Annotated in this window: 44 protein-coding genes and 1 riboswitch (2 of these 45 only partly in view); of the genes, 19 read left to right on the forward strand and 25 right to left on the reverse strand. The window is 64.1% G+C overall.

Annotated elements, in window-relative coordinates:
- The 4 genes from urtD to urtA form a co-directional block, all read right to left on the reverse strand.
- Positions 1 to 72 carry the 5' end (the start) of an urea ABC transporter ATP-binding protein UrtD gene (urtD, locus tag AB4Z53_RS11520; protein ID WP_113538422.1) on the reverse strand. 693 nt of this gene lie to the left of the window's left edge, so only the first 72 of its 765 coding nucleotides appear in the window; its start codon is at positions 70 to 72; the stop codon falls past the left edge of the window.
- A gap of 4 nt (positions 73 to 76) precedes the next feature.
- Positions 77 to 1,237 carry an urea ABC transporter permease subunit UrtC gene (urtC, locus tag AB4Z53_RS11525; protein ID WP_441595910.1) on the reverse strand — a complete coding sequence of 387 codons (1,161 nt, stop codon included), beginning with the start codon at positions 1,235 to 1,237 and terminating at the stop codon, positions 77 to 79.
- Entirely contained in the window at positions 1,234 to 2,850 is a 1,617-nt protein-coding gene (gene urtB / locus AB4Z53_RS11530) for an urea ABC transporter permease subunit UrtB (RefSeq protein WP_113538421.1), read from the reverse strand. The genes urtC and urtB overlap by 4 nt, the downstream gene beginning before the upstream one ends.
- A 172-nt stretch (positions 2,851 to 3,022) precedes the next feature.
- Complete coding sequence (urtA, locus tag AB4Z53_RS11535; protein ID WP_113538420.1) at positions 3,023 to 4,315, reverse strand: urea ABC transporter substrate-binding protein; 1,293 nt, start codon at positions 4,313 to 4,315, stop codon at positions 3,023 to 3,025.
- A 297-nt stretch (positions 4,316 to 4,612) separates the two neighbouring features.
- Here urtA and AB4Z53_RS11540 point away from each other — a divergent pair, with 297 nt between their 5' ends.
- Entirely contained in the window at positions 4,613 to 5,923 is a 1,311-nt protein-coding gene (locus tag AB4Z53_RS11540) for an adenylate/guanylate cyclase domain-containing protein (RefSeq protein ID WP_441595911.1), read from the forward strand.
- Here the strand turns inward: AB4Z53_RS11540 and AB4Z53_RS11545 are convergent.
- Together AB4Z53_RS11545 and AB4Z53_RS11550 are read right to left on the reverse strand one after the other, a co-directional pair.
- The gene (locus AB4Z53_RS11545; RefSeq protein WP_441595912.1) at positions 5,910 to 7,844 is read right to left on the reverse strand and encodes a DUF5054 domain-containing protein; all 1,935 of its coding nucleotides are present in this window, start codon (positions 7,842 to 7,844) and stop codon (positions 5,910 to 5,912) included. The genes AB4Z53_RS11540 and AB4Z53_RS11545 overlap by 14 nt on opposite strands.
- Positions 7,845 to 7,855: 11 nt before the next feature.
- The gene (locus AB4Z53_RS11550) at positions 7,856 to 8,896 is read right to left on the reverse strand and encodes a LacI family DNA-binding transcriptional regulator (protein ID WP_113538419.1); all 1,041 of its coding nucleotides are present in this window, start codon (positions 8,894 to 8,896) and stop codon (positions 7,856 to 7,858) included.
- A gap of 232 nt (positions 8,897 to 9,128) precedes the next feature.
- Between AB4Z53_RS11550 and AB4Z53_RS11555 the strand changes: the two genes are divergently transcribed.
- From AB4Z53_RS11555 to AB4Z53_RS11590, 8 genes are all read left to right on the forward strand, one after another.
- On the forward strand, positions 9,129 to 10,490 hold the full coding sequence (locus AB4Z53_RS11555) for an extracellular solute-binding protein (protein WP_093235684.1): 1,362 nt from the start codon (positions 9,129 to 9,131) through the stop codon (positions 10,488 to 10,490).
- A gap of 115 nt (positions 10,491 to 10,605) precedes the next feature.
- The gene (locus AB4Z53_RS11560; protein ID WP_441595913.1) at positions 10,606 to 11,514 is read left to right on the forward strand and encodes a carbohydrate ABC transporter permease; all 909 of its coding nucleotides are present in this window, start codon (positions 10,606 to 10,608) and stop codon (positions 11,512 to 11,514) included.
- The gene (locus AB4Z53_RS11565) at positions 11,514 to 12,347 is read left to right on the forward strand and encodes a carbohydrate ABC transporter permease (RefSeq protein WP_113538524.1); all 834 of its coding nucleotides are present in this window, start codon (positions 11,514 to 11,516) and stop codon (positions 12,345 to 12,347) included. The genes AB4Z53_RS11560 and AB4Z53_RS11565 overlap by 1 nt, the downstream gene beginning before the upstream one ends.
- A 13-nt stretch (positions 12,348 to 12,360) precedes the next feature.
- Positions 12,361 to 13,464 (forward strand): ABC transporter ATP-binding protein, encoded by a 1,104-nt coding sequence (locus tag AB4Z53_RS11570; RefSeq protein WP_441595914.1) that lies wholly within the window; start codon positions 12,361 to 12,363, stop codon positions 13,462 to 13,464.
- Positions 13,465 to 13,471: 7 nt separating this feature from the next.
- Entirely contained in the window at positions 13,472 to 14,875 is a 1,404-nt protein-coding gene (locus tag AB4Z53_RS11575; protein WP_441595915.1) for a CehA/McbA family metallohydrolase, read from the forward strand.
- A 197-nt stretch (positions 14,876 to 15,072) separates the two neighbouring features.
- Positions 15,073 to 18,459 (forward strand): hybrid sensor histidine kinase/response regulator, encoded by a 3,387-nt coding sequence (locus AB4Z53_RS11580; protein WP_441595916.1) that lies wholly within the window; start codon positions 15,073 to 15,075, stop codon positions 18,457 to 18,459.
- Positions 18,452 to 19,375 carry a response regulator gene (locus tag AB4Z53_RS11585; protein ID WP_441595917.1) on the forward strand — a complete coding sequence of 308 codons (924 nt, stop codon included), beginning with the start codon at positions 18,452 to 18,454 and terminating at the stop codon, positions 19,373 to 19,375. Before AB4Z53_RS11580 ends, AB4Z53_RS11585 begins: the two co-directional genes overlap by 8 nt.
- A 96-nt stretch (positions 19,376 to 19,471) precedes the next feature.
- Positions 19,472 to 19,972, forward strand: coding sequence for a hypothetical protein (locus AB4Z53_RS11590; RefSeq protein WP_441595918.1), 501 nt, complete (start codon positions 19,472 to 19,474; stop codon positions 19,970 to 19,972).
- A 45-nt stretch (positions 19,973 to 20,017) separates the two neighbouring features.
- Here the strand turns inward: AB4Z53_RS11590 and AB4Z53_RS11595 are convergent, their stop codons facing one another.
- Complete coding sequence (locus AB4Z53_RS11595; protein ID WP_113538412.1) at positions 20,018 to 20,629, reverse strand: glutathione S-transferase family protein; 612 nt, start codon at positions 20,627 to 20,629, stop codon at positions 20,018 to 20,020.
- 92 nt (positions 20,630 to 20,721) lie between these two features.
- On the opposite strand from AB4Z53_RS11595, the gene AB4Z53_RS11600 reads away from it, so the two are divergent.
- Positions 20,722 to 21,441 (forward strand): helix-turn-helix transcriptional regulator, encoded by a 720-nt coding sequence (locus AB4Z53_RS11600; RefSeq protein WP_291151765.1) that lies wholly within the window; start codon positions 20,722 to 20,724, stop codon positions 21,439 to 21,441.
- Positions 21,442 to 21,518: 77 nt separating this feature from the next.
- Here AB4Z53_RS11600 and AB4Z53_RS11605 read toward each other — a convergent pair whose 3' ends face one another.
- Positions 21,519 to 22,844: a dicarboxylate/amino acid:cation symporter gene (locus AB4Z53_RS11605; RefSeq protein ID WP_441595919.1), complete on the reverse strand. Its 1,326-nt coding sequence runs from the start codon at positions 22,842 to 22,844 to the stop codon at positions 21,519 to 21,521.
- A 227-nt stretch (positions 22,845 to 23,071) separates the two neighbouring features.
- Between AB4Z53_RS11605 and AB4Z53_RS11610 the strand changes: the two genes are divergently transcribed.
- The 3 genes from AB4Z53_RS11610 to thiC all read left to right on the forward strand — a co-directional run bounded on the left by AB4Z53_RS11610 (position 23,072) and on the right by thiC (position 28,447).
- Positions 23,072 to 24,940, forward strand: coding sequence for a sensor histidine kinase (locus tag AB4Z53_RS11610; protein ID WP_441595920.1), 1,869 nt, complete (start codon positions 23,072 to 23,074; stop codon positions 24,938 to 24,940).
- Between the two features lie 3 nt (positions 24,941 to 24,943).
- Positions 24,944 to 26,308: a sigma-54-dependent transcriptional regulator gene (locus tag AB4Z53_RS11615; RefSeq protein ID WP_441595921.1), complete on the forward strand. Its 1,365-nt coding sequence runs from the start codon at positions 24,944 to 24,946 to the stop codon at positions 26,306 to 26,308.
- Positions 26,309 to 26,405: 97 nt separating this feature from the next.
- Positions 26,406 to 26,534, forward strand: a riboswitch (TPP riboswitch).
- Positions 26,535 to 26,623: 89 nt separating this feature from the next.
- Positions 26,624 to 28,447, forward strand: a complete 1,824-nt coding sequence (gene thiC, locus AB4Z53_RS11620) for a phosphomethylpyrimidine synthase ThiC (RefSeq protein ID WP_441595922.1) — start codon at positions 26,624 to 26,626, stop codon at positions 28,445 to 28,447.
- A 482-nt stretch (positions 28,448 to 28,929) separates the two neighbouring features.
- Here the strand turns inward: thiC and AB4Z53_RS11625 are convergent, their stop codons facing one another.
- The 4 genes from AB4Z53_RS11625 to AB4Z53_RS11640 form a co-directional block, all read right to left on the reverse strand.
- On the reverse strand, positions 28,930 to 29,274 hold the full coding sequence (locus tag AB4Z53_RS11625; RefSeq protein ID WP_441595923.1) for a hypothetical protein: 345 nt from the start codon (positions 29,272 to 29,274) through the stop codon (positions 28,930 to 28,932).
- A 361-nt stretch (positions 29,275 to 29,635) separates the two neighbouring features.
- On the reverse strand, positions 29,636 to 30,874 hold the full coding sequence (locus AB4Z53_RS11630) for a Zn-dependent hydrolase (RefSeq protein WP_441595924.1): 1,239 nt from the start codon (positions 30,872 to 30,874) through the stop codon (positions 29,636 to 29,638).
- Between the two features lie 29 nt (positions 30,875 to 30,903).
- Positions 30,904 to 32,079, reverse strand: a complete 1,176-nt coding sequence (locus AB4Z53_RS11635; RefSeq protein ID WP_441595925.1) for a M20 aminoacylase family protein — start codon at positions 32,077 to 32,079, stop codon at positions 30,904 to 30,906.
- A gap of 3 nt (positions 32,080 to 32,082) precedes the next feature.
- A complete protein-coding gene (locus AB4Z53_RS11640; RefSeq protein WP_441595926.1) occupies positions 32,083 to 33,288 on the reverse strand; it encodes a diaminopropionate ammonia-lyase in 1,206 nt (401 codons plus the stop codon).
- Between the two features lie 158 nt (positions 33,289 to 33,446).
- Between AB4Z53_RS11640 and AB4Z53_RS11645 the strand changes: the two genes are divergently transcribed.
- Positions 33,447 to 33,941, forward strand: a complete 495-nt coding sequence (locus tag AB4Z53_RS11645) for an Lrp/AsnC family transcriptional regulator (protein ID WP_291151791.1) — start codon at positions 33,447 to 33,449, stop codon at positions 33,939 to 33,941.
- 9 nt (positions 33,942 to 33,950) lie between these two features.
- Here AB4Z53_RS11645 and AB4Z53_RS11650 read toward each other — a convergent pair whose 3' ends face one another.
- Positions 33,951 to 34,754, reverse strand: a complete 804-nt coding sequence (locus AB4Z53_RS11650; RefSeq protein WP_441595927.1) for an anti-sigma factor family protein — start codon at positions 34,752 to 34,754, stop codon at positions 33,951 to 33,953.
- Positions 34,751 to 35,293, reverse strand: a complete 543-nt coding sequence (locus AB4Z53_RS11655) for an RNA polymerase sigma factor (RefSeq protein WP_113538401.1) — start codon at positions 35,291 to 35,293, stop codon at positions 34,751 to 34,753. The genes AB4Z53_RS11650 and AB4Z53_RS11655 overlap by 4 nt, the downstream gene beginning before the upstream one ends.
- Positions 35,294 to 35,451: 158 nt before the next feature.
- On the opposite strand from AB4Z53_RS11655, the gene AB4Z53_RS11660 reads away from it, so the two are divergent.
- The gene (locus AB4Z53_RS11660) at positions 35,452 to 36,837 is read left to right on the forward strand and encodes a S8 family serine peptidase (RefSeq protein WP_441595928.1); all 1,386 of its coding nucleotides are present in this window, start codon (positions 35,452 to 35,454) and stop codon (positions 36,835 to 36,837) included.
- Positions 36,838 to 37,116: 279 nt separating this feature from the next.
- On the opposite strand, the gene AB4Z53_RS11665 is transcribed toward AB4Z53_RS11660, so the two are convergent.
- Together AB4Z53_RS11665 and AB4Z53_RS11670 are read right to left on the reverse strand one after the other, a co-directional pair.
- Positions 37,117 to 38,289, reverse strand: a complete 1,173-nt coding sequence (locus AB4Z53_RS11665; protein WP_113538399.1) for a glycerate kinase family protein — start codon at positions 38,287 to 38,289, stop codon at positions 37,117 to 37,119.
- A gap of 172 nt (positions 38,290 to 38,461) precedes the next feature.
- The gene (locus tag AB4Z53_RS11670) at positions 38,462 to 39,940 is read right to left on the reverse strand and encodes an SLC13 family permease (protein ID WP_441595929.1); all 1,479 of its coding nucleotides are present in this window, start codon (positions 39,938 to 39,940) and stop codon (positions 38,462 to 38,464) included.
- A 248-nt stretch (positions 39,941 to 40,188) separates the two neighbouring features.
- Here AB4Z53_RS11670 and AB4Z53_RS11675 point away from each other — a divergent pair, with 248 nt between their 5' ends.
- Complete coding sequence (locus AB4Z53_RS11675; RefSeq protein WP_441595930.1) at positions 40,189 to 40,638, forward strand: pyridoxamine 5'-phosphate oxidase family protein; 450 nt, start codon at positions 40,189 to 40,191, stop codon at positions 40,636 to 40,638.
- Between the two features lie 50 nt (positions 40,639 to 40,688).
- On the opposite strand, the gene AB4Z53_RS11680 is transcribed toward AB4Z53_RS11675, so the two are convergent.
- From AB4Z53_RS11680 to AB4Z53_RS11720, 9 genes are all read right to left on the reverse strand, one after another.
- Entirely contained in the window at positions 40,689 to 41,525 is an 837-nt protein-coding gene (locus AB4Z53_RS11680) for a universal stress protein (protein ID WP_441595931.1), read from the reverse strand.
- Positions 41,526 to 41,768: 243 nt separating this feature from the next.
- On the reverse strand, positions 41,769 to 43,013 hold the full coding sequence (locus AB4Z53_RS11685; protein ID WP_441595932.1) for a Gfo/Idh/MocA family protein: 1,245 nt from the start codon (positions 43,011 to 43,013) through the stop codon (positions 41,769 to 41,771).
- Between the two features lie 78 nt (positions 43,014 to 43,091).
- Positions 43,092 to 44,111 carry a LacI family DNA-binding transcriptional regulator gene (locus AB4Z53_RS11690; protein WP_441595933.1) on the reverse strand — a complete coding sequence of 340 codons (1,020 nt, stop codon included), beginning with the start codon at positions 44,109 to 44,111 and terminating at the stop codon, positions 43,092 to 43,094.
- Positions 44,108 to 45,064, reverse strand: coding sequence for an ABC transporter permease (locus AB4Z53_RS11695; RefSeq protein ID WP_441595934.1), 957 nt, complete (start codon positions 45,062 to 45,064; stop codon positions 44,108 to 44,110). The genes AB4Z53_RS11690 and AB4Z53_RS11695 overlap by 4 nt, the downstream gene beginning before the upstream one ends.
- Positions 45,061 to 46,053 (reverse strand): ABC transporter permease, encoded by a 993-nt coding sequence (locus AB4Z53_RS11700; protein ID WP_441596112.1) that lies wholly within the window; start codon positions 46,051 to 46,053, stop codon positions 45,061 to 45,063. The genes AB4Z53_RS11695 and AB4Z53_RS11700 overlap by 4 nt, the downstream gene beginning before the upstream one ends.
- The gene (locus AB4Z53_RS11705) at positions 46,053 to 47,558 is read right to left on the reverse strand and encodes a sugar ABC transporter ATP-binding protein (protein WP_441595935.1); all 1,506 of its coding nucleotides are present in this window, start codon (positions 47,556 to 47,558) and stop codon (positions 46,053 to 46,055) included. Before AB4Z53_RS11705 ends, AB4Z53_RS11700 begins: the two co-directional genes overlap by 1 nt.
- A 166-nt stretch (positions 47,559 to 47,724) precedes the next feature.
- Positions 47,725 to 48,750, reverse strand: coding sequence for an ABC transporter substrate-binding protein (locus AB4Z53_RS11710; RefSeq protein WP_441595937.1), 1,026 nt, complete (start codon positions 48,748 to 48,750; stop codon positions 47,725 to 47,727).
- 402 nt (positions 48,751 to 49,152) lie between these two features.
- The gene (locus AB4Z53_RS11715) at positions 49,153 to 51,054 is read right to left on the reverse strand and encodes a methyl-accepting chemotaxis protein (protein WP_441595939.1); all 1,902 of its coding nucleotides are present in this window, start codon (positions 51,052 to 51,054) and stop codon (positions 49,153 to 49,155) included.
- Between the two features lie 288 nt (positions 51,055 to 51,342).
- On the reverse strand, positions 51,343 to 54,963 hold the full coding sequence (locus tag AB4Z53_RS11720; protein WP_441595941.1) for a hydantoinase B/oxoprolinase family protein: 3,621 nt from the start codon (positions 54,961 to 54,963) through the stop codon (positions 51,343 to 51,345).
- Between the two features lie 121 nt (positions 54,964 to 55,084).
- Between AB4Z53_RS11720 and AB4Z53_RS11725 the strand changes: the two genes are divergently transcribed.
- From AB4Z53_RS11725 to AB4Z53_RS11735, 3 genes are all read left to right on the forward strand, one after another.
- Complete coding sequence (locus AB4Z53_RS11725; protein ID WP_113538391.1) at positions 55,085 to 55,669, forward strand: winged helix DNA-binding protein; 585 nt, start codon at positions 55,085 to 55,087, stop codon at positions 55,667 to 55,669.
- Positions 55,670 to 55,682: 13 nt separating this feature from the next.
- Entirely contained in the window at positions 55,683 to 57,515 is a 1,833-nt protein-coding gene (locus AB4Z53_RS11730; RefSeq protein ID WP_441595943.1) for an ABC transporter ATP-binding protein, read from the forward strand.
- 93 nt (positions 57,516 to 57,608) lie between these two features.
- Positions 57,609 to 57,671, forward strand: the 5' end (the start) of a protein-coding gene (locus AB4Z53_RS11735; protein ID WP_441596113.1) for an ABC transporter substrate-binding protein. The gene runs 1,425 nt beyond the window's last position; only the first 63 of its 1,488 coding nucleotides appear in the window; it begins with the start codon at positions 57,609 to 57,611; its stop codon lies beyond the right edge, outside the window.

The raw sequence follows: 57,671 nt of genomic DNA on the forward strand, positions 1-57,671 counted from the left end.
ATCGAAGGAGACGGAGACGCCGTCGAGATAGAGAAGGCTGGTCGGTTTGGTCTGGCCGATTGTCTGGTTCATGTCGCTACTCCGCCGCCATGGGTTCAACAGCAAGATTGTCCGGCGTTTCAGTCACCCGCGTCCGACGCTCCGCACGCCGGCGGGCGAAGTACGCGCCGGCTGTTCCTACGACGCCCTTCGGCAGGAACAGGGTGACGAGCACGAAGAGGCCGCCGAGTGCAAACAACCAGAACTCCGGAAACGCCGCGGTAAAAATGCTCTTGCCGCCGTTGACGAGGATGGCGCCGACGATCGGGCCGATAAGTGTGCCGCGCCCGCCGACCGCCGTCCAGATCACCACTTCGATCGAATTTCCGGGCTCGAACTCGCCGGGGTTGATGATCCCGACCTGCGGCACATAAAGCGCGCCGGCAATGCCCGCCATCATCGCCGAGACGGTGAAGGCAAAGAGCTTGATGTGCTCGACCCGATAGCCGAGGAAGCGCGTCCGGCTCTCCGCGTCGCGGACTGCGACGAGCACCTTGCCGTACTTGGAGCGCACGATCGCCGACGTCAGGATCAGGCAGAGCGCCAGCATCAGCGCCGAGGCCGCGAACAAGGCGGCGCGCGTGCCGTTAGCCTGGATGTTGAAGCCGAGGATGTCCTTGAAGTCGGTCAGGCCGTTGTTGCCGCCGAAGCCCATGTCGTTGCGGAAGAAGGCAAGCAGCAGCGCATAGGTCATCGCCTGGGTGATGATCGAGAGATAGACGCCGTTGACGCGCGAGCGGAACGCAAACCAGCCGAAGACGAAGGCGAGCAGCCCGGGCACCAGAACCACCATGAGGGCGGCGAACCAGAACATGCCGAAGCCGTGCCAGAACCACGGCAGTTCCTTCCAGTTGAGGAAGACCATGAAATCCGGCAGCAGCGGATTGCCGTAGGAGCCGCGCGCGCCGATCTGGCGCATAAGATACATGCCCATGGCATAGCCGCCGAGCGCGAAGAAGGCTGCGTGCCCGAGCGAAAGGATGCCGCAGAAACCCCAGACGAGATCGAGCGCCAGCGACAGGAGCGCATAGGTGAGATACTTGCCGAACAGCGAGACTAGATAGGTCGGCACGTGCAGCGGATGGTCGGGCGCGGTCAAGAGATTGAGCGCCGGGACGAGCATGGCGAGGCCGACAAGGATCGCCACGACCGTGAGGATGCTGCGATCTGCTGATTTCATCAGAAACGAGGTGATCATGCTTCCACCGCCCTTCCCTTGAGCGCGAAGAGCCCGCGCGGTTTCTTCTGGATGAAGAGGATGATCAGCACCAGGACGAGGATCTTGCCGAGCACGGCACCGGCATAGGGCTCGAGGAACTTGTTGAGGATGCCGAGCGAGAAGGCGCCGACGAGCGTGCCCCAGAGATTGCCGACACCACCGAAGACGACGACCATGAAGCTGTCGATGATGTAGCCCTGTCCGAGATTGGGCGAGACGTTGTCGATCTGCGAGAGCGCGACGCCCGCCATGCCGGCAATGCCGGAGCCGAGCGCGAAGGTCAGGGCATCGACGAGCGGCGTGCGGATGCCCATGGAAGACGCCATGCGGCGGTTCTGCGTGACAGCCCGCATCCGAAGCCCCATCGGCGTTTTCTTGAGGAGGAACAGGAGGGCTGCGAACACCGCCAGCGCAAAGACGATGATCCAGAGGCGGTTCCAGGTGATCGTCAGCCCGCCGAGGTCAAACGCACCGGACATCCAGGAGGGGTTGCCGACCTCGCGATTGGTCGGCCCGAAGATCGAGCGCACCGACTGCTGCAGGATGAGCGAGATGCCCCAGGTGGCAAGCAGCGTCTCGAGCGGGCGGCCATACAGAAAGCGGATGACGCCGCGCTCGATCGCGAGACCGACCGCGCCGGTCACGAGAAAGGCGAGCGGCAGCGCGATCGCCAGCGACCAGTCGAAGAGGCCGGGATAGGCGTTGCGTATGACCTCCTGCACCAGGAAGGTCGTGTAGGCGCCGAGCATGACCATCTCGCCATGGGCCATGTTGATGATGCCCATGACGCCGAAAGTGATGGCCAGTCCGATGGCGGCCAAGAGCAGAACGGAGCCGAGCGACAGGCCGTACCAGACATTCTGGCCGGCGCTCCAGAAGGCCTGGGTCTGTTCGATCCGGGCGATCGCCGCCTCGATGTCGGGCTTGAGGGAAACATCGGCAGTGGCCAGAGCGGAGGTCAGCACAGCAAGGCCGCTGCGGCCGTTGCCTTCGGCAAGCAGTGCGATCGCCTGGCGCTTCTGATCGTCGGGGCGATCCGAGACAAGCAGCGTCACCGCACGGGCCTCGTCGAGAACCTGGCGCACGGTCCCGTCCTTCTCGGCGGCGATCGCCGTTTCGATCGCCTCGAGCGCATCGGCATTGGGCGTCTGCAGCATGGATTGCGCCGCCTTCAGCCGCGCGCCGGCGTCATCGCTGAAGAGCGTCAGGCCGCCGAGCGCGCTGCGAACCGCGCGACGCACGGCATTGTTGACCTTGACCTTCTGCATCGCCGCCTTCGGCACCTCTCCGGCATCGGCGGCGGTCACGGGATCGACGAGCAGCAGGTTTGCGCCCTGCGCCTTGACGAGGAAGACCTTGCCGTCGGACTTGCGCTGGTAGAGTTCGCCTTCGCCCAGCGCCTGGAGCACGGGAATGACCTTGGCGTCGCCAGTCTTGGCGAGCGTCGAGATGCGGTCGTCCATGTCGGAGAGCTTTGCCGCGCCGAGCTGGTCTATCAGCGTGCCGAGGTCGTCGGCGGCGCGAAGTCCGAGCACGTGGGTCGAGATGACCAGGCACAAGGCAACAAGCAGGATTTGCAGAATTCGGTACATCACCCTCTCGCTCGGGTCTCGCCGTGCCGCGCGGGCAACAGGCTTCGGTCGAGGTTTCGTGGGAACTCCCTCCGCCCGGCCGCATCATCGGGCGGAGGGTGCTTGCCCCCGGATTTCGTCATGCAAGGATTGTCCGGGCGGCTGACCGCCCGGTTATGATTACGTGATGAAATCAGGAGCCCTTGCCGCCGCACTTGCCGGTGGCAACGTTGAAGTTGCCGCAGGACATCGGCGCGCGCCAATCGGAGATCAGGTCCTTGGAGTCCGGCAGGTAATCGGACCATTCGTCGCCGACCACGAGCCCGGGCGTTTCCCAGACGGTCTCGAACTGGCCGTCGCCCTGGATCTCGCCGATCAGCACCGGCTTGGTGATGTGGTGGTTCGGCATCATCGTCGAATAGCCGCCCGAAAGGTTCGGCACGGAAACGCCGATCATCGCGTCGAGGACCTTGTCCGTATCGGTCGTGCCCGCCTTTTCGACCGCCTTCAGCCACATGTTGAAGCCGATGTAATGTGCTTCCATCGGATCGTTGGTCACGCGCTTGTCGTTCTTGGTATAGGCCTTCCAGGTCTTGATGAACTCGGCATTGGCAGGCGTGTCGACCGACTGGAAATAGTTCCAGGCGGCGAGATGGCCGACGAGCGGCGTGGTATCGAGACCGGCGAGTTCCTCTTCGCCCACCGAGAAGGCGACGACCGGAATGTCCTCGGCCTTGACGCCCTGGTTCGCCAGCTCCTTGTAGAAGGGCACGTTGGCGTCGCCGTTGATGGTCGAGACGACGGCGGTCTTCTTGCCGGCCGAGCCGAACTTCTTGATGTCGGAGACGATCGTCTGCCAGTCGGAATGACCGAAGGGCGTGTAGTTGATCATGATGTCCTCGGGCTTCACGCCCTTGGAAATCAGATAGGCCTCGAGGATCTTGTTGGTCGTACGCGGATAGACATAGTCTGTGCCGGCCAGCACCCAGCGCTCGACGCTCTCGTTCTCCATCAGGTAGTCGACGGCCGGGATCGCCTGCTGGTTCGGTGCGGCGCCGGTGTAGAAGACGTTGCGCTGGCTTTCCTCGCCCTCGTACTGGACCGGGTAGAAGAGGATCGAATTCAGCTCTTCGAACACCGGCAGAACGGACTTGCGCGACACCGAGGTCCAGCAGCCGAAGACTGCGGATACCTTGTCGACAGAGATCAGCTCACGTGCCTTTTCGGCAAAGAGCGGCCAGTCGGACGCAGGGTCGACGACGACGGCTTCCAGCTTCTTGCCGAGCAGGCCGCCCTTCTTGTTCTGCTCGTCGATCAGCATCAGCATGGCGTCCTTCAGCGTCGTCTCGGAGATCGCCATGGTGCCGGAAAGCGAATGCAGGATGCCGACCTTGATCGTGTCGTCCGCAGCGAAAGCGCCGTTGAACGCCGTCGTCGACAGGATGGCGGCCAGGAATGCGCCGGTGACGCTTGCCTTGATATTCATCTGATGGAACCCCTCTCGTTCTGGAGCAACTGGGCTTCGGTGTTTTTTAGCCGTTGCTTGAGGGGATCATCGGCCAGCCACGCTGCACTGCACATACGTCATTCTACGTAGGCGCCGGGGGCAAAGAGGAAGCCGGTCGAAGATGGACCGCCGAGGCCGGCACAATCGGACCCTTCATGCTTGACCTTACCACCGTTGGAAGCTCTAGAACCGGGCCCGCGCTGACGGCAGCCGAGCTGGAGACAGAGATCGATGCGCGCGGCCAGGATGCATCAAGCCCCAAGGGCCCCGAAAGACATGACGTCCTCACTTCATCCGCATTGGGATACGGCCCGGGAGAAGCGTTCGCTCACCCTGCGCTTCGTTGCTTTCGCAATCCTGCTGGCAAGTCTGCTTCTCGGCGGCAACGCGGGCGCGGAACGCATGCACGCGGTCGTCGTCGTCAGCTATCTCATCATCAGCGTGGCGTCGGTGGCGACGGCGCGCTATCTGCCTGGCCGCACCTCGCTGACGACCCTTTTCGTCGTTCTCGATGCGTTACTGGTCGCTCTGCTGCTCTACGCCCATATTCTGGCCGGCCCGGTGACAGCGAACCACAATCTGACGACGACCAGTCTCGTCGTCGCCTTCATCCTGCTCGTCCATGTCGGCCTGAAGCTGGAGCGACGCCTGGTGCTCCTTTTTTCCGCGATCGTGCTCACAGCCTGGGTGACGATGCTGGCGATGACCGCGGCAAGGCACGATGCCTCCGGTCCGCTTTCGCTGCTCGGAGCATTCTTCAACCAGGATCTCGGCCTGACCGTGAGCTTCGGCTTCACCGCCTTTGCCATCTATCTTCTTGCGCGCGACCACGACCGGACGCGCAAGGAAGCGTTGAAGGCCGACCAGCGACGGCAAAATCTCTCGCGTTTCTTTTCGCCGCTGGTGGTTTCCGCGCTGCAGGAGAAAGGCGATGTGCTCGGCCTGGAGCGGCGCAGCGCCGCGATCATGTTCGTGGACCTGCGCGATTTCACCAGCTTTGCCGAGGCGGCACCGGCACCTGAGCTCGCCTTCGTGCTCGCCGAATATCGCCAACTCGTCTCGCAGACGATCTTCGAACATGGCGGCACGGTCGACAAGTTCATCGGCGACGGCGTCATGGCGGTCTTCGGCCAGCCAAGGCCAAAGGAAGACGATGCCGACAGGGCGCTTGCCTGCGCGCTCGATCTCGTCGACATCCTCACGGATTGGAAGAACCACAACGCGCGCAACAACCACCCAGCGCTTGATGCCGGCATCGGCCTGCACTACGGCACCGTCGTTGGCGGCGTTCTCGACAGCGGCTGCCACAGCGAATTCACCGTCATCGGCGACGCGGTCAACGTCGCCCAGCGCCTGGAATCCATGACCAAGACGCTACAGGTGCCACTCGTCGTCTCCGCCTCGCTGATGTGCCGGCTTCAAGGACCCGCACCTGAAGCCGCATGGCTATCGCACGAGGCGGTGGTGCTGCCGGGTCGTCGCCTTCCGGTCGACATCTGGTGCCTCCAACGGGAGGCCGGCCTGGCCCACCCGAACGAGGACGAGCCGTTCGCCGTTCCTCAGTCGCTGACGATTACCGACCGCTGAGGCCGAGCGTGAACCGCGTGGTAAAATCGCCGCCCCACCACATGGGGAAGTTGGTGCCCCATTTGTTGTTGTGGATGTTGAAGCGGACGCCAGAGGAGTAATCGGGCAGGTCCTTGCAGAAGGCCATGAACGGCCAGGACTGCGGCGCGACCAGCGGCGTGTCTAGGTTTTCGACCAGCAGTTCCGCGCCCGCTTCCGTCTGCCCGCGAACAGCCGTGACCGCCTGCAGCTGCGCGCCGCCCGCACGGGCGAAATTGCCGGTCGCGTGCCAGTGCCCCATCTTGCGTACGTGCCACGCGGAACGTCCCTCCGGCGTGAACGACAGGAAGCTCGCTTCCGGCATGCGGTTGGCATTCTTGCCATAGAGGGACAGCCGGATATCGAGCCCGTCCTTGCCGGCGGAAAATTCGATGGCGATTTCGGCAGGCGCGCCCAATTGCTCCACCGCTTCTGCCGGCATGGCTGCAAGGACGGACGTTGCGGTCGTGCCGCGAAGCTTTGGCGCGTAGGCCTGCGAGCGCGCTTCGGCGACCTTGGCAAGCCCCGGCTTGTCGTGGTCGAGCACAGCCCAGTCCATCCAATGGGTGAGGTACGTATCCATGTGGCGGCGAACGTCGCCGGCATCGTAGCCTTCGTAGCGATAGGCGATCAGCGAACCGTTGGCGCCACGGACCGTCCGGCCGTCGGGCGCCGTCAGAGCGGAAACGTCGCCGGCTACCGGATCAAGCTCGATGATCCAGCCGCCGACATCGAGCCGCGTAGCGGTTTCGCTTGCCTCTGGCCGTGGTGGAACGGCAATCTCGGCAAGGGCCGCCTCCGCTCGGGCGGCGTCATCGCCTTCCAGTTCCGCGACCGCCTGGTCGAGATAGGCCCGCTGCTCCGCCCAGGACGCCTCGGTATAGTGGAAGCGCGGGTCAGCCTTCCGTGCCGCTTCGAAGGCGGGGCGTGCCCAGGCCTTCTCGTCGCGCAGGAAGGATTTGATGTCGACGCCGCAGGTGTGTTCGGCCACCAGCGCCAGCTTGCGGCCAAAGGCCTGGCGGCTTGCGGTCATCCGCTCGCCGGAAAATTGGTCGTAGAGTCGCTGCAGCGCCAGGTAGCGGGCGATCTTTTCCGGATCGGTGCCGCTGCCGTGGATCCAGCTGTCGCCGAGTTCCTTCTCGACGACCGGGAAACGCTCGCGCGCCGCCCACATCAGCGTGCCGTAGTCCTCCAGCGTCGCCGCGCGCACGGCGGCACCGGGCTCGTGTTTGAGGATTTCGCGATAGGCCTCTGCCGTCTGCGACACGCTCTGCGGGCCGATATTGTCGCTGGTATGGGCGAAGCTCAGGCCGTCGGAGAGGCCCTCGGGAAAATAGGTCTCGCCATAGGAGCGCTGATACATGACGACGATTTCCTCGCCGCCCGCCGCCCGCCAGCGGAAAATATCCGGGATTTCCGGCGGCGGCGAGGCCGAGTTGACGCCGATATGCAGGAAGCGCACGCCGGCTTGCGCCAAGAGCGGCACCATGCCGAGCGTATGGCCGGGCACGTCGGTCATCTTCGCGGCAATCGTCTTCAGACCGAAGCGATGGTCGAGCTCCTGCGCATAGGAAAGACCCGCCTTGAAAAGATCCGGCGACATCAGCTCCGTATGGGTCGTGAAAGGCAGTGCGTGCCAGCGGATCAGGCCGCGCTCGATCGCCTGCTCCAGTCGGGCGACCTCTTCCTTCGAGCGTGAATTCAGGTGATCCCAGATCAACCAGGCGCCCGTGGTCCAGATGAACTGCGGCTCTTCCGGATTCTCATTGAAGAAGTGTTCGCCGGTCTCGATCGCCTGAGGGATGAAGCGCTCGTGATACTGCTTTCCGATCTTTTCGGCGTGGTCGGTAAAGCCGATATCGAGATGTGTCTTGAAGACGACGTGAATGCGTTTTCCGGTCATGTTCATTACTTTCAACCGACGGTGCCCCGCACGATCAGGCGGGTGTTGAGTGTCTCGGTAAGCGGCTCGGCATCGGGTGCCCTGAGGCGCATGAGAATGAGACGGACGAGCGCGCGCACACGCTCTTCAAGGTCGATGCGCACGGTGGTGAGGTTGTAGCTCCTCCAGTGTGCCTGCGGGATGTCGTCGAAGCCGACGACCTTGACGTCCTCGGGCACGGACAGGCCGAGCTCATGGCGCAGCGCATCGATCGCCCCGAAGGCACCGACGTCGTTGGCCGCAAAGATCGCGTCAGCACCCTCGCCGATGCGAAAGAGATCGAGCGTCGCCTGGTAGGCGGTGTCATAGGTGTAGTCGCCTGCAAGCACGATCGGCGCATCCATCCCGCGCTCCGCAAGCGTCTCCTTCAGCGTGCGCTCGCGCTCGGCATTGGCGAGCGACTGCGCCTTGCCGCCGAGATAGGCGATACGGCGGGCGCCGTAGCCCTGAAGCAGGGCCACGGCCTGTTCGATGCCGTTCTTCTGGCGAACCAGCAGCCGGTCGTAGAGCGTGCCGGAGGCGGCGCCTGCGAACTGCTTCACGTCGTCGTAAATCACATAGATCGGCACGGCGCGATCGAGAAAGCCGCAGAGCACGTCGGGCAGGATGTTCTCGGTGAAGGCGATCACCGAATCCGGGTTGAAACCGCGCATATAGGTGAGCAGGCGCGGATCCATGCTGAAATCGGCCTTGGCCTTGAAGAGCAGCGTCGCGAAGCCTTCCGCCTGCAATGCAGTGGTCAGCGCATCGATCTCCTGGCTTTCCCAGGGGCTGCAGACGTCGGGCACGATCATGCCGACGAGATGCGAGCGGCCGGTGACGAGTGAGCGCGCCGCCATGTCGGGCGTGTAGTTCAGCTCCCGCGCCACCTGCAGGATCCGGTCGCGCTTTTCCGGCTTCAGCGAAGCGTTCGGGTTGAAGGCCCGAGACACGGCAACACGGGAAACATTGGCCTCGCGCGCCACCTGATCTGCGGTGGCTCGGGTAGCTTTCTTGTCGGCGCGATCGTTCATTTATCCGTCACAAAATGAAAACGTGTTCACTCACAAAAGAAATCAACTCGGCGATTTCGTCAAGTGGAATAGACATTCTTTCGACAATCGCAGAAAGAACGCCTGGTTCATGTTGACAAAAATGAAAGCGTGTTCATTCTTGGTCGCCGTCGGGACACCGGACCTGGAGGAGGGCCGGACTGTCGCAGCCAGACATATTGGTCCTTGAGGGGGCCGACCGGGAGGAGAAAACATGCGTACCAGGTTTCATTCCCTACTGCTCAGCGCAGCCGCGGCCATTGCCTTTGCCGCGCCGGTGAGCGCCACCGAACTCAACATCACCTGCCGCTGCATCATCGGCGGCGTAAACAGCGGCATGGCCGAGTGGATCGAAAAGAAGGTCATTCCGGCCTTTACCGAGAAGATGAAGGCCGAAGGCAAGGACGTCACCGTCAAGCTCACCCAGTTCGGCGGTGAGGACGAGCAGCTGACGCAGCAGCTCGCGCTCGATTTCTCCACCGGCGCCGGCCCTGATGTCTCCGGCTTCGACGGCTTCCTGATCCCGAGCTTCGTCCAGGGCAATCTTCTGAAGTCGCTCGAGGAAGTGGCCGGCCCCGACGTTCCGAAGTGGGAAGGCTGGCAGCATATCTCCGACGGCACCAAGGCGCTGATGAGCTACCAGGGCAAGCCCTATGGCATTGCGCTCGGCACCGATGCCCGCATGATCTTCGTGCGCAAGGACCTCTTCAAATCGGCCGGCCTCGATGCCGACAGCTGGCAGCCGAAGTCCTGGGACGAGTTGCTCGACGCCGCCCGCAAGATCAAGGCCGCCGCACCCGACAGCTTCCCGTTGCAGCTCAATGCCGGCGTCTCCATGGGCGAGGCGACCACGATGCAGGGCTACTGGATGGCACTGCTCGGCACCGGCGAGCAGGTCACCGACGATAGCGGCAAATACATCGTCTCGAGCCAGGGCATTCTCGACACGCTGAAGCTCTACAAGACCATCTACGTCGACGACAAGCTCGGCGACCAGCGCGCGCAGCTGCTGGCCGACGGCCGCAACCGGACCTTCGCCAATTTCCGCGACGGCAAGACGGCGATGCTCGTCGAGGGTGACTGGTTCTATCGCTCGGTGACAGCGCCCGGCGCCGAATTCGCCGTTGCCGACCGTGACAACACCATGACCTGGAAGAAGATGCCGGCCGCGGCACCGGGCAAGGGCCTGCGCGGCCAGGACTTCGTCACCATGTCCGGCGGCACCGGCTTCGTCATCAATCCGCATACGGACGCGCCCGCCGAATCCTGGGCGCTGCTTTCCTTCATGAACAGCAAGGAGCAGCTCGACGCGTTCCAGGAAATCCAGCCGGCCATCCGCATCCGCGACGACGTGGCGATCCCGAACTCGCCGTTCCTGACGGAAACGGCAACGACGCTTTTGCCGATCACAACGGCCCGTCCAAACGACGCCAACTACAACAAGGTCTCGACCGAGATCCAGCGGATGACTGAAAGCGTCGTTTCCGGCGAGCTTTCGCCCGAGGACGCGATGGCCCAGTACAAGGCGGCCGTCATCGCCATCGTCGGCGAAGAAAACACCGTCAGCACGCTCTAAACCGACGCGGGATGTGGCCGCAACGAGGCCCTCATCCCGCTTCGATCCAACGACAGAGCGCCCGGCTGCCATCCGTGGCCGGGCTCCCGATCCAGGCTATGGGCATGAAACGCGCATGAAGAAATTCTCCCTGCTTTCGACGCGCGCCGGCGCGCTCTTTCTGGCACCGGCCACGGCCCTCGTCGGGGTCTTCGTGATCATCCCCTTCTTCTGGGTGATCGTCGTCTCCTTCACCAACCGCACGCTGCTCGGCCGCACAGCCGTCGACCCGGATTTCGTCGGCCTGCAGAACTACTTTGCGCTCTTCAATCCCACGACCTTCTTCACCCGTGGCCAGTTCGGTTTCTCGCTGATCCTGACGATCCAGTTCGTGCTGCTATCGGCCCTCATCGGCCAGGCGCTTTTGGGTCTCCTGCTCGCCTGGCTCAGCCAGACGGTGACGCCGACGCTCAAATCCTTCCTGCAGACAGCGGTCATCGCCGCCTGGATCCTGCCGGAGGTAGTGATCGGCTTCGCCTGGTTCGCATTCCTCGACTACGACAACGGCACGCTCAACATGATCCTGCGCGGCCTCGGCCTGCCGCCGGGCGACTGGCTGCTGCAGCAACCGTTTTGGGTGATCGTCTTCTTCAACACCTGGCGGGGCGCCGCCTTCTCGATGATGCTGTTCAACTCGGCCTTCCAGTCGATCCCACCGAGTTATTTTCAGGCCGCCGATGTCGCCGGCGCCACCTCCTGGCAAAAGCTGCGCGACATCGCGCTGCCCTTGATCCGCGGTCATGTGGTCACCGATTTGATCCTCATTACCATGTGGACCTTCAACGTCTTCACGCCATTCCTGCTCACCCATGGCGGACCGTCCTACCGCACCGAAATCCTGTCGATCTACACCTACCGCGTCGCCTTCAAGGATTTCGAGTTCGGCAAGGGCGCTGCCGTCGGCGTCGTCATCATGCTGATCAACCTGGCCTTTGCGCTCGTCTATCTTCGCCTTGCCCACAAGAAGCCGGTGGAGGCGGAATGATGCGGAAGAAAACTCAGAACATCTTCGTGCGGCGCACGATCTTTGCGGCCGCCGCCACCTTCCTCGGCACTGTCTTCGCGCTGCCGCTCGTCTGGTTCATCTTCGCACCGTTCAATGCGCGTGCCGAACTCGGGCTCGCTATCCCCTCGCCCTTCACGCTGTCAAACTTCGCCACCGTCTTCCAGAACACGTTTGCCATGCAGGCACTGCTAAACAGCCTGATCCAGGCGGCAGGCGGCGTCGTGCTGGTCGGCGCGGCGGCGACGCTTGCCGCCTATGCCCTCTCGCGCTCGCCGATCCCGGGCAAGGGCGCCGTCACCTATATCCTGCTGCTCTTCTCGTCGGTCGTTTCAGGCTCGGCGGCAATGGTGCCGATCTTCCTCATCATCTCGGCGGCAGGTCTGATCGATACCCACCTCGCCGTGATCCTCGTCTTCGCCGGCGGGTTGCTGCCGACGGCGATGTTCATTCTTCGCGATTTCATCGACGCCATTCCGCGCTCCTATGAGGAGAGCGCGATGGTCGCCGGCGCCTCGCCGCTGCAGGCCTTCTTCGACGTGGCGCTGCCGGTCATCCGGCCGGGCATCGTCGTGGTCGTCGTCTGGGCCTTCGTCAACATCTGGGGCAGCTTCCTCATCCCCTTCATCCTGCTGCGCAGCGACAAGCTGATGCCGGCGTCGGTCGCCATCTATTCCTTCTATTCGGAGGCCGGCACGCCGATCGTCACGCTGCTTGCCGCCTATTCGCTGATCTACTCCCTGCCCGTCATTGCCCTCTATCTCTTCGTGAATTGGAAATTCGGTTTCCGGTTCTTCGGTGGCATCAAGTCGTAATCGGAAATCTGTCATGGCCTCTGTCGAATTCCAGAACATCTCCAAGAGCTTCGGCGCCTTCATCGCCGTTCCCGACATCAGCTTCCAGATCGCCGATGGCGAATTCATCTGCCTGCTTGGCCCCTCCGGCTGCGGCAAGACCACCAGCCTGCGCATGATCGCGGGACTTGAAACCCCGACCTCTGGCAGGGTGATGATCGGCGGCCGCGACGTCACCTATCTGCACCCGAAGGACCGCGGCATTTCCATGGTCTTCCAGGACTATGCGCTCTACCCGCACATGAACATCGCCGACAACATCGCCTACCCCCTGAAAGTGCGCGGCGAGCAGGAAACCAAGCGCCACGCCCGCGCCAAGGAAGTGGCTGATGTCTTGAAGATCGGCGACCTGATGAAGCGCCTGCCGAGCCAGATTTCCGGCGGCCAGCAGCAGCGCACGTCGCTGGCGCGTGCGTTGGTCTATCCGAGCGAGGTCTATCTCTTCGACGAGCCGCTTTCGAACCTTGATGCGAAGCTCCGCCTCGAAGCGCGCGGCTTTCTCAACCACCTGCAGCGCGACATGGGCATGACCGCCGTCTACGTCACGCACGACCAGGCCGAGGCCATGGCGCTCGCAACCCGCATCGCCGTCATGGACAAGGGCCGGATCGTGCAGTTCGCGCCGCCGATCGAGATCTATCGCCGGCCGGCGACGACCTTCGTCGCCAACTTCGTCGGCAATCCGCCGATGAACCTGGTGCCGGTCGAGGCATCCATCGGCGAAGGCGCGCTGCATCTCAGGGCAGACGGCCTGAAGCTTGCGCCGATTGCGCTGACTGACGCCATCGCCAAGGCGGCGAAATCAGGCAGGATGACACTCGGCGTCCGCCCCGAACATCTGCGTATCGCAGCTGCCGGCGACTCCAATGTGGTTTCCGGCGAACTCTTCGCCAACGAGAACATGGGGCCGGAGAGCCTCGTCACGTTGGAGCGCGGCGACAACGGTCGCGTGACCGCGCGCATCTTTACCGACGACGAGATCAAGGTCGGAACCGCCGTCCATCTCGCCTTCGACGCCAGGCACATCACCCTCTTCGACGACAGCGGCGCCCGCATTCCCGCCGCCGACGAGCGCTGAGGCCGCCATGCAGGAATTTTCCGTGCGGATTACCCGCGAGCATCGAGCGGCCGATCCCTATTTCTACCTGCCCTTCGCGGTGCCCGAAGGCGTGACACGCATCGACGCGACACTGAGTTATCCGAAATCCGAGAAGTGCATCATCGATCTCGGCGCACTCGATCCGCGCGCGACCGATTATCCGACCAGCCAAGGTTTTCGCGGCTGGAGCGGCGGGGCGCGCGACCGCTTCTTCATCGCCACCGATGACGCCACGCCCGGCTACATCCACGGCGAGCTGCCGCCCGGCCAGTGGAAGGTGATACTCGGCCTCTACAAGATCCCCGAGGAGGGCGCCGAGATTCGCGTGACGGTCGATTTCGACAGAAGCCAGCGCCCGATCGTGCCGCAACCGGAACGACGTTTCCCTGCGCGCAAGGAAGCCGGATGGTATCGCGGCGATCTGCACTGCCATACGTTCCACTCGGATGCGGCCGGCTCGCCCGAAATGCTGCATGCCGCAGCGCGACAGGCGGGGCTCGACTTCCTCGCGGTCGCCGATCACAACACCATCACCCAGCGGCGCTACTTCCATTCGCATTCCTCCGCGGACCTCGTCTTTGTCCGCGCCATGGAAATCACCACGGCCGTCGGCCATGCCAATGTCTTCGGCGTCGACGACTGGGTCGACTTTCGCATGACGAAGCCGGAGCACGCCCACACGCTCGCGCGCCTGGTGCATGAACGCGGCGGCCTGCTCTCGGTCAACCACGACAAGCCGACGATCCCCTGGGACTACGACCTGCCTAAGATCGACTGCATGGAGGTCTGGCAGTCTCATTGGCTCGCCTGGAACTGGGTTTCGCTCGAGCGCTACCAACAGCGCCTTGCCTCGGGCCTGAAGATCTCTGCGATCGGCGGCAGCGATTTCCACCAGCCGGCGCGACTGATGCCCGAGGGGCCGCTGGTGCTCGCCCGTCCGACGACCGTGCTTTACATGGATGAGCTTTCCGAAGAGGCCGTGCTCGGCGCGATGAAGTCCGGTCGTGGCTATGTGACGGAAAGCCCAACGGGACCGCATCTGGAACTCACCGCCAACGGCGAACCGATGGGATCAAGCGTCAGCGGCCCCGTTGTCGCCGAGGCGTTGGTTCGCGGCGCCAGCGGCGACAGGCTGCTGTGGCTCGACGCCTCCGGCATCGTCGGTGAAGAGATCATCGAAAGCGACGACTGGACCGGCCAATATATCGGTTCGCCGCGACACTTCCTGCGCACGGAGATCGTCGCCGTCGCAAGCCGCGAGACGATCGTCACCGAGTTCCGCGACGCACTCGCCGGCAAGAGCCTCCCCTGGCAGCTTTCCGAAGAGGATCTGGCGATGCAGACGATCCGCCGTGCGATCAGCAACCCGATCTATTGCCGCCCTGACTGACGCACGTTTCCTGCTCTCGCTTGAAATGGTTTCCACGGTAACAGCTACCGCCTGCCGGCCGCTGACCGATGGACACTGGGAACTCGCCGCCCTCTTCTGCCCTTCCCGGTAAATTTTCGTTTGCAGCAATTTTAAGCAGAAACCTTCCGTGCTAAGAAAAAAGGCATAAGCTCCCTCAACGGCACGTTAGGACCCCCATGGCCGCACGCCAGCGCATCATTCCCGTCAGGCGTGAATACAATCGCTGGGTCGCCAACCAGACGCTTGAGGACTATGCGCTGCGCTTCACCGCCAAGAGCGCCCGGCGCTTCTCCTCCGAGCGCATTTCGCAGACTGCCATCGGCGCGATCTCCTTTCTGGCGTTGGAAGCGATCGGCGGCGCCATCACCATGTCCTACGGCACGACCAATGCGATCGTTGCGATCGTCGTCGCCAGCCTGATGATCCTCACCGTGGGGCTGCCGATCAGCCGCTATGCGATCCGCCACGGCGTCGACATCGATCTGCTCACCCGCGGCGCCAGCTTCGGCTATATCGGCTCGACGGTGACCTCGCTGATTTATGCCAGCTTCACCTTCATCCTCTTTGCGATCGAGGCCTCGATCATGTCGGGCGCGCTCGAACTGGCACTCGGGATTCCCTTGTGGATCGGCTACATCCTGAGCGCCGTCGTCGTCATTCCGCTCGTCACCCACGGCGTGCGGCTGATCAGCAAGTTTCAGTTGATCACACAGCCATTCTGGATCGTGCTCAACGTCCTGCCTTTCGTCTTCATCGCCTTTGCCGACTGGGAGAAGGTCGGCGCCTGGCTTGCCTATGCCGGCATTCACCACACCTCAGGGCCTCCCGGCACGTTCGCACCGTTTGACCTCGTCGAGTTCGGCGCGGCCTCGGCCGTGATCTTCGCGCTGATGGCGCAGATCGGCGAACAGGTCGACTTCCTGCGCTTCCTGCCGCCCGATGGTCAGCGCAAGCTACATCATCGCATCGCCGTCTTCCTCGCCGGTTCCGGCTGGGTAATCGTCGGCGCCCCGAAATTGCTCGCCGGCTCGTTCCTGGTGGTGCTGGCGCTTTCGGCCGGCGTGCCTTCGACCAAGGCCGCCGATCCGGCGCAGATGTACTACACCGCCTTCGGCTACATGATCCCCTCCGACACGGCAGCACTTCTCCTGATGGTCGCCTTCGTTGTTGTGTCGCAGCTGAAGATCAACGTCATGAACGCCTATGCAGGCTCGCTTGCCTGGTCGAACTTCTTCTCGCGGCTGACCCACAGCCACCCGGGCCGCGTCGTCTGGCTGGTCTTCAACGTCGCGATCGCGCTTCTTTTGATGGAGCTCGGCATCTACCGTCTGCTTGAGGAAACGCTCGGTGTCTTCTCGATCATCGCCATGGCCTGGCTCTGCACGATTTCGGCCGATCTTTTCGTCAACAAGCCGCTCGGTCTGTCGCCGCCGGGCATCGAGTTCAAGCGCGCCCATCTCCACGATATCAACCCTGTCGGCCTTGGCGCCATGGCGATCTCGGCGACCGTTGCACTGATCGCGCATTTCGGTGCCTTTGGCGAAATTGCCGCCTCGCTTGCGCCCTATATCGCGCTCGTCGTCGCGTTTGTGGCGTCGCCTTTGATTGCCTGGCTGACCGACGGCAAGTTCTACCTCGCGCGCAAGCCGCGCCGGAGCTGGGCGAATCAGAGCGAGATTACCTGCTCGATCTGCGAGCACCCGTTCGAACCGGAGGACATGGCCTGGTGCCCGGCCTATGCCGCACCGATCTGCTCGCTCTGCTGCTCGCTCGATAGCCGCTGCCACGACATGTGCAAGCCGAAGGCGCGCTTCAACGCCCAGGTCGCGACCGTCGCCAACACCCTGCTTCCGCGCACTGTCACCGAAAAGCTGGCGACGCGGCTCGGCCGCTACGCCATCTCCGCAGTGCTGTCGATCGCCGGCATCGGCCTGATCCTCGCAATGATCGCCCACCAGACTGCCGGCACATCCCCCGAGGTTGCTGCGGTCGTCGAGCGCACCGTCGCGGTCGTCTTCTTCGTCTTTGCCGTGCTCGCGGGCATCGTCTCGTGGTTCTACGTGCTTGCCCATGACAGCCGCGTGGTCGCCGAGGAGGAATCCTCCCGACAGAACACATTACTGCTGAAGGAAATCGCCGCGCACAAGAAGACGGACGCAGCGCTGCAACAGGCGAAGGAAACGGCGGAAGCCGCCAACCGCGCCAAGAGCCGTTATGTCGTCGGCCTCAGCCACGAGCTTCGAACGCCGCTCAATGCCGTGCTCGGCTACGCCCAGGTGCTGGAACGAGATGAAACGATACCGCCTGCGCGCCAAGGCGCGATCAAGGTCATCAAGCGCAGCGCCGACCATCTTTCCGGCTTGATCGACGGGCTGCTGGACATTTCGAAGATCGAGGCCGGCAAGCTGCAGGTCTATTCCAACGAGATCAACATTCACGATTTCCTCGACCAGATCGTCGAGATGTTTCGCCCGCAGGCGCAGGCGAAGAGCATCACCTTCGAGCATGAACGCGCCGCCAGCCTGCCGCGCTATGTGAAGACCGACGAGAAGCGCCTGCGACAGATCCTGGTCAATCTTCTCTCCAACGCGCTGAAATTCACCGAGCGGGGCGGCATCCGGCTGGATGTCGCCTATCGCAGCCAGGTGGCAACCTTCACGGTAACCGACAGCGGCCGCGGCATTGCCGACAAGGACCTGCCGCGCATTTTCGACCCGTTCCAGCGCGGCGAAGCCGAACATCTGGGCAGCATGCCGGGCCTCGGCCTGGGGCTTACGATCACGCGCCTTCTGACGCAGACGCTCGGTGGCGAAATCGCCGTTACCAGCGTGATTGGCGAGGGCACAACGTTCCGCGTCCGGCTGATGCTTTCGGCGGTCGACCGCCCGGCGCTCACGGCACCCGTCCGCCGCATCACCTCCTATCTCGGCTTGCGACGCACCATCGTCGTCGTTGACGACAATGCCGACCATCGCGCGCTGATGCGCGAGGTCCTGATCCCCATGGATTTCACGGTCTTCGCGGTCCCGTCCGGGGCCGATTGCCTGTCGCTGCTTGCGGACGTCGACGCGGACCTCTTCCTGATCGACATTTCGATGCCGGGCATGAACGGCTGGGAACTTGCCGGACGGCTGCGCGAAACCGGACAGATGGCACCGATCATCATGCTGTCGGCCAATATCGGCGACGGCTCGGCCACCGGCGCCTTTGCCAGCCATAACGACACGCTCGCCAAACCTTTCGTGGTCAGCCAGCTCGTCGACAAGCTTGCGGTCCATCTCGATCTCGCCTGGATCCACGAAGGCGAGGAAAGACCGCCGCATACCGCACCAGGGGGCCGGTCGATCATGCGTCCAGATTTCCATCACGTGCAGGAACTGATCCGGCTCGGCGAGATCGGCTACATCAGGGGCATCGAGGCCAAGCTCACGGAGATCGCGCTGGCGCCCGAACATCAATCCTTTGTCGAGGAGGCCCGCACCTATGTGCAGGCCTTCGATCTTTCGGGCTACGACGCCTTCCTCAGAAACGGCACAGAAAAAGGAGGCGACGCCCATGGCTGAGACCTACGACCGCCGCGACATCGTACTGCTCGTCGACGATTCACCGGAGGCCCTCGGCTTCCTCACCGAGGCGCTGGAGCGTTCGGGCTTTTCCGCGCTGATCGCAACCTCGGGCAATGCCGCGCTTTCGATCGCGGAACGCATCACCCCCGACGTCATTCTGCTCGATGCGGTCATGCCGGGCATGGACGGATTCGAGACCTGCCGGCGGCTCAAGGCCAACGCCGCCGTCGGCCAGACACCGGTACTGTTCATGACCGGCTTGACCGAGACCGAACACGTTGTCCGCGCCCTTGAAGCCGGCGGCGTCGACTATCTGACCAAGCCGATCAATATCGATGAGCTTCGGGCGCGCATCCGCGTCCATCTCTCCAATGCCCGCTCCGCCCAGAGCGCACGGGTCGCGCTCGACGCGGCCGGCCGCCATCTGCTGGCGGTGCGCGCCGACGGTGGCGTCTGCTGGTCGACACCACAGGCGACCCGCCTCGTCAATGCAGCAACCGGCCGTGACGATGGCTTGAGCACGGTCACCAAACGCATCGCCCGCTGGATGGATAGCCGCGCCCGTGGGCCGTCTTCGCACGATGGGAGCTTCACGCTCGATCAACCCGGCCAATCCGGCCTGCAGATATCCTATCTCGGCGGCATCGGCCCGAACGAATATCTCTTCCGCCTGACCGCCGAGAACCGGCTGACGGACGACGAAATGCTGCGCCAGCATTTCGCGCTGACACAGCGAGAGTCGGAGGTGCTGCTCTGGATCGCCAAGGGCAAGGCGAACCGCGACATCGGGGAGATCCTGGGCCTGAGCGCGCGAACCGTAACCAAGCATCTGGAGCAGATCTATGTGAAGCTCGGCGTCGAGAACCGGGCATCGGCCGCAGTCAAGGCGACACAGGTACTGCACGGCATCTGAAGCGAGACCGGAACATCCGCGGCGCTGGCACGTTCGGCTGGTGATCCCGGCGCCTACTGGTGTACTATCGACACCGCCGAACGGAGGGTTGCATCCATGCCCCGATGGTTGTTGCTTGTCATCATGACCGTCTTCGCCAACGACGTTGCGCGCGCGGACGAAGGTGCGTTCCTGAAAACGCTCGGCGGCAACTGGTCAGGCACCGGAACGGTCCGCATCCGAACCAACATGTCGCCGGTCAATGTCACCTGCAGCTTCAATTCCGAAGCGACGGGCCTTGCCCTTTCCATGGAGGGTGTTTGTCGCGGCATGCTCGTGATCTCGCGATCCGTCGATGCACAATTGCACTACACCGGCTCGGCCTATAGCGGCTCCTATCTCGGTCCGCGCGGCGGCCGTGCCGGCCTCGACGGCAGCCGACGCGGCGACGCCATCAATCTCACCATTCGCTGGGCCAAGGAGGTCAATGGCGACCGGCGTGCCGATCTGACCTTGCGCAGGATCGGCACCGACGGCATGCAACTGACGACGATCGACGTCGATCCGGCTTCGGGCAAGCGGGTTGTAACGAGCGAAATCAACCTCAAGCGACGATAACCCGGGATACCCGCCCGCTTCGAGAGCGGATATCCCCCTGTTCGCTCAAGCGGCAGCAGCCGTGCGGGCGTCGTAATCCGTGGTCCACTGCAGCGACGGGCGCTCAGCGCAGCGCTCGACCCAGGCTTTCACGACCGCGCTGTCGGGCGTGGCGGCGGGATACCAGGCAAAGGGCGAGTGCAGCAGCAGATCGATCGCCGTATAGCGGTCACCCATCAGATAGGGGCTGTCCTTCAAGGCATCTTCCAGACGCTTCGCCATCTCGGAGGGGCCGCGGAAAGTAAAGTCGAAATAGTGATGGGAAAGCCCGGTTGCCTGCATGATCAGAACCGGCTCGACGACGCCGGCATACCACCCAAGCCAGCTCAGATAACGGCCGCGCTGCGGATCACCGGCGACCGGCGCCATGTTCTTTTCCGGGAAGAGATCGGTCAGATACTGAATGATCGCAATACTCTCCCAGATCACCACGCCATCATGCACGAGCACAGGCACCTTGCCTTCAGGATGCGGGTTCCTCGGGTCCTTTCGACCGCTGCCGTCACCGCGGGTGATGTCGACGATCTCGATCTCCACCTTGTCGATAGCATCGAGTTCGCGAAGCAGCGTGATGATGCGCGACGAGCGCGAGCGCGGGGCGTGAAAGAGCGTCAGCATGTTAAGGTTCCTTTGTTGCGTTTGGCAATGCGGATCTTATACAGTCGGCCAACTGCCAGTTTTCGTCAGTAGGCTTCGTCTATCTTTCAGCCATGGCCCGTAGTGATCGTCTGTTCCGCCTGCTGCAGGCGCTTCGCACTCTTCCTCCTCCGGTGACGGCCGCCCGCCTCGCCGAAGAGACCGGAGTGTCGCTGCGCTCGCTCTACCGGGACATAGACAGCCTGCGTGCCGCCGGCGCCGTCATCGATGGCGAGCGCGGCTTCGGCTATCGGCTGACGGAGGACATCGCCTTGCCGCCACAAACCTTCACGCGCCTGGAAATCGAGGCGCTGGTGCTCGGCCTTGCCGAGGTGCAGCACATGGGCGAGCCGGAACTCGCGGCCGCGGCGGGCGAGGTGCTTTCGAAGATAACGGCGACATTGCCCGACAGGTTGCAGCGCCAGGCGCTGCATGCTGCTTCACAGGTCTATCGCTTCGAGCGCCGGGATCCACCGGTCGCCGATGTCGGCCTTCTGCGCGAAGCCTGCTGGCAGGAGCGTGCGGTCGTCATCGGCTATGTGGACGCCGGACAGCAAGGGACCGACCGAAAGGTTCTGCCGCTCGCGATCGTCTATCTGGAGCGGGTGCTGGTGCTGCTCGCCTGGTGCTGCCTGCGTCAGGACTTCCGCAAGTTCCGCGTCGACCGCATCGTCGATATCAGAATGACGGACGAGAGCTTCCGCCCGCGCCGGGTGCCGATGCTGAGGGATTTCGTCGCCTATCTGAACGCCGGCGCACCCGAAACGTCGAAGATGACCTTGAGCGGCCAATAGCCAAAACGACGACGCGGCCCGTGTTGCCACGGACCGCGTTCGGACTGCTTTTTGCAGTCATGCCTTGGGAGGCAACCTTATTCGGCCGGCTGCAGCGCGGGCTGCGGAAGGCCTGCAGGCGCGCGACCGCCGAGCGTCGCAGCCATCTGCGCCTCGTCCAGTTCGCCTTCCCACTTCGCAACGACGATCGTGGCGACCGCATTGCCGACGAAGTTGGTGAGCGCGCGGCATTCCGACATGAAGCGGTCGATGCCGAGGATCAGCGCCATGCCGGCAACCGGTACGGCCGGGACGACCGAAAGCGTCGCAGCCAGTGTGATGAAGCCTGCACCGGTAATGCCCGCAGCGCCCTTGGAGCTCAGCATCGCAACGAGCAGCAGCAGCACCTGGTCGCCGAGCGACAGGGGGATATCCATCGCCTGGGCGATGAAGAGCGCGGCCAGCGTCATGTAGATGTTGGTGCCGTCGAGGTTGAAGGAGTAGCCCGTCGGGATGACGAGACCGACGACCGAGCGCTTGCAGCCGGCCTTTTCCATCTTGCTCATGAGGCCAGGAAGAGCGGCTTCCGACGAGGAGGTGCCGAGCACCAGCAGCAGCTCTTCCTTGATGTAGCGGATCAGCGCGACGATCGAGAAGCCGTTGTAGCGGGCGACGGCGCCGAGAACCAGGAACACGAAGAGGAACGAAGTGAGGTAGAACGTGCCGATCAGCATCGCCAGGTTGGCGATCGAGCCGACGCCGTATTTGCCGATGGTGAAAGCCATGGCGCCGAAGGCGCCGATCGGAGCGGCCTTCATCAGGATGCTGACGAGCTTGAAGACCGGCAGCGTAAGCGCATGCAGGAAGTCTACGACCGGCTCGGCCTTCTGGCCGACCATGGCGAGCGCCAGACCGAAGAGCACGGAAATGAACAGCACCTGCAGGATGTCGCCATCGGCAAAGGCGCCGACCAGCGTCGTCGGGATGATGTTCATCAGGAAGCCGGTGATCGTCTGCTCATGGGCCTTCTCGGCATAGGTCGTCACAGCCTTGACGTCGAGCGAGGCGGGATCGATGTGCATGCCGGCGCCGGGCTGCACGACATTGGCGACGATCAGGCCGATGACCAGGGCGAGGGTCGAGAAGGTCAGGAAGTAGATCATCGCCTTGCCGGCGACGCGACCGACCTTGGCAAGATCGGTCATGCCGGCAATCCCGGTCGCCACCGTCAGGAAGATGACCGGCGCGATGATCATCTTGACGAGGCGGATGAAGGCGTCGCCGAGCGGCTTAAGCTCGGTGCCGAGCGAAGGATAGAAATGGCCGAGCAGGATGCCCGCGGCGATCGCCGCCAGAACCTGGACATAGAGATGGCGATAGAAAGGTGTCTTGCCGCGCGGTTCCGCGGATTGGTCGATAATCATGAGATCCTCCACTGGACCCAGTCCGGCGTCATGCCGGGCCTCCCGGGTCAATTTCCGATGCGCGACAGCTCGGGCTGTCATGAGGATGTCGTTTGCAACGGGCGTGCCAGTTCTCCGGAGCAGTAGCCAAGCCATTGAATCAATGAGGATGTTTGTGCGCGTGGCGCGACACGCACAAAGAGTTGAGCGGATTTCCGCACAGATGATCTGGAAGCCTGAGCGAAAAAATGCACAATCAGGCCATGTTCAATGCCCAATCCGCCCCCCTCAACCTGGCAGATTTCGACCAGTCCATGCGCCGTACCTGGCTTGCCTTTGCCGGCCTCGCTCTGGCGCTGCTCGTCGCCGGCCTTCTGTTCGCCGGCGAATACGGGCGCAACCAGGCGCTCGATATGGTCGACGCCCAAAGCCGGATCGATGCCAATCTGAAGGCCTCGCTGTTGCGCGCCGTGCTCGAACGCCAACGCTCGACGCCGCTGGTGCTGGCCGACGACGTCGAGGTGAAGGCCGCCCTTTCGACCCGCGACGGCCAGGCGCTGCAACGGCTGAACGAGAAGCTGCAGGCGCTTGCGGCCAACACGGAGGCCGCCGTCATCTACGTGATCGACCCCGACGGGGTGGCCGTCGCCGCCAGCAACTGGCGCGAGCCAACGAGCTTTGTCGGCAACGACTACGCCTTCCGCGAATATTTCCGCATGGCGATGCGCGACGGCAAGGCCGAGCATTTCGCGATGGGCACGGTCAGCAAGCGGCCGGGCCTCTACATTTCGCGTCGGGTCCAGGGACCTGACGGCCCGATTGGCGTTGTCGTCGCCAAGCTCGAGTTCGACGATGTAGAGGCCGAATGGCTCGCCTCCGGCAAGCCCGTCTATGTCACCGACCGGCGCGGCATCGTGCTGATCACCAGCTTCCCCTCTTGGCGGTTCATGACGACGAGAACCATTCCGCGCGATCGCGTCGCCGCCATCCGCGACAGCCTGCAATTCGGCGATGCCTCGCTGCTGCCACTGCCGTTTAGGGACATCGAACCGACCAGCGACGGCTCCAGCGAACTGCGCGCGCTCCTGCCGGGCGACAGCGAGCGGCGGTTCCTGCGGGTGGAAACCATGGTTCCGACCACGAGCTGGCGGCTCGAACAGCTGGCACCGCTCGATGGCGCGATCTCCGCGGCAACCCGCGAGGCCCGGCTGATCGCGCTCGCCGTCCTCGTGCCGCTGCTGGCGCTCGCCGCTTTCCTTCTGCGCCGACGCCAGGCCCTGACGCTGGTCGCAGCGCGGGAGCGCGTCGCCCGCGACGAACTGGAGCGGCGCGTGGCAGAACGAACGCAGGACCTCAGCCTCGCTCGCGATCATCTCGAAACGGAGATCGCCGACCACAGGCGCACCGGTGAGAAACTCCAGGCGGTGCAGCAGGAACTGGTTCAGGCGAACCGGCTGGCGATCCTCGGCCAGGTGGCGGCCGGCGTTGCCCACGAAATCAACCAGCCAGTCGCCACCATCCGTGCCTATGCCGACAATGCCCGTACCTTCCTCGACCGTGGCCAGCAGCAAACGGCGGTGGAGAACCTCGCCAGCATCGCCGAACTCACCGAACGGGTCGGCGCTATCACCGACGAGCTGCGCAGCTTTGCCCGCAAGGGCCGCTTCGTCGCCGAACCGACCCCCATGCGCGAGGTGATCGAGGGCGCGCTGATGCTGCTGCGCAGCCGGTTTGCCGGCCGCATGGATGCGATCGTCATCGACCTGCCGGAAAACGGGCTCAGCGTTTACGGCAGCCGCATCCGCCTCGAACAAGTGCTGATCAATCTGCTGCAAAATGCGCTGGAAGCGCTGGGTACGCGCGGCGATGCCGAGATCCGCGTGCACTGCGCGGACGGACCCTCCGGCACCGTTTCGCTTGTTGTCGCCGACAACGGCCCCGGCATTCCCCAGCATATCCGCGAGGACCTGTTCACCCCATTCAACACCTCCAAGGACGAAGGGCTCGGCCTCGGGCTTGCCATCTCCAAGGAGATCGTCGCCGATTATGGCGGCGAGATCGCCGTCGAAACCAGCGACAAGGGCACCGTCTTCACGGTTCGCCTGAAGAGGGCCTGAGCAATGCAGCCGACCGTCTATCTCGTCGACGACGACAACCACCTGCGCAAGGCGATGACGCAGACGCTGGAGCTCGCCAACCTTACCGTCGCCTCGTTTGCCAGCGCCGCCGAAGCGCTGGAGACGCTCGACGCAAATTTCGACGGCATCGTCGTCAGCGATATCCGCATGCCGGGCATCGACGGCTTGGCGTTCTATCGGCGCATCGCGGCCGTCGACGCGGACCTGCCCGTAATCCTGGTCACCGGCCATGGCGATATTCCGATGGCGGTGCAGGCCCTGCAGGACGGCGTCTACGACTTCATCCCAAAACCCTTTGCCGCCGACCGGCTGGTGCAGAGCGTGCGACGTGCACTCGAAAAGCGAAAGCTCGTCATGGAAAACCGCGCGCTGAAACGGGCCGCGGAGGCAGCCGGAGACAGCCTGCCGCTGATCGGCCAGACGCCTGTCATGGAACGCTTGCGCCAGACGATTCGGCACATCGCCGATACCGATGTGGACGTGCTGGTCGCCGGCGAAACCGGCAGCGGCAAGGAAGTGGTCGCGACCCTGCTCCACAACTGGAGCCGGCGCCGTAACGGCAATTTCGTGGCGCTCAACTGCGGCGCCTTGCCGGAAACGGTAATCGAAAGCGAACTCTTCGGCCACGAACAGGGCGCCTTTACCGGCGCCTTGAAGAAGCGCATCGGCCGGATAGAACATGCGAGCGGCGGTACGCTGTTTCTCGACGAGATCGAGGCGATGCCGCCGGCAACGCAGGTGAAGATGCTGCGTGTTTTGGAAGCGCGCGAGATCACGCCACTCGGCACCAACCAGGTGCGACCGGTCGATATCCGCGTCATCGCTGCTGCCAAGATCGATCTCGGCAATCCGGCTGAGCGCGGCGATTTCCGAGAAGATCTCTACTTCAGATTGAATGTCGTGACGCTATCGATCCCGCCTCTGCGCGAACGCCGCGACGATATCCCGCTGCTGTTCTCGCACTTCCTGACCCGGGCAGCCGAGCGCTTCAGGCGCGACGTACCCATGATCTCGCCGGCTGCGCAACAGCACCTGATGACCCATGCCTGGCCCGGCAATGTGCGCGAACTCTCGCACTTTGCCGAACGGGTGGCGCTTGGTGTCGAAGGCCCACTCGGACAAGCGATTGCGCCTGCCGGACAGCCGGGATTTGCGCTACCCGAACGGCTCGAACGCTATGAGGCGGAAATCCTGAAGGAGGCGCTGCGCGCCCAGCGTGGCGACGTCAAGGCGACGATCGAAGCGCTCGGAATTCCGCGCAAGACCTTCTACGACAAGCTCCAGCGCCATGGTATCAACCGCGCCGACTACGCTGAGCGGTCGGCACCGGATAAGGCCGACCGCTAGCGCCAAACTCACTTCCGCAAATACACGTATTAGGTGCATCTTCATCGACAGGCGAATTCGCGCTTGACGTCCCGGGCCGATCAATGGCTATGATCTAGGCATTCACCAGGGGGGTCCCGCAAGGGGCTGAGATTCTGCTGGATGGTCGGCTTGCCGGCTATAGCGCAGTGACCCGTTGAACCTGATCCAGTTCATACTGGCGTAGGGACGGTGCAGATATCGAAGCCAGGATTCCGTGCGTCCAGCATCTGGCGGAGCGTCTTTCATCTTTCCGGCATCAGAACTGGGTCTCCAATCGCAACTTGGAGCCTCGTCATGAATATTGCCACCAAACCTACTCCCCTCTCGGTCACGCAAGGCCCGCTTCCCGCCTCCCGCAAGATCCACAAGCCGGGCATCCTTCACCCGGATATCCGCGTACCGATGCGCGAGATCGCGCTGCACCCGACCTCGGGCGAGCCGCCGGTCACGGTCTATGATTCCTCCGGCGACTACACAGCCGACGACGCCGAGATCCGCATCGAGGACGGTCTGCCGCGGCTCCGCCGCAACTGGATCGTCGACCGCGGCGATGTGGAAACCTATGAGGGACGCACCGTCCGCCCGGAGGACAACGGCTTTGTGAGCGGAGACCGGCTGACGCCGACCTTCCCGTTCCAGCACGCACCGCTGAAGGCAACGGCTGGCCGCGCAGTGACCCAGCTTGCCTATGCCCGCGCCGGCATCATCACGCCCGAAATGGAGTTCGTCGCCATCCGCGAAAATCTCGGCCGCGAGGCGGCGCGGGCGAAGGTCCGCGACGGCGAGAGCTTCGGCGCCCACATCCCCGACCATGTAACGCCGGAATTCGTTCGCCAGGAAATTGCCAGCGGCCGGGCGATCCTGCCCGCCAACATCAACCACCCGGAATCCGAACCGATGATCATCGGACGGAACTTCCTGGTGAAAATCAATGCCAATATCGGCAACTCCGCCGTCACCTCGTCTATGGCCGAAGAGGTCGAGAAGATGGTCTGGGCAACCCGCTGGGGCGCCGACACGGTCATGGACCTCTCGACCGGCCGCAACATCCACAACATCCGCGAATGGATCATCCGGAATTCACCGGTTCCGATCGGCACCGTGCCACTTTACCAGGCTCTGGAAAAGGTCAACGGCATTGCCGAGGACCTCACCTGGGAAGTCTATCGCGACACATTGATCGAGCAGGCCGAACAGGGCGTCGACTACTTCACCATCCATGCCGGCGTCCGCCTGCATTACATCCCGCTCACCGTCGATCGCGTCACCGGCATCGTTTCGCGCGGCGGCTCGATCATGGCCAAGTGGTGTCTGCACCACCACCGCGAAAGCTTCCTCTACGAGCATTTCGAGGAGATCTGCGACATCTGCCGCGCCTATGACGTCTCCTTCTCGCTCGGCGACGGCCTGCGCCCGGGCTCGATCGCCGACGCCAACGACGCCGCGCAATTCGCCGAACTCGAAACGCTGGGCGAACTCACAAAGATCGCCTGGGCCAAGGATTGTCAGGTGATGATCGAGGGCCCCGGTCACGTGCCGATGCACAAGATCAAGGAGAACATGGACAAGCAGCTCACCGTTTGCGGCGAAGCGCCGTTCTACACGCTCGGACCGCTGACGACGGACATCGCACCGGGCTACGACCACATCACCTCGGGCATCGGCGCGGCCATGATTGGCTGGTTCGGCACCGCCATGCTCTGCTACGTCACGCCGAAGGAGCATCTCGGCCTGCCCGACCGCAATGACGTCAAGGTGGGTGTCATTACCTACAAGATCGCCGCCCACGCCGCCGACCTCGCCAAGGGCCATCCGGCCGCTCAGGTGCGCGACGACGCGCTCTCGCGCGCCCGCTTCGAGTTCCGCTGGGAGGACCAGTTCAACCTCTCGCTCGACCCGGAGACGGCCCGCAACTTCCACGACGAGACCCTGCCGAAGGAGGCGCACAAGGTCGCGCATTTCTGCTCGATGTGCGGCCCGAAATTCTGCTCCATGCGGATCTCGCACGACATCCGGGCCGAGGCGCAGAAGGAAGGGCTGGAGGCAATGGCGGCGAAATACCGCGAAGGCGGCGACCTCTACATGCCGGTAGAAGAGGCGGCTGGCGCGGCCGAGTAGACGCAAAGACACGCTGAAGGGGCCAGTCACAGCCCCTTCAGTTCGCGCAGGACTTCCGTCCAGCGCCCCAGAGGCGGAAGCGGAGACCGCCAACGGACTCCTTCGCCGTCATGCTCGGGAGGGGCGAGCGTGCACCTTCCGCTCGATCCCATCGAGCAGCACGCTGGCATCGGCAAAGGTCATGCGGCTCCATATGTTCGCGCAGATTGTGGCCGACGCCTTCACGGCGGGCTAGGAAGATCGCCACTGTGGGGCTGGCGACCATCTGCGCGTTGTGGTCGCCGCCATGGGCCCCGCACCTTGCGCACCACTTCACCCGTCACCCGAATAACTTGTCCCTGCGTCGATTGAGCGGTATGCAAGATTCACGCGAAAGTCGCTGTCGGCGAAATTCATTCGCAATGAATTGCCGTCTCTGCCGCGCAGAAGGTCTTGCAAAACGGCGCAAGTACGCCGTTCGCACAAGGAGTAAAGACTTGAGGTCACGCCTGCTGAGACTGACGGCTCTGGCGATGGGAGCCCTTGCACTCGCCGGTGGCCTCCCGCGCGACGGGCGTTTTGCCGCGGGCTTTTCCTGGATTTCCGCCGCCCATGCGGACGACGCCGATGTCGGCGGCGGGAATGGCGAAGGTGCTCCGGGCGGCAGCGACCAAGGCGGCGAAAACATCGGGAGCGGCGGCACCGAGGGTGGCGGCGATGGGGGTGGCGGCGATTGGGGCTCCGGCGATGGTAGCGGCGCGGGCGAAGGACCCGGCGGGACCGGTGCAGGCGGCGGCGGTGGCGCCATCGACGGGGTTGGCGTCTTTGACGGAGATAGCGAGCGCCACTCATCCTCTTCGCGCGACGGGCGGGATTATGGACCAACCGGCAGCGCATGGCACGGCGGCAGCAGTTTCCTCAACCTTTTCCGCCGGACGCCGGAAGGGCCTATCGAGGGGAATCGGCCAGAGTCTTCCCTCAGGCAGAAGAGCGATGCGGGATCCAGCAAAAGCGCAGGTAACACGAAAAGAGAGCCTTGAAGAGACGTCTGCTTCGTCACGACGAAGGGTGACGTGACGTGCGCAGTTTATCGCGGACGCAGAAACGCCTGTGTCTGGATGCCCGGGCCAAGCCCGAGCATGACGGCGCAGAGGGAGGCGCGATATCGATCCCGTTCAATCAACGAACGCGCAGAGTCCCTATCCCCCTCTAGCGACCACTCACCATCCACTCGACCACATCGAGCAGCACGTTGGCGCCGGCGACGAGCTCATCCGGCTCCGTGTGTTCACGCGGATTGTGGCTGATGCCATCGCGGCTCGGAACGAAGATCATCGCCGTCGGCGCAATGCGGGCGATCATCTGGGCGTCGTGGCCGGCGCCCGAGGTCATGCGCCGGCTCTTGAGGCCTCGCGCGCTGGCCGAAGCCTCGATCGTCGCGACGATGCCCTGATCGAAAGCCACCGGCTGGAAGCGTGCAAGCCGCTCGACCGAGATCTGGACCCCCTCTTCCGCGCCGATACGCGCGAGAAAGTCCGACAGCGCCGCTTCGAGCACCAGCAGTCGTTCCTCGTCCGGATCGCGCAGATCGACCGTGAAGACGGCACGCGACGGGATGACGTTGATCGCGTCGGGCTCGAAACGCATGGTGCCGATGGTCGCCACGCTCGGCGCGTTCGAGCGGGCGATATGCTCGCGCAGGAAGACACTGACGCGGGCGGCGGCGAGACCGGCGTCGGAGCGCATCGCCATCGGTGTCGTGCCGGCATGGTTGGCGACGCCATCGATCGTCACGCGCTGCCAGGAAATACCCTGCAGGTTCTCGACGGCACCGATTGCAAAGCCCTCGCGCTGCAGCACCGGCCCCTGCTCGATATGGAGTTCGACATAGGCGTGGGGCTTGAGGAAACCCGGCTCGACATTGCCGGCATAGCCAATCCGCTCGAGTTCCTCGCCCAGCGACGAGCCATCCGTGCCGATGGTCGCGAGCGCCGTCTCCAGCGGCAGGCCGCCGACATAGACGAGCGAGCCGAGCATGTCGGGCGCAAAACGCACGCCCTCCTCGTTGGTGAAGGCGGCAACGACGATCGGCCGCGTCGGCGACACGCCACGCTCCTTCAGCGTCTCGATCACTTCGAGCGCGGCAAGCACGCCGTAACATCCGTCATAGATGCCGGCATTGATGACCGTGTCGATGTGCGAGCCGAGCATGACCGGCGCTTCGCCGCTATTGCCCTCGTCGCGCCAGATGCCGAAGATGTTGCCGATGCGGTCGACCGCAGCGTCGAGTCCTGCCGCCTCGATCCAGGCGACGAGGCGATCGCGACCGGCCTTGTCGTTGTCGGAGCCGGCCAGCCGGGTCAATCGGCCCTCAGCATCGCGACCAAGTTCGCCAAGCTCGCGGATGCGCCCGATCAGGCGCGCAGCATTGATGGAAGGAAATGGCATCTCTGTCCTGCTTTCATGCGGATTTCCGTTCATGACAGGGCGTCGGCCGGCGCCAGTCTCTGCCGGATAATCTCGGCGTGGTAGCGCGCGCCGAAGATCAGGGCATCGTCGTTGAAGTCGTAACGCGGATTGTGCAGCGGCGCCGACGCCTCGCCGTTGCCGATGAAGACGAAGCAGCCCGGCACGTGCTCGAGGAAGCGCGCGAAATCCTCCGAGCCGGTCATCGGCTCGGCGGCCGTTGCGACATTCCCGGTGCCGTACACCGCTTCAGCCGCGGCAAAGGCGTGGCCGGTCAAGGCCGGGTCGTTGATCAGCGGCACGAACTCGCGCGTGTAGTTGACCTCGACCTCGCAGCCATAGGCATCCGCCGTACCCCTGGCGATCACGCGCATCTCCGCCTCGATCCTGGCGCTAACCTCCGGGCGGAAGCTGCGGGCGTCACCGAGGATGCGGGCGAGACCGGGCAGCGCGTTGCGCGTGCCGTCGGTCAAAAGCTCGGTGACCGAGACGACACCGATATCCGTCGGCGACAGGCGGCGCGAGACGATCGTCTGCAGATTGACGACGGTGGCACAGGCGGCGACCAGCGTCTCGTTGCCCCAGTGCGGCCGCGCCGCGTGCCCGCCAACGCCTTTGAGCACGATTTCGAAATTGTCCTCCGCCGACATAATCGCGCCGACGCGGGTCTCAAAGCGGCCGATCGGCAGCCCCGGCATGTTGTGCAGGCCGTAGATTTCGTCGAAGGGAAAGCGTTCCATCAGCCCGTCGTCGAGCATCGCGAGCGCGCCCTTGCCCCACTCCTCGGCCGGCTGGAAGATGAAGCACGCGGTACCATCGAAGCCGCCGTCTTCGGCAAGCATCTTGGCGGCGCCGAGCAGCATGGCCGTGTGACCGTCATGGCCACAGGCATGCATGGTGCCGGGCTTTCTCGAGCGGTAGGGCAACTCTCCCTGTTCCGGTATCCTGAGCGCATCCATGTCGGCCCGGAGCGCGATGGCGCGGTTGCCGCTGCCACGTTTCAGCCGGCCGACGACACCGGTGCCGCCGACACCCTCCACCACCTCGTCGAGCCCGAACTCCCTGAGCTTTGCCGCGACGAAGGATGAGGTGCGCTGTTCCTCGAAGCCGAATTCCGGGTGCGCATGCAGGTCGCGGCGCCAGGCGGTCATGTCCTTCACAAGCCGGTCAAAATCCATTTCCGCCATGGGTCATTTCCTCTCGTTCGATGCGTTGGCGACGGTCTCGGGCGACAAACCGACCAGGGCGGCATAGCGCTCGGGGTCCGTTGCCCCCTCGGTATTGATGACGAAGGCGCGCGACTGGGCCGTCAATCCGAGCGCCTCCCGGAGCGACGGATCCCGGGCAACGGCCAGCAGCCCGGCGAGGCCGACGCCGCCGCTTTCGCCGGACACGATCGCCGGGTCAGATCCTGCAGGCCGCGCCAGCCGGTTCATCACCGAAACGGCATCCTCCTCGTCGACGGTCATGAAGGCATCGGCGACACGGGACAGGATACGCCAGGCGACGACCGACGGCTCGTAGCATTCGAGCATGGCCATGATCGTCGCCTCGCCATGCGCCACCTTGACGGGACGTCCGGCCCTGGCGCTTTCGTAGAGGCACGCGGCGCGCGCCGGATCGACGACGACGAAACGCGGACGCCCTGCGCCATAACGCAGTGCCAGATGCCCCGCGGTGGCGGCGGCAATGCCGCCGACGCCCGCCTGCACGAACACATGGGTCGGCGGCTCTTCCATCTGCCGCAACGCCTCGCTCAACAGCGCCGTGTAGCCCTGCATCACCAAGCCGGGAATGTATTCGTAGCCGGGCCATGTCGTGTCCGACACGACGGTCCAGCCATTTTCGTCACAGACCCGCGCGGCCTCGCGGACGGAATCGTCATAGGTGCCGGCAACGCGGACAATCTCGGCGCCATAGGCCGCGATCGCCTCGATGCGCATCTCGCTGACACCCGCATGCACGAAGATCACCGATTTGGCGCCGACCAGTCGGGCGCCCATGGCGACCGAGCGGCCGTGATTGCCATCGGTGGCGCAGCCGAAGGTCAGGGCGGCGGCAATTGCCCGAACCTCTGGCCGCTCCAGATCCTCGAGATCGATGTTGCGCCCGAGACGCCGCTCCGCCTCCTCGATCACCAGCCGGATCACCGCGTAGGAGCCACCAAGCGCCTTGAAGCTGCCAAGCCCCAGGCGGTGGCCCTCGTCCTTGACGAAGACGCCGGCAATGCCGAGCTCTCCCGCCAAAGCCGGCAAGGCATGTAGCGGCGTTGGCCGATGGTCGGGGCGGCGGGCAAGCTGCTGCTCGACATTAGCGGCGGCCGTCAGCGACAGCATGTCCGCATCCGCGGTCAGCAGGGGGTGGCCGAAATCGGCGTGAGTGTTGGCAAGGAACATGGTGCAATCTCCGTAGGCTGGCGAAAATCTATTTCATCCCAGCCGAGAAATGCGCTCTAAATGGCCCGCGCGAATGCAAGTTTGTAAAGTTAATCGATGCGCAGACGCGTGGTGTTCCGCTCGCGGCCGCTGCAAAGGCATGAACCGAAAGGCACCGGATGGCCCCCTCCAAAAGACCAAAGGTCGAACTGGATCGTTTCGACCTCGCGATCCTCGCCATCCTGCAGAAGGACAACACAACGCCGCAGCGCCAGATCGGCGAAGCGGTCAATCTCTCCGCACCCGCCGTCCAGCGACGGATCAAGCGCATGGAGGAAACCGGCGTCATCCGCGCCAATGTCGCGCTGATCGACCCGGTCAGCGTCAACCAGGCGCTGACGATCCTGGTGGAGGTGGAGGTCGAAAGCGAGCAGATCGCCCTGCTCGATGCGGCGAAGGCGGCCTTCACCGCAGCACCCGAGGTGCAGCAATGCTACTATGTTACCGGCGACGTCGATTTCATGCTCGTCGTCATCGTGCCGACCATGGCCGAATACGAAGCCTTCACGCGGCGCATGTTCTTCGGCAATCCGAACATCAAGCGGTTCCGCACTTTCGTGACCATGGATCCGGTCAAGGTCAGCCTATCGGTACCGATTGAAGCATCACGCTGAGATGCGTGCTTACTTCCCGGCGAGCGCTTTCTTCTCTGCCTCCGCATCGAGCGGCTGCCCGGCACCAACCGAGGTCAGAAAGGCGTCAACGGTTTCGAGCGACGAGGCGGGCGCGTATCCGTCTCCGCCTTCCGGCTTGGCGACGGCCAGCCGCGTCTGCCAGATCGACGCCTTCCGGCATGCCACGGAGACGAGGCCGGGCTGGCCGGGTTGCGTGAGTTCGTATTCGCGGCAGAGCTGCCCGCCGGCGAGTTCGAATGCCGATACCAGACGCACCGTCCCCTGCCCTTCCCCAACAGCGACTTCGTCGCCTGAAGCCGCGTGGTCGAGGATGGCAGAGAGCGCCGGGTCGACAGAGCCAGCCACATGGACGGCCCCGGTATCCGCCAGCCCACCACCGCGAAGCAGGTAACCGCCGGCACCACCGACGACAACGAGCAGCGAAGCGGCGAGCGCCATCAGAAGCCTTGAGACATGGCGCTGCGGCGCTGTTGCGTGATCGGCTGACCGACGAAACGCCACGACGTTTTCAGCACCGGGTGACGGCACGTCAATGGCGCACTGGGCGTTCGCCGCCGCCGCAGTGGCAGCCATGGCTCGCACCTTTTGCACCAATTCGTCCGGCACCGGCTCGGCGAGCACCGGCTTCAACGCTTCGCTTGCGGCCGCCCGCGTCTCCATGAACAGGGCGACGCGCGCCATCAGCTCGTCGTCGCTCTCGAGCGCCGCTTCGACACGGCGCGTCGTCTCCTCGTCGAGCTCACCATCGGCAAACGCCATCAGGATTTCATCGGTGAATTGCGCGTCGCTCATCTCGTCCCGCCTCTCATATCCTGTGAACGCGCGACCGGCGGTTCTATTCCCGTTGCCTCGGCGAGATTCTTGCGTGCCCGGGCGAGCCTGCTCATGACGGTGCCGATCGGAATGCCGAGCACCTCGGCCGCCTCTCTGTAGGAAAGCTCCTCGACACAGGTAAGCAACAGCACCTCCCGCTGTTCGAGCACAAGGCCGTCAATCGCGGCTGCCACGCTCTTCAGCGCCATGCGTGCTTCCGCACCAGCCTCGCCGGAGGGAACGGCGAGTTCAGCCTGCGCCTCGATCTCTTCGGTCGGTCCGGCGGTTTTCTGGCGGCGGAGCTGGTCGATCCAGAGGTTGCGCAGGATGCGGAACATCCAGGCGTCGAAGCGCGTGCCTTCCTCGAACCGTTCGGAGCCGGCAAGCGCCTTTTCGCAAGCCGCCTGCACCAGATCGTCGGCGACGTCGCGCGAGCGGCAAAGCGATATGGCGAAGCGGCGCAGGTTCGGCAGGAACGCGACGAGGCGCTCGCCGAAGGCGATGGTCGGATCCGTCATGGGGCGTTCCTTTCGGCGCTGCGCGTCACCCATGGGGGAATAATTTGTTGATTCATCCGTTGAGCGATATGTGAAGCACACGCGAAAGTCACCATCGATGGTCCTTTCGTTCACGGTAAGCTGACGTCTTCGGATGCCGTCGAAATGAGGAGAGAACCTTGAAAAGACGCTTCCTTCGAGTGACCGCCCTGTCGTTGTGCGGCCTGGCAACGGGCGTCGGCGACCTCTCCCACCTTGGCGGTAACGGCGATGCCGGCGCGCGTTTTCCTTGGGTCAGCGCGGCCCAGGCGGACGACGACGATGGTGGTGGCGATGATGACGATGGCGGCGGTGGCGGATCGTCCCGCAGTTCCAACAATCGCGGCTCGGGTGGCGCCTGGCGCGGCGGCGGCAATATCTTCGACCTCTTCCGCCGCGCCCCGGAAAAGCGCACCGAGCGGCGTCGGCCACCCGCCCGCCGCCCAACCCACGCGCCGAGCGAGATCATCGCCCTCGGCCTGAACGAGCCCGCCGTTCAAAGCCTCATCACCAACGGTTTCACGCTGCGTGCACGGGCGCCGCTGGCCCTCTCCACCAACGAGATCGTCAAACTCGGCGTGCCCGAGGACATGGCGCTTGAGGACGCGCGCCGCCAGGTGGCCGAAGCGTCTCCCGGTGCGATTGCGGATATCAATCACTATTTCGAGCCGAACGAGAGTACCGCCCCCTGTGCCGACGGTGGCTGCGCCCTCGTTCGCGGCGCCATCGGTTGGCCGGATACCAACGCGGCCTGCATAGCCGCGGGTCCGATCGGGCTGATCGACACGGCCATCAACCCCGCGCATCCCTCGCTCAAGGACGTCAACCTCGACATCGTCACGCTGGCGGGAGAGGAGGCGCCGACGTCCGGTCGCCAGCACGGCACCGCGGTCGCGGCACTCATCGCCGGCCGCCGGGACAGCCGCGCGCCTGGCCTGCTCAGCAATGCGCATCTGATTGCCGTCGACGCCTTCCAGCGGCGGGGCGGCGAGACGGACATCGCCGAGACCTACGATCTCGTGCGCGCCATCGACCTTCTGGCGTCGCGCGATGTCACAGTCATCAACATGAGCCTCTCCGGTCCGCACAACCTGCTGCTCGAAAGGACTGTCGCGCTCGTCGCCGAAAAGAACATCATCCAGGTGGCGGCGGCCGGCAACGATGGTCCGCGGGCAAAACCCGTCTATCCCGCCGCCTATCCGGTGATGATCGCGGTCACCGCCGTCGACCGCAACTTCAAGCCCTACCGTCGCGCCGGGCGCGGCGACCATATCGATGTCGCGGCGCTCGGCACCAGCGTCTGGACCGCGGCGTCGATCGAGGGGGCAGCTCCCCGAACCGGCACGTCTTTTGCGGCTCCCTTCGTCACGGCTGCCGCTGCCATCCTGCGGGCATCGCATCCAAACCTGTCGGCGGAAGAAGTGGCAAAGCTCGTCACGGAGACGACGCAGGATCTTGGTGCGCCGGGCAAGGATCCCGTGTTCGGCTGGGGCGTTCTCGACGCCCGTGAGCTCTGCCGCTCGTAGCAACGGCAAGCACCGTCGAGCAGCGGCACTGAACTACGGCTTTTGCCAGTCCATGATCAGAAACGAGGGGACCCTTCGAAAGAGGTCCCTCTGTTCCGGGTCGCCGCCACGCGGTAGCGGTTCGTCGAAATAGCGGAACTGCAGGCCCGCTCCCAGCAGGAGCGACATGTAGGTGCTGAGCGGCCGGCGCCAACCCTGGCGATTGCATGACGGTAGCCGCCGCGCGGCTCCGGCGGGAGGCGGCAGCGCCGCCGTCCCGCCAGGGCAGTGGCCGCTTCGTCAGGCGGCAAGTCCACGTTCGTTCAGGAGCATGCCGACGCGCACCATGCGTACAGCGTCTTCCGCGGCGCGCACCAGCAGTTTGGGTGCTGCATTGATGGCGTCGTCGAGAGTGCATGGCGCCTTGAGGATCGAGGCGAAGGCATCGATGCCGTGGTCGAAGTTGAGGGTCACGCCCTTGCCGATCGTGCCGGCAAGCGCGATGACCGGGCGCCCCGCCTCCTTCGCCCGGTGCCCGACCTCGGCTGGAACCTTGCCGAACGGAGTCTGTCCGTCGAGGCTGCCTTCGGCGGTGATCACCAGATCGGCCCTGCCGATCATGCTGTCGAGATCGAGGTAGCGCATGACGATGTTGTAGCGCGGATGTAGCGCGCCGCCGAGTAGGCCCATCACAGCCGCACCGAGCCCACCGGATGCGCCGGCACCCGGTGCGTTGCCGACAACAATGCCGGTCGTCGCCTCGATGGCGGCAGCATAGGTTTCCATCGCTGCCGCGAGCAACTCGACCTGTTCCGGCGTCGCCCCTTTCTGTGGCCCGAAGACGCGAGCGACGCCGCGTTCGCCGAGCAGCACATTGTGCCAGTTGACAGCCGCGTCGATGCAAACCTCGGCAAGACGCGGATCGCGACCGGACATATCGATGCGCGCGAGCGAAGCAAGCGCCGCACCGCCGGGCGCAAGTGGATTGCCCTCGCGGTCGAGCAGTTTCACGCCCAAGGCTGCGGCCATGCCGGCGCCGCCGTCATTGATGCCGCTATCGCCGCAGCCAAGCAGGATGTGGCGGGCACCGGCGTCGAGCGCTGCCCGAACCAATTCACCGACGCCGTAGCTGGTGGTGATGCAGGGATTGCGGCGATCACGCGGCACCAGCCGCAAGCCGGCGGCCGCCGCCATTTCGATGACGGCGGTGCGTTCGGACTGCCCGCCGAGGAAGCCGAAATGCGAGGCGACGGGCTCGCCGAGCGGCCCCGTCACGGTGAGTTCGTGCAGGCTGCCGCCGGTAATCGCGACCAGTGCCTTGGTGAAACCTTCGCCGCCATCGACCATCGGCACCTTGATGACCTCGGCCTTCGGGCAGGCGCGCAACACGCCCTTCTCGATGCAATCGGCGGCTTCCTCCGCCGACAGGCTTTCCTTGAAACCGGAGGGTGCAACCAGAATGGTAAGTGTCATGTGACAGTCTCCTTGCACTTTTGTGACAATGCGGATGCAAGGGAGAAACGCTGTCTCACGGTGTTTATTCCGGGGTGAAATAAGAAATCCGGCGCTTACGGAAAGAAAAACAAGGAGCCGGTGCGAAATTCGCACCGGCTCTTAGGAACGTAATTATATCAATAGATTGCCGTCACACAACGAGACCTATCGCCGGCCAGATCACCAGGGCAAAGAGCGCCAGCAACGCGATGAACGGGAGCGCCAGCATCAGCGCCAACCGGAGCAGATCGGAGGGACTGAAAGCGGGCGGCTCCATGCCCCCGAAGAGCGCGACAGGCTTGGCCGAAACCATCAGCGTCTGGCAGAATCCGCTACCAATGGTTGTCGCCATGATGAGGCATGCAGGGCTGACGCCGAAACCCGCCAGCGGCAGCGCCACAGCTGGAATGAGCACGGTCGCCCGCGCCGTTCGCGAGGCAATGACGATATGGGCAAAGGTCGCGACGGCGATCGCAAGAAGCACCACCAGCCACGCCGGCAGCTTGCCGATCTGGCTGAAGGCGCCGATCAGGCGGTCGGCAAGCTGCGTTGCCGTTCCTGTCGAGAGCAGGGCTTCGCCGATGACGAGCGTGCCGGCAAGGAACAGAAGCAGGTTCCACTCGACCCCTTTCAACGCCTTGCGGAACGGCATGCCGGAGACCTTTTCCGATGCCAGAACCAGTGCGCCGATTAACGCTACGACCGGTAGCGCGATGCCGTGCAGGTCCGAGGTCGCGAGCGCCGCGACGATGGCCGCGGTCACGGCGAGGATCATTTTGTCCCGCACCGCAAACGGACGCTTCTGCGTTGGCGGCGCCGAAACATCGAGACGCGCGTGGCGATCGGTCTCGTCGAGAAAGCAGCGCAGGATCAGGCCGCAGGCAATCAGGCTCGTCAGCAGCGCAAAGGGTGCCGCCAGCAGCGCCCAGCCAAGAAAGCCCGGCGCCTCGCCGCCGCTGCGGCGGATGAAATCGACGGCGACAAGATGCGCACCGGCACCGGTCAGCGACGCCGCCGCCGAGAGCAAGATTACGGAAGGAAAGAGCAGGGCCAGCGCGCGGGTCACGCCGGGGCGGCCAATGGCCGAGGCAAGCCCCAGGAAGACGGGCATGAAGATGGCAGCCCGCGCCGAGGTCGAGGGAATGACGAAGGCGGTCGCAAAGATCGTGAGCGTCACCACCCAGAACAGTCGGCGCACGTCGCGAAATCGGGAAAGCAGCCGGAAGGTCAGCCGCTCGACGAGGCCGGATGCCTGCAGCACCGCCGCGATCACGGATGCCGCCAGCATCAGCCAGACGATGTCGTTGCCGAGCGCGCCGTAAACCGCCTGCTCGTCGACGGCACCGGTGGCGGCAAGCACTGCCGCACCGCCAAGCGCGACCGGCGTTTCCGGCAGGTCGAACACCGCCCAGCAGACGAGCGTCGTCGCAAACACCATGAGCGCCAGCCGCATCGGAAGCGTCAGCCCATCCGCGGCGAGGAAGATCAGAGCGCCGGCAAAGGCCACGAGCATTGCGCCGACGAGCAGACGTACCTCGCTCACCGGCATGTGACCTTCGATGCGGTCCCTCCCCACGCTCGTCATGGCCACGAGGTCTTGATCCGAAGCGATCACCGGGCTGGCGGTCATGGCTGCGCTCCCTTGTTGGCACCGGGCTTGGGCGCAGCAACCACGCTGCACGAAAGCAATCGGGCTGATTTCGTGGGAGGGAAAACGGGGCGCCACAGCGTTTATTCCCCATGCCAAGGGATTTTCTCGACGCCCGCACCCAAGCAACGGCATCGCCAAAATCGGCGGCACTTGAGCGAGATCAATGCCAGTATGCCTGGTCGGCGGAGACTGATGGTTGGACGATCTCTTTAAAAAAGGAGAGCCACATGTTGATCAGAGAAATGACGCGGCAGGAATGTCTCGACCTTGTCGCTGAGAACCATATCGCCCGGCTGGGGTGCACCAGGGATGGCCAGGCCTATATCGTTCCCATCCAGTACGCTTTGGCAGCCAACCGGCTCTACAGCTTCTCGATGCCCGGGCAGAAGATCGACTGGATGCGTGCCAACCCGCGCGTCTGCGTACAAGTCGACACGGGAACGGACCGGCAGAACTGGCGAAGCGTCGTCATCCACGGCCGCTACCAGGAACTGCCTGATACGAAACAATGGCACCGCGAGCGCATGAACGCCTGGTCTCTGCTCGAACAGCGCATCAACTGGTGGGAACCGGGCGGCTTGAAGCCAGGCGAGCAACCGGTTGCCGGCACATCCCCGCATCTCTTCTTCGAAATCGAGATCGACGAAGTGACCGGACGCGCCGCCTCTGCGGGCTGACGCCCCTCGGCGCGCAGGCAAATGCTGCGCGCCACACGCGGCTCCGCCGGTCAATGCGCCATGAGTACGGGGATCACGGCGTTTTCGAGCATCGAACGGGTGACGCCGCCAAAGACGCGCTCGCGCATTCTGGAGTGGCCATAAGCCCCCATGACGATCATATCCGCACCCACATCGGAGGCGAACCGATTGATCACGTCGTCAACCCGATGCCCGCCACTCGGCAGGCGCTCGACGGAAACGGAAACGCCGTGCCGGGCAAGATACCCGGCGATATCGGCGCCCGGTTCCTCGCCGTTCTTGCCATAGGCAGAACGCGGGTCGACCATCGTAACATGGACGATCTTGGCACTTGTCAGCATGTCGAGCGCTTCGCGCACCGCACGGGCCGCTTCCAGCCGGGAGTTCCAGGCCAGCACCACGGTCTTCGGATCAAGACGTGCCGGCTTGCCCTTGGGCATGATGAGGACCGGCCGGGCCGAGCTGAACAACGTCCCGTCGATGGTACGTGAGCGCAGTTCCGGGTCCAGCATCAGACCGTCGCCGACAAGCGTCAGGTCCGCGTAGCGGGCACGCTCGCCGATCTCGTCATCGGCCCAGGCGGCTTCGGTATATTTCGTTTCGACACTGAACGAGATGCCTTCCCTGGTGAGAACATCCGTTGCTTTCGCCACGCAGGAATCGAGCTTGTCGACATCGCGCTGCCGCTCGTTCAGCCAATCGATGGATATGGCGGCTGCGTAGTCGCCGATCGGCGGAGAGGCGGCGAGCTTGACGATCAACAGGGAAAGGTGAGCGTTTGCGGACGCGCAGACCTGTGCTGCCGCGCGCAGATGCTCTGCGGAATGTTCGACGCCGACGACGGCGAGAATGGTCTTGTATGTCATCGCGTTTCCTCCTCGCGACCGGGCCTAGGGACTGGATCAGCGTAGGCAGATGCGCGCCCGGCGACATTGATCCCCGTCAACAGAGATCACGGAGATAGGCGTATAATTGGGGAGGAACTCCACGCTCGCGGCGGTCCTGAGCTATTGCGCCGGCATTCTCCTGATGCTGGCCGGGCGGTGAAGACCATCACAGCCTTCACCGCTCCACGAAATCGGCCGGCCTTCGGTGCAGGACGTTCGTCGTCAGGCCCCACGGCGCGCAACGACCGGCACGTAATGTTCCAGCTCCGGCGCCGGGAAGTTGAGCGTCGCGTTGATTTCTGCCGAACGGTAAAGGCCCATCAGCATCTCGACCACGGCAAGGCCGTCCTCGAAGGTTTCGAGCGGCTTTTCGCCCTTGCGGAAACACTCGACCATGTGGCGGTTCTCATCCGTGTAGCCATAGACGCCGGCCTCATCCTCAAGCACCGGCATCAGGCCCTGCTCGGCGTTCTGCTTCTCGACGAGGTCCTCGCCTTCCGAGCCCTTGACCTCGCGCGACATGAAGATCTTCAGGCCGGTGGAGAGCGAATTGTATTCGAGCGCATATTCCGGCCCGAGCAATTCGAGCTGGATGCGCAGCCCGGCGCCGACATAGGCCCAGGAGGTGGTCGCCTCGATCATCAGCTCGTTGCCGTCCTGGTCTTCGAGCGTCACCGTGGCGCGGGCGAAATCCTCCGACGGTCGGCTGCGATAGTCGACCTCGCTGCCGAAGCGGTTGCGCAGCTGTTCGGCATAGTGCGGCCGCGTCCATTTGAGATTGGCGACGGTGCCGTTCACCGCCTTGATCTTCAGCGAATTGCGCGGCGCACCCGGCGCCGTCAGCAGGTAGCGTGCGACTTCGACGCTGTGGCACATCATGTCCGAGAGCACGCCGCCGCCCTGCTTGTCGCCCTGCCAGAACCAGGGCTCGTGCGGGCCGGAATGTTCCTCGGCCGCCCGCGCCAGGTAGGGGCGGCCGGTGGTGGACGCCGCGCGCCGCCAGATGATTTCCTTGCCGCGCAGGACGGGCGTGCAGAAGACCTGGTTTTCGAGATAGCCATGGTTGAGGCCGGCATCTTCGGCCAGCGACAGCATCTCGCGGGCCTCGGCCACGGTGCGCGCAAGCGGCTTTTCGCAGGCAACGGCGAAGACCCTGCTGCGGCCGTCCTTGACCGCCTTGTGCAGCGTTCGCATGACGTCGATGCGGGTATAGTTGGGCGAAAGGATCCAGACCGCATCGACGTCGTCGGCGGTCAGCAGCGCTTCCAGGCTTTCATGGGTACGGCAGCTGCCGAGACCGAGGGATGCGACCTCGTTTGCAAACTTCTCACGGTTTTCAGCCTTGCGGCTGAAGACACCGGTGACCTCGACATTGCGCACGCCGATCATCGACTTCAAGTGGAAATGGGCGATGAAGCCCGATCCGACGAAACCCACGCGCAGCGTCTGCTTCGGTAGCTGTGTCATTCTCTTCTCCCATTGATCGAGTGTGGTAACGGCGGGATGCGGGAAGTGCGGAAACCACGTGCGTTCATCCCGCTCCGGCTATTTTCGTGGCGGGGCGGTGCTGCCGCGGATGTTGAGCGTCGTCGGCAGGACGATGGCCGGCTCCGCGCCGACGTCGTCATCCGAGAGGATGTTGAGAAGCTGGGACATCGCCGTGCGACCAATGTCGGCGCGCGGCTGGCTGACGGTCGTCAGCGGCGGATAGAAGGCTTTGCTCAGATAAAGATCGTCGAACCCGACGACAGAGACGTCGCCCGGAACATCGCGGCCGAGCCGCCGCAGCGCATGGATCGCGCCATAGGCCATCTCGTCGTTGGCGGCGAAGATCGCGGTCGGCGGCTCCGGCAGGGCGAAAAGGTCCGCAGCGCGGGCCTCGCCGCTTTCGAGCAGGTAATCGCCGCGCACCTCGTAACCCTCCGGAATCGCAAGGCCGGCGGCCTTCATGGCGGCGCGATAACCGTCACGGCGATGAAGCGCCATAACCTCCGGCAGCGGACCGGCGATATGGGCGATGCGGCGATGCCCGAGCGCGACCAGATGCTCGACCGCAGCCTCAGCCGCAGCGACGTTGTCGATCTGAACATGCGGGAAACCGGATCCCTCGATCATTTCCAGCGCGATAACAACAGGCAGATGCGATAGGTCGGCACTTTCGCCCGGCTGCGGCGGCGGCAGCTTGCCGGTCATCAGGATCATGCCGTCGGCATGGCCGTCGCGCAACATGTTGAAATATTCGACCTCGCGGTCCGGGTCGTTCTCGGTGTTGCCCATCAGAACGGCGTAGCCGGCCTCGCGCGCCGTCGCCTCCACGCCCTTCAGAATCTCCAGATAGAAGGGGTTGCCGACGTCGCGCACGACAAGCAGCACCGACATCGACCGGCGAGTGCGCAAGTTGCGGGCGCTGACATTGGGGCGGTAGTTGAGCTCGCGGGCAAGCGCGTGGATGCGTTTGCGTGTCTCGTCGGTCACCAGCGACGAGCCGCTCAGCGCCCGCGATACGGTCGCGACCGAAACGCCGGCACGCTCTGCGATGTCCTTGATCTTCGGCCGCTCGCTCATGCCCGCATCGCCCTCCCGCGGCCGTAGAACAGCATGAGCAGCAGAAGCGTCGCGCCGAACACCATCTGGCGGCCGGACTCATCGATATTCACGGTCGTCAGGATACCCTGGAGGATGACGAGCAACAGCGCGCCCGCCATGGTGCCTGTGTAGCCGCCCTTGCCACCGGCAAGAGACGTGCCGCCGAAGACGACTGCGATGATCGACGACAGCATGTATTGCTCTCCGACATTGGCAAAGGAGGAACCGGAATAGCCGAGCAGGCAGAGCCCGGCGATCGCCGCGAACATGCCCGAGATCATAAAGAGACCGATGCGCATGAGCCGAACCGGCACGCCCGCCATATAGGCCGCATGCTCATTGGAGCCGATCGCATAGATGCGATGACCGAAGACCGTGCGGTTGAGCACGAAGGCCATGAACAGGCCGATCGCGATCCAGAGCCAGATGATGCCGGGAATGCCGAGCGCCAGCGGCTGCGTCACGAAGGCGGAGAGGCCGGGTGCGGCGCGGCCCGAAGGGATGCCCTGGCGGATGACGACCAGCAGGCCCTGCAACACACCGAGCATGCCGAGTGTCATGACCAGCGGCGGGATGCGCAGCAGCGTGACGCCGAGACCGTTCAAAAGTCCGAAGAAGGCGCCGGCTGCGAGGCAGGCGAGTACGGCCTGCAGGATGCCGCCATCGGCCCCGTTCATGACATTGCCAGCAATGATCGCTGAGAGCGAGACGACGCCACCGACGGAGAGGTCGATGCCCTCGCGGCCGCCAAGAATGACGACATTCTGGCCGGCAGCGACGATGCCGAGCAGCGAGGCGACGATCAAGAGCCGCAGGATCTGGTCGGCCGAGGCAAAGCCCGGCGAGAGGCTTTGGCCGAGAACAAGCAGCGCCACGATGAGGATCAGCGCCACGACCAGAGGCTGTTTGAAGAAGGCGGCAACCGAACTCATGCGCGTGCCCTCCGACCGGCGAGCACGCCGGCCATCAAGACGATCAGAATGGCGAGACCCTGGACGAAGTTCTGCCATTCCGACGGCGTGCCCATGAAGAAGACCAGCGAATTGACGAGGCCGATCGTCAGCGCGCCGAGGAGCGAGCCGACCACCGTCGTCCAGCCGCCGGCAAGGGCACTGCCGCCGAGCACGACCGCGGCGACGCTGTAGAGCGTCATCTTGCCGCCGACCAGCGGATCGCCGCTCGCCGTATCGCCCGTCAGGCAGAAGGCCGCGAGCGCCGAGAAAAGACCGCAGAGCAGATAACCCCTGATGCGGACCGCAACCACCGGAAGACCGGTCTGATAGGCCGCCTGCTGGTCGTCGCCAACGGCCAGCAGTTCGGTGACGATGCGCGTGCGCGACAGGAGGAAAAGCAGCACGGCCAGCGCCGCGAGCACGTAGAAGACGAAGGGCAGGCTCAAGAGACGGCCGCCATAGGTGCGCCAGAACAAGGCCGGCGCCGGCGTGCCGGCGACAGGCATGACATAGAGCGCAAGGCCGGTGAAGAAGATGCTGGTCGCAAAGGTCGCGACGATCGCCTGCAGCCGAAGTGCTGCAACGACCAGTCCGTTGACCAGCCCGCAGGCAAGCCCGATGAGGAGCCCAAGCGCCAACGCAAGCAGCACCGCGCCTGCGCCGCCGCCCCAGCGCTCCATCAGCACGACGATCGCGACATTGACCAGCGACAGCGTCGCTCCGGCGGAAAGGTCGATATCGCCGGCGGAAACGACATAGGTCTGGGCGATCGCCAGCATGACGAGCGCCATGTAGGTGCTGAGCAATCCCGTCAACGAACGGAAGCTCAGGCTGTTGGGCGAAAAGAGGCCGTTCAGCGCAAGCAGCGCGATGAGGATGACCAGCGCCGGCAGGAACGGGTAACGCTCGAGCCAGGAGCGCAGGCCACCGCTCCTTGGCGTAGAAATGTCTGTCGCGGTCGAAGTCATCATGCGGCCTCGTATGCAGCCTGGTAGAGATTGTAGCGGGTGCGATCGTCGCCGGTCAGCTCGCGCGTCACCGAACCACCGTTGAAAACGAGGATGCGGGTGGCATTGCCGAGCAGCTCGGCGTCTTCCGACGAATAGAGCAGGATGCCGAGACCTTCAGCCGCCAGCTGCCGGATGAGCGCGAAGAGATCGGCCTTGGCCTGGAGGTCGATGCCCTTGGTCGGGTCGTCAAGCAGCAGCACGTCGGGACGATCGATCAGCCAGCGGGCGATGATCACCTTCTGCTGGTTGCCGCCCGAGAGCGAATTGATCGGATGGAAGAGGCTCGCAAACTTGGTGTGCATCGCCTCCAGCGCCGGCATCGCCTTGTTCTTGAGGCTCGAGGGCCGCGCGAGCATCAGCCGGTCGCGAAGATAATGGATCGGCGTGACGTTCTCGATGATCGGCCGGCCGCTGATGACGCCGTCGCGACCGCGGTCGCCGGAGACATAGGCGCAGCCACGGCGGATCGCATCGCGCGGGCTTTTGGCATCATAGCGGTCGCCTCCGATCGTCACCTCTCCGGATAAGACGGTGCCTGCGCCGAAGATCGACCGGAGCAGCGCCGACTGCCCCTGGCCGTGCAGGCCGCCGAGGCCGAGGATTTCGCCCTTCGCTACCTCGAAGCTGACATCGCGAAAGCCTTTGCCCGAGAGGTTGTGAACGGAGATCGCCGCCTGCGTCTGTGTTTCCACCGCCGCCAGTGCCGACGACCTTGCAGCCGGCATGTCACTCGCGTCGCCGACCATAAGCCGGATGACCGTTGCCGGATCGGTGTCGGCGAGCTTCAACGTCTCGATGGTCTCGCCGTCGCGGATGATCGTCACGCGATCGCCGATCGCGGTGATTTCGTCCATGCGGTGCGAGATGAAGATGATGCCGCGCCCCTGCGCCTTCAGGCCGCGCAGGATCTCGAAGAAACGATCGACCTGGGCGCGGTCGAGCGCCGAGGTCGGTTCGTCGAAGATCAGGATCGGCGCTTCACTGGCGAGCGCTTTCATGATCTCGACCAGTTGCCGTTGATCGGCGCGTAGGTTGCCGACCAGCGCTTCCGCATAAAAACCCTCGCCGGCGACTTCGGCAAAAAGTGCGATGTAGCGCGCCGCGCGCGCCTTGAGGGCCTGCCGGTCGATGAAAAAGCCTGCTTTCACCGGCAGGGCGGAAAGGCAGATGTTCTCCTCGACCGACCTATAACCGGCGAGGCTGAGTTCCTGGTAGAAGATGCCGATGCCGGCAGCGCGCGCCGCCTGCGGTCCGGAGATCGTCACGGGCTTGTCGTTGATCAGGATCTGGCCACCGTCGGGGCGCACGCTGCCGGCAATGATCTTGCACAGCGTGCTCTTGCCGGAGCCGTTGGAGCCCATCAACACGTGCACCTCGCCGGCCGCGATCTCGAGATCGCCGCGGCGTAGCGCCAGCGTTGCGCCGTAAGCCTTGCTCACGGCGTTCAGTCTCAGTTTCGACATTGGCTGTCGTCCATCATCTTGGTTGGTTGCCGCATCATCATGGAGCCGCGTATCAACACCGGCTCCGCTGCAGCGTTCTTTCACGCCGATCGGCCTTGGTCGGCGGTCATCGGCGTCATCGGTCGCCGGGCAGCTCAAGACAAGAGCCGCCCGGCGAAGCCCGAGCTTACTTGAACAACGCCGTGGCGTCGTCGATCGAAAGCGCGTTGGTGTAGGAGTAGTAACCTGGCTTGCCGTCCAGCTGCTTGGCGGCGTCCGCGAGATTCTTGCTGTCAATGAACGGGATCGGCAGGTACATGGCGTTCTTGTACTGGCCTGCCGTCGCCGGCTCCTTCAGTTCCTTGCCCTGCAGCATCAGCACCGCGACGTTGAGTGCGCTTGCCATGACGCCGGGCGGATTGACGGTCGCGCCGGAGTTCAGCTTGTCCTTGACCCAGAGGTCGATGAAGTCCTTGCGGATTTCGCCGGTCGCGGCGATTTGGCTGGACTTGCCCGCATCCATGATCGACTTCCAGGCACCGGCCGCCATGCCGTCCTGCACGACGACGCCGTTGATGTCAGGATAGGTCGCAAGGATGTTCTGCATCGCCTGCTGGCCCTGGGCCTGATCCCAGTTGGCGTTGACCTCGTTGACCACCTGGATATCCGGATAGTCCTTGAAGACGCTCTTGTAGCCCGCAACGCGCATCTCATTGGCCGGATGACCGGCAACGCCGTTGATCGCGACCACCTTGCCCTTACCGCCGAGCGTTTCGGCGAGCCACTTGGCGCCGGCAGCACCCCAGGCCGTCTGGTCGATGCCGACATAGGTCGCATCCGGCGACGAAACCTCCGCGTCCGTCGCGATCACCAGGATGCCGGTTTCCTTCGCCTGGGCGAAGATCGGATCGAAGGCCGTCGGGCTGTTGGGGTTGATGATGATGGCGTTGACGCCCTCGGCGATGAAGTTGCGCACATGCGCGATCTGGCCGGGCACGTCGACATTGGCGCTCTGGACGGAGACTTCGACGTCGATGCCCTTCTCCTTCCACTTCGCTGCGGCCTCCTTGGCCTCATCGATCATCTGCGTGCGCCATTCGCTGCCGACCCAGCCGTTGGACAGGCCGATCTTGAAAGTCTCGGCATTGGCGAAAGAAGCGGAAATAGCAATGGTTGCGACAGCGCCAAGCGCCGCGGCGATAAATTTCTTCATTAGATCCTCCCAAATCTTGCGAAAGCCATGAAGCCAGAAAATGTAATCGATTTCAATGGGCATTTTCAGTGATTTTTGCGGGGTTTTACCCTTCTGTCCGAAAATCCGACGGCCGCGCCCGCGAAAAGGTCTTCGGCCCCTTCACAGGCGTCACCGTCTTCGAGGCGGAAGCGGTCGCGCTCGCCAACGACATCCCTATGGTCCTGCCGGCGCCGCCTGGCCCGGCTCCTCCGGCCGCGACGGGCTGATGGCCGATACGCGGACAAGGAGCGTCTGGGTCGAGACTGCTGAACACCCTACCGTCGTTTCGGCGTTTCGCCGGAAGCTTGATCGTTGCCAGTCCCCGAAACGAGAAAGGGCCGGGAAATGCCGGCCCTTTTTGCTGTTCGCTGCCCCCTTTGATCAGGCAGCACGGCTCCAGCTGTCGCGGCCGGTCTGCGCCTCAAGCTTGAATTTCGCCAGCATCGTGCGCAGCTGACGGCTTTCTTCGGCGAGCGTGCCGCTTGCTGCCGTGGTTTCTTCCACCATCGCCGCGTTCTGCTGGGTCATCTGGTCCATATGGTTGACCGAGGTGTTGATCTCCTGCAGCGCGGTCGCCTGCTCGCGGGCGGCGGTGGCGATCGTGTTGACGTGCCCGCTGACATTGTTGACCAGGGTCTCGATCTCCAGCAGCGCATCACCGGTGGAGCGCACCAGCGCCACGCCGTTCTCGACCTCCGAGGCCGAGCTGTGGATCAGCGTCTTGATCTCCTTGGCAGCATTGGCCGAACGCTGGGCGAGTTCGCGCACTTCCTGGGCGACGACCGCGAAGCCACGGCCCGCCTCGCCGGCACGCGCCGCTTCGACGCCGGCGTTGAGCGCCAGAAGGTTGGTCTGGAAAGCGATCTCGTCGATCACCGAGATGATCTGGTTGATGCGGTTGGAGGAATCCTCGATCCGGCCCATGGCGTCGACCGCGCTGCGTACGATCGCACCGGACCGGCCGGCGCTGTCCTTGGTGGCGCGCACCATTTCATGCGCCTCGTTCGCCCGCTCCGAAGCGGTGCGCACGGTCGACGTGATCTCGTCGAGTGCTGCCGCGGTTTCTTCCAGTGCTGCCGCCTGCTGTTCCGTGCGCTTGGAGAGATCGTTGGCAGCCGAGCTCAACTCGGCGGAGTTGTCGTTGATGGTGCTGGCCGCGCCGCGCACGTTCTGCATGGTCGAGCGCAACGTCACCATCGTCTGGTTGACGTTCCGCTGCAACTCGGCGAAGGCGCCGTGGAATTCACCGCGCATGGTCTGCGTCAGGTCGGCATCAGCAAGTGCCGCGATCACGCGGCGGACTTCGTTGACCGTCTGGTCGACGCTGGAAACGAGCTCGTTGACGCTCGATGCAAAGCGGTTGAGGTCGTCGTTTTCATAGTCCTTGGTGATGCGACCGGTGAAATCGCCGGCAACGGCGGAGGCGACGACGACGCTGATGTTGGACTGCAGGTCGCTGCTGCGCGCATGCAGTGCCGCTTCCTGCGCCTTCATCGAGCGCATGGCGATGCCGTTCTTGCGGAAGACTTCGACGGCGCGAGCCATCTCACCGATCTCGTCCAGGCGGGAAACATCCGTGCTATCGCCGTCAAGCTTGCCGTCGGCAAGTTCGCTCATCGTCGAGGTCAATTCGCGGACCGGCATGACGATACCGCGACGGGCAACGACGAGACTCACGCCGACGCCGAAGAGCACGCAGGCCGCAGCGGCGGCGGCCAGGATGGTCATCGCGACAGAGGAAGAGTTGAGCGCCTCGGCGCGGGCGGCCGCCAGCTCGTCGCCGGAATAGGTGCTGTAGGTCTTGACCGTCGCCGTCACGGTCTTCTGGGCCTCAAGCGCCTTGTCGAGCGCCGCCTTGACGGCGGCAGCATCCGTGCCCTGGCTAGCAGCGACGGAGACCATCGCGCGGATCTCATCGAAGTAGCTGTTCAGTGTGATGCGGATATCATTCAGCAGCTTGTCTTCGGCGTCGTCGGCAACCGCCTCGATCTTCGTCACACGGCCGAGCATTTCCTCGGCGCGCTTCTCGGTTTCGAGGCCGAAATCGGCGGCCTTCTGCGGCGCTGCGGCGAGCTGATAGGTCATGCGGCTGATGGCGATGATGTCGACGCGCAGGTCCATCGCCTCGCGCGCCGCCTCTTCGCGGGCACCGACATCGATGATTGTGGCGCCGAGGGAGGAAAGACCGCGCGCGCCAGCGAGCGCGATCAGAATGGAGGATATGCCCATGACCACGACCACAAGGCCGACCTTGGTCAAAATCGAAAGGTTCTTGAACGTCACTGCCGTGACTCCTGTGATGTCGCGATCGCGTTGCTGGGAGGACATGGTCAGCCATACCGGCGGGAGGAGGACCGGCTGTTTGCTGCGCCTTCAAGGGGGGAGGAACCGGAGCGCGCACTGACCAATAAGTACTTAGTAATTTTGAATTTAAATTAGGGTTAAAAAAGCGATCGCAGCTTTTCGCAGGTGCAGCAAAAACCGAAGGCGGCAACAAACGAAAAACGGGCGGACGATCGCTCGCCCGCCCGCAGACCACCGCAGCAGTCTTGGGAGATTGTTATTCCCCGGCTATGGCCGGCCGTAGCCGCCGCCCGTCGGCGTCACCACCGTGAAGGCTTCGCCGGCTTCGAGAACCGTATGGGCGCAACCGGACAGTTCCTCCGTCCTGCCGTCATTGCGGCGCACAAGGTTGCGGCCAAGCTCACCCGGGCTGCCGCCCTTGATGCCGAAGGGCGCCACGCGGCGGTGACCGGAGAGAATGGCGAAATCCAGCGTCTCGCGGGCACGGATCGTGCGCTTCGTGCCGTTGCCGGCATTCCACTGGCCACGGCCACCCGAACCGACCCGAATGTGGAAGTCTTCGAGCACCACCGGGAAGCGGGTTTCGAGGATTTCCGGATCGGTGAGGCGCGAATTGGTCATGTGGGTGTGGACCGCATCGGCGCCGTTATAGCCAGGCCCCGCGGGCGCGCCGGAGCAGATCGTCTCGTAGTACTGATAGTTGTCGTTGCCGAAGGTCAGATTGTTCATCGTCCCTTGCGCCCCGGCCTGGCTCTGAACCGCGCCGAACAGGCAGTTGGTCACGGCCTGGCTGACCTCGACGTTGCCGGCGACGACGGCGGCCGGATAGCGCGGCGTCAGCATCGTGCCCTCGGGGATGACGATGTGGATCGGACGCAGGCAACCGGCATTCATAGGAATGTCCGCTTCGACGAGGACGCGGAAGACATAGAGAACCGCGGCGCGGGTGACCGGCGCCGGAGCGTTGAAGTTGTCGCCGCGCTGCTCGGATGTACCGGTGAAATCGACGGTTGCCTCGCGCTTGTCGCGGTCGACGGTGATCTTGACGACGATGCTGCAGCCCTGGTCCATCTCGTAGGAGAACTCGCCATCGGGCAGCTGGTCGAGCACGCGGCGCACGCTCTCGGCGGCATTGTCCTGGACGTGGCCCATATAGGCCTCGACCACGTCTTCGCCGAACTGGGTAATCATCTTCTTGAGTTCGGCGACGCCCTTTTCGTTGGCAGCAACCTGAGCCTTCAGATCGTTGACGTTCTGCAGGATGTTGCGCACCGGATAGCGGGCGCCGTTCAAGAGCGCTTCGAGCTCGGCTTCGCAGAAACGGCCGGCATCGATGAGCTTGAAGTTGTCGATATAGACGCCTTCTTCCTCGATGTTGGTCGCAAGCGGCGACATCGAACCCGGCGAAATCCCGCCGATATCCGCATGATGGCCGCGGCTGGCGACCCAGAACCGGATCTCGCTTCCGGCATCGTCGAAGACGGGCGTGCAGACGGTGAGGTCCGGCAGGTGCGTGCCGCCGTTATAGGGCGCGTTGATCAGGAACACGTCGCCGGGCTTGATCACCGGGTTCTCGCGGATCGCGGTTGCGACCGACGCGTCCATCGAACCGAGATGCACCGGCATGTGCGGCGCATTGGCGACGAGGTTGCCGCGGTTGTCGAAGACGGCGCAGGAGAAATCGAGCCGTTCCTTGATGTTCACCGAATAGGCGGTGTTCTGCAGCGTCACGCCCATCTGCTCGGCGATCGACATGAAGAGGTTGTTGAAGATTTCCAGCATGACCGGGTCGGCATGGGTACCGATCGCGCTCTGCTGCTGCAGCGCCTTCACGCGGCGAAGCACGATGTGGTCCTTGGCGGTCAGTTCCGCCTGCCAGCCGTCCTCGACGACGATGGTCTGGTTCGGTTCGATGATGATCGCCGGACCGTCGAGCCGTTGGCCGGGCGCGATTTCGGCGCGCAGCAGCACCGGCGCATCGTGGAACTGGCCCTGTGAATAGAAGCGCGTGCGCCGCGCGACATCCGGCGCGCCCTCTGTGGCCGCTCCGCCTTCGCGCTCCATCTGGGCGGCACCGCCGCCGACCGTCTCGACCTCGACGGCATCGATGACCAGCGCCTTGTTGTCGGCGACGAAGCCGAAGCGACGCTTGTGCAAGGTCTCGAACTCCGCGCGAAGGCGGGCGATATCGTCATGCGCGGGGAAGGTCGCGTCGACCGCAAGCACCGTATCGGTGCCGGCATAACGGATATGGGCGCGCAGATGCGTGCGGATCTCGTCGCGGGCGATCCCTTGTGCTTCGAGCTCGCCGAGGCACTCGACTTCCAGCTCGGCGCCAAGCGTGCTGAGCGCGGCCGGCGCCTGGTCGTCGAGCGCAACGCCCAGCGCCTTCTGGCGGGTCGAGCGGATATCGGCAAGCCCCATGCCGTAGGCCGAAAGCAGGCCGGACATCGGGTGCACGAGAATGTTCTTCATGCCGAGCTGGTCGGCAACGAGGCAGGCGTGCTGACCGCCGGCGCCGCCGAAGCAGCTGAGCGCATAACGGGTCACGTCATAGCCGCGCTGCACGGAAATCTTCTTGATCGCTTCGACCATGTTGGCGACGGCGATGCGGATGAAGCCGTCGGCCACATCCTCCGGGCTGCGGCCATCGCCGATCTCGGCGGCCATTGTCGCGAAGCGGTCACGAACGGTCTCGACATCGAGACGCTCGTCCTGGTTCGGGCCGAAGAGCGCCGGGAAGAAATCCGGCAGCAGCTTGCCGAGCATGACGTTTGCGTCGGTGACCGCGAGCGGGCCGCCGTTGCGGTAGCAGGCGGGGCCAGGATTGGCGCCGGCCGAATCGGGGCCGACGCGGAAGCGCTCGCCGTCGAAGTGCAGGATCGAGCCGCCGCCAGCGGCAACCGTGTGGATCAGCATCATCGGCGCGCGCACGCGCACGCCGGCAACCTCGGTCTCGAACGCCCGCTCATATTCGCCGTCGAAATGGGCGACGTCCGTCGAGGTGCCGCCCATGTCGAAACCGATGACGCGGTCGAAGCCGGCTGCTTCGCCGGTCTTTGCAAGGCCGACGACGCCGCCGGCAGGTCCCGACAGGATCGCGTCCTTGCCCTGGAACATATCGGCCGCCGTCAGGCCGCCGGACGACATCATGAACATCACGCGTGCGCCGGTGCGGGCAACGTCGAGCTCGCCCGAGACCTGGGCAACGTAGCGGCGTAGAACCGGGGAGAGATAGGCATCGATGACCGTCGTGTCGCCGCGGCCGACATATTTGATCAGCGGCGAGACTTCGTGGCTGACCGAGACCTGCTCGAAGCCGAGTTCGCGGGCGATCCGAGCGACGACCGCCTCGTGCTCCGGATATTTGTAGGCATGCATGAAGACGATGGCGACGGCCTTGTAGCCCTTGCCCTTGAGGTCTTCGAGGGCAGCGCGCGCCTTTACTTCGTCGAGCGGCTGCTCGATCGTGCCATCGGCCAGCACGCGCTCATCGAGTTCGACGATGTCCTGGTAGAGCGCTTCCGGCTTGATGATCTCGGTCGCGAAGATCTTCTTGCGTTCCTGGTAGCCGATCTTGAGCGCGTCGCGAAAACCCTTGGTGGTCACCAGCGCGAGCGGCTCGCCCTTGCGCTCGAGCAGCGCATTGGTGGCAACCGTCGTGCCCATGCGCACTTCGCCGATGAGGCCGGTCGGGATCGCAGCACCGGTCGCAAGACCGAGATGCAGGCGAATACCCTGGACGGCGGCGTCGCGATAGGCTTCCGGATTCTCCGACAACACCTTGCGCGCATGCAATGCACCCTGCGGGTCCCGGCCGATGACATCGGTGAAGGTGCCGCCACGGTCGATCCAGAAGTCCCAACTGCCGGTTTCGCGTGCGCTCATTGTCCATCCCTCTCGTTCGCGAGCCGCATCATTGTGCAAGCCCGGAAATTCATCAAAGCAGTTCGTTGACAAAATGTCGATAAAATGATGACATAAAATCGTCAAGATGAGGAAGAGCTGAATGACGAAGAAGGCTGAGGAGAGCTTTGAAGGTCGGGAATGGGCCGGAAACGCCCTGCCCGAACATCTGAAGCCGGTCGCGGCCATCGGTCCGATCGTCTCCTCCGCGCACCTTGCCGAAGGCGGCTCGCCAGGTCTCTCCGAAGTGGAATACGGGCTGATCCTCGCATCGCACGCCTTTCATCGCTGGATGATGCGCTGCATGGCTGCTGCCGGCGTCCCCGGGCTTTCCCCCATCGAAATTCTGATCCTGCACACGATCCGCCATCGCGATCGCGGCAAGAAGCTCGCCGACATCTGCCTCGTGCTCGATATCGAAGACACCCATGTCGCGACCTATGCCATCCGCAAACTCGAAGCCGCCGGCCTGGTGACGACGGGCAAGGAAGGCAAGGAAAAGACCATCCTCATCACCGACAAGGGCTCGGACGCCTGCACGCGCTACGCTCAAATTCGCGAACGCCTGCTGGTCTCCTCCACTGCCAAAGCACGTCCTTCCGAAGAGACGCTTTCCGAGATCGCCGCCGTCCTGCGTTTCATGTCGGGCGCCTATGAACAGTCCGCGCGCGCCGCGACCACATTGTAACAAGGAAGACCGCGTGACCGTCGATACGCCTGCGCCGCTGCTCGCCGTTGAGAAACTTTCCGTCGCCTTCAACGGCAATCCTGTCGTCGAAGACCTGAGCTTCACGGTCACGCCGGGACGTACGCTCGCGATCGTCGGCGAATCCGGCTCCGGCAAATCGGTGACCTCACTTTCGATCATGCGGCTTGCCGACATGATGGGCGGCCAGTTCCCGACCGGCCGCATCCTGTTTCGCGGCAAGGACGGCGAAATCGACCTGACGAGCGCCCCGCAGAAGACCATGCGCGCCATCCGCGGCAAGGAGATCGCCATGATCTTCCAGGAGCCGATGACCTCGCTGAACCCCGTCTTCACCATCGGCGACCAGGTCGCCGAAGTGCTGATGCTGCACGAAAAGATGACGAAGGCCGAAGCCCTTGTCGAGACGCGCCGCCTGCTCGACATGGTGCGGCTCCCTGATAGCGCCGAACTGATCGGCCGCTATCCGCACCAGCTGTCCGGCGGCATGCGCCAGCGTGTCATGATCGCCATGGCGCTCGCCTGCCGGCCGAAACTGCTGATCGCCGACGAGCCGACCACCGCGCTCGACGTGACCATCCAGGCGCAGATCCTGACGATCATCCGCGACCTGCAGAAAGAACTCGGCATGGCGGTGATCTTCATCACCCATGACATGGGCGTCGTCGCCGAGATGGCCGACGACGTCGTGGTCATGTGGAAGGGCCGCAAAGTCGAGGAAGGCCCGGTCGGAGAGATCTTCGAGGCGCCCAAGCACCCCTATACCCAGACGCTGCTTTCGGCCGTGCCGAAACTCGGCAGCATGACCGGCGAGGAATTCCCGAAGCGCCTGCCGCTGACCATGATGGTCGACGGCGAGCCGAAGCGCGTCGGCGATACCCATATCCAGCGCACCGCCCGCTACGACGCAGCGCCGATCCTGTCGGTCCGCGACCTCGTCACCCGCTTCGACGTGCGCAAGAACCTCTTCGGCAAGGCGACGCACCGCGTGCACGCGATCGAAAACGTCAGCTTCGACATCTTCCCGGGCGAGACCTTGGCGCTCGTCGGCGAGAGCGGCTCGGGCAAATCTACGATCGGTCGCACGATCCAGCAGCTCCAGGCACCGACATCGGGCGAAATCCTCTTCGGCGGCCGGCCCGTCTCGGCAATGAGCTACGCCGAGCGACAGAAGCTGAAGCAGGAAATCCAGTACATCTTCCAGGATCCCTTTGCCTCGCTCGACCCGCGCAAGACCGTGGGATTCTCGATCGCCGAGCCGATCCGCACCCATGGCCTGATCCTTGGCGAAAAGGAAATCGAGAAGCGCGTACACGAACTGCTGGAACGCGTCGGCCTGACGGCCGCGCACGCCAAGCGCTATCCGCACGAGTTCTCCGGCGGCCAGCGCCAGCGCGTCTGCATTGCCCGGGCGCTCGCCTCGCGCCCCAAGCTGATCATCGCCGACGAGGCGCTTTCGGCGCTCGACGTCTCCATCCAGGCGCAGATCATCAATCTGTTCATGGAACTGCAGGAGCAGGAAGGCCTCGCATACCTCTTCATCAGCCATGACATGGCGGTGGTCGAGCGCATGAGCCACCGCGTCGCCGTGCTCTATCTCGGCCAGGTCATGGAATTCGGCAGCCGCGCGCAAGTGTTCGAGACGCCGGCTCATCCCTATACCCGCCGGCTGCTTTCCGCCGTCCCGGTCGCCGAGCCCGGCAAGGGCCGCGAGCGTGCCATGCTGGAAGGCGAAATCCCGAGCCCGATCCGCCGTGTCGGCAACGAACCTGCGGTGCTGCCCCGCAAAGAGATCGCCCCTGGCCATTTCGTGGCCAAGGACGCGTAAGCCGCTTTCTTTTCTTTTGAAGAAGGCTGTCGAAACAGGAGTGAGTAAATGATCAACAAAAAGGGGATCCACGCCGCCTTCATCGCCCTCGCGATGGCCGGCAGTATCATGACCGCCACCCCGGCTTTTGCCGCCGGCACGCTGACGGTGTCGTCG

The sequence above is a fragment of the Ensifer sp. 2TAB8 genome (assembly GCF_052115125.1).
Taxonomy (GTDB): domain Bacteria; phylum Pseudomonadota; class Alphaproteobacteria; order Rhizobiales; family Rhizobiaceae; genus Ensifer.

Coding starts and splice junctions, on each gene's coding strand:
- AB4Z53_RS11545 (WP_441595912.1), bottom strand. CDS start 7,844: ATGACCGGAAAACGCATTCACGTCGTCTTCAAGACACATCTCGATATC.
- AB4Z53_RS11565 (WP_113538524.1), top strand. CDS start 11,514: ATGCGGAAGAAAACTCAGAACATCTTCGTGCGGCGCACGATCTTTGCG.
- AB4Z53_RS11580 (WP_441595916.1), top strand. CDS start 15,073: ATGGCCGCACGCCAGCGCATCATTCCCGTCAGGCGTGAATACAATCGC.
- AB4Z53_RS11635 (WP_441595925.1), bottom strand. CDS start 32,079: ATGGCGGAAATGGATTTTGACCGGCTTGTGAAGGACATGACCGCCTGG.
- AB4Z53_RS11605 (WP_441595919.1), bottom strand. CDS start 22,844: ATGATTATCGACCAATCCGCGGAACCGCGCGGCAAGACACCTTTCTAT.
- AB4Z53_RS11615 (WP_441595921.1), top strand. CDS start 24,944: ATGCAGCCGACCGTCTATCTCGTCGACGACGACAACCACCTGCGCAAG.
- AB4Z53_RS11680 (WP_441595931.1), bottom strand. CDS start 41,525: ATGACATACAAGACCATTCTCGCCGTCGTCGGCGTCGAACATTCCGCA.
- AB4Z53_RS11555 (WP_093235684.1), top strand. CDS start 9,129: ATGCGTACCAGGTTTCATTCCCTACTGCTCAGCGCAGCCGCGGCCATT.
- urtA (WP_113538420.1), bottom strand. CDS start 4,315: ATGAATATCAAGGCAAGCGTCACCGGCGCATTCCTGGCCGCCATCCTG.
- urtC (WP_441595910.1), bottom strand. CDS start 1,237: ATGATCACCTCGTTTCTGATGAAATCAGCAGATCGCAGCATCCTCACG.
- AB4Z53_RS11610 (WP_441595920.1), top strand. CDS start 23,072: ATGCACAATCAGGCCATGTTCAATGCCCAATCCGCCCCCCTCAACCTG.
- AB4Z53_RS11685 (WP_441595932.1), bottom strand. CDS start 43,013: ATGACACAGCTACCGAAGCAGACGCTGCGCGTGGGTTTCGTCGGATCG.
- AB4Z53_RS11560 (WP_441595913.1), top strand. CDS start 10,606: ATGAAGAAATTCTCCCTGCTTTCGACGCGCGCCGGCGCGCTCTTTCTG.
- AB4Z53_RS11670 (WP_441595929.1), bottom strand. CDS start 39,940: ATGACCGCCAGCCCGGTGATCGCTTCGGATCAAGACCTCGTGGCCATG.
- AB4Z53_RS11540 (WP_441595911.1), top strand. CDS start 4,613: ATGACGTCCTCACTTCATCCGCATTGGGATACGGCCCGGGAGAAGCGT.
- AB4Z53_RS11650 (WP_441595927.1), bottom strand. CDS start 34,754: ATGAGCGACGCGCAATTCACCGATGAAATCCTGATGGCGTTTGCCGAT.
- AB4Z53_RS11695 (WP_441595934.1), bottom strand. CDS start 45,064: ATGAGTTCGGTTGCCGCCTTCTTCAAACAGCCTCTGGTCGTGGCGCTG.
- AB4Z53_RS11705 (WP_441595935.1), bottom strand. CDS start 47,558: ATGTCGAAACTGAGACTGAACGCCGTGAGCAAGGCTTACGGCGCAACG.
- AB4Z53_RS11690 (WP_441595933.1), bottom strand. CDS start 44,111: ATGAGCGAGCGGCCGAAGATCAAGGACATCGCAGAGCGTGCCGGCGTT.
- AB4Z53_RS11645 (WP_291151791.1), top strand. CDS start 33,447: ATGGCCCCCTCCAAAAGACCAAAGGTCGAACTGGATCGTTTCGACCTC.
- thiC (WP_441595922.1), top strand. CDS start 26,624: ATGAATATTGCCACCAAACCTACTCCCCTCTCGGTCACGCAAGGCCCG.
- AB4Z53_RS11725 (WP_113538391.1), top strand. CDS start 55,085: ATGACGAAGAAGGCTGAGGAGAGCTTTGAAGGTCGGGAATGGGCCGGA.
- AB4Z53_RS11600 (WP_291151765.1), top strand. CDS start 20,722: ATGGCCCGTAGTGATCGTCTGTTCCGCCTGCTGCAGGCGCTTCGCACT.
- AB4Z53_RS11570 (WP_441595914.1), top strand. CDS start 12,361: ATGGCCTCTGTCGAATTCCAGAACATCTCCAAGAGCTTCGGCGCCTTC.
- urtB (WP_113538421.1), bottom strand. CDS start 2,850: ATGTACCGAATTCTGCAAATCCTGCTTGTTGCCTTGTGCCTGGTCATC.
- AB4Z53_RS11630 (WP_441595924.1), bottom strand. CDS start 30,874: ATGCCATTTCCTTCCATCAATGCTGCGCGCCTGATCGGGCGCATCCGC.
- AB4Z53_RS11550 (WP_113538419.1), bottom strand. CDS start 8,896: ATGAACGATCGCGCCGACAAGAAAGCTACCCGAGCCACCGCAGATCAG.
- AB4Z53_RS11675 (WP_441595930.1), top strand. CDS start 40,189: ATGTTGATCAGAGAAATGACGCGGCAGGAATGTCTCGACCTTGTCGCT.
- AB4Z53_RS11665 (WP_113538399.1), bottom strand. CDS start 38,289: ATGACACTTACCATTCTGGTTGCACCCTCCGGTTTCAAGGAAAGCCTG.
- AB4Z53_RS11710 (WP_441595937.1), bottom strand. CDS start 48,750: ATGAAGAAATTTATCGCCGCGGCGCTTGGCGCTGTCGCAACCATTGCT.
- AB4Z53_RS11720 (WP_441595941.1), bottom strand. CDS start 54,963: ATGAGCGCACGCGAAACCGGCAGTTGGGACTTCTGGATCGACCGTGGC.
- AB4Z53_RS11700 (WP_441596112.1), bottom strand. CDS start 46,053: ATGACTTCGACCGCGACAGACATTTCTACGCCAAGGAGCGGTGGCCTG.
- AB4Z53_RS11585 (WP_441595917.1), top strand. CDS start 18,452: ATGGCTGAGACCTACGACCGCCGCGACATCGTACTGCTCGTCGACGAT.
- AB4Z53_RS11595 (WP_113538412.1), bottom strand. CDS start 20,629: ATGCTGACGCTCTTTCACGCCCCGCGCTCGCGCTCGTCGCGCATCATC.
- AB4Z53_RS11590 (WP_441595918.1), top strand. CDS start 19,472: ATGCCCCGATGGTTGTTGCTTGTCATCATGACCGTCTTCGCCAACGAC.
- AB4Z53_RS11640 (WP_441595926.1), bottom strand. CDS start 33,288: ATGTTCCTTGCCAACACTCACGCCGATTTCGGCCACCCCCTGCTGACC.
- AB4Z53_RS11655 (WP_113538401.1), bottom strand. CDS start 35,293: ATGACGGATCCGACCATCGCCTTCGGCGAGCGCCTCGTCGCGTTCCTG.
- AB4Z53_RS11575 (WP_441595915.1), top strand. CDS start 13,472: ATGCAGGAATTTTCCGTGCGGATTACCCGCGAGCATCGAGCGGCCGAT.